The sequence below is a fragment of the Mesorhizobium sp. YC-39 genome (assembly GCF_025753795.1).
In the GTDB taxonomy this organism is placed as follows: domain Bacteria; phylum Pseudomonadota; class Alphaproteobacteria; order Rhizobiales; family Rhizobiaceae; genus Mesorhizobium.
This window is the reverse complement of record NZ_JAOWPS010000004.1, coordinates 57,672-114,200: the sequence shown is the minus strand read 5'-3', so window position 1 is coordinate 114,200 and position 56,529 is coordinate 57,672. Positions and strand designations below refer to the sequence as shown.

General features: G+C 62.1%; 54 protein-coding genes (2 of these 54 running past the window's edge). 29 read left to right on the top strand and 25 right to left on the bottom strand.

Features of this window, described 5'->3' with window-relative positions; translation table 11 throughout:
* The 6 genes from OHD62_RS21895 to OHD62_RS21870 all read right to left on the bottom strand — a co-directional run.
* Positions 1-140: the beginning of a hypothetical protein gene (locus OHD62_RS21895; protein ID WP_263787013.1), read on the bottom strand. Its footprint begins 268 nt before the window's first position; only the first 140 of its 408 coding nucleotides appear in the window; it begins with the start codon at positions 138-140; its stop codon lies beyond the left edge, outside the window.
* Position 141: 1 nt separating this feature from the next.
* A complete protein-coding gene (locus tag OHD62_RS21890; RefSeq protein WP_263787011.1) occupies positions 142-1,815 on the bottom strand; it encodes a GMC family oxidoreductase in 1,674 nt (557 codons plus the stop codon).
* A gap of 37 nt (positions 1,816-1,852) precedes the next feature.
* Positions 1,853-2,821: an ABC transporter permease gene (locus OHD62_RS21885; protein WP_263787009.1), complete on the bottom strand. Its 969-nt coding sequence runs from the start codon at positions 2,819-2,821 to the stop codon at positions 1,853-1,855.
* A gap of 2 nt (positions 2,822-2,823) precedes the next feature.
* Complete coding sequence (locus OHD62_RS21880) at positions 2,824-3,774, bottom strand: ABC transporter permease (protein WP_263787007.1); 951 nt, start codon at positions 3,772-3,774, stop codon at positions 2,824-2,826.
* On the bottom strand, positions 3,771-5,312 hold the full coding sequence (locus OHD62_RS21875; protein ID WP_263787006.1) for a sugar ABC transporter ATP-binding protein: 1,542 nt from the start codon (positions 5,310-5,312) through the stop codon (positions 3,771-3,773). Before OHD62_RS21875 ends, OHD62_RS21880 begins: the two co-directional genes overlap by 4 nt.
* A gap of 72 nt (positions 5,313-5,384) precedes the next feature.
* Complete coding sequence (locus OHD62_RS21870) at positions 5,385-6,596, bottom strand: substrate-binding domain-containing protein (RefSeq protein WP_263787004.1); 1,212 nt, start codon at positions 6,594-6,596, stop codon at positions 5,385-5,387.
* 257 nt (positions 6,597-6,853) lie between these two features.
* Between OHD62_RS21870 and OHD62_RS21865 the strand changes: the two genes are divergently transcribed.
* The 7 genes from OHD62_RS21865 (at position 6,854) to OHD62_RS21835 (ending at position 14,059) form a co-directional block, all read left to right on the top strand.
* Positions 6,854-7,633 carry an electron transfer flavoprotein subunit beta/FixA family protein gene (locus tag OHD62_RS21865; RefSeq protein WP_263787003.1) on the top strand — a complete coding sequence of 260 codons (780 nt, stop codon included), beginning with the start codon at positions 6,854-6,856 and terminating at the stop codon, positions 7,631-7,633.
* 3 nt (positions 7,634-7,636) lie between these two features.
* Positions 7,637-8,605: an electron transfer flavoprotein subunit alpha/FixB family protein gene (locus tag OHD62_RS21860; RefSeq protein ID WP_263787001.1), complete on the top strand. Its 969-nt coding sequence runs from the start codon at positions 7,637-7,639 to the stop codon at positions 8,603-8,605.
* A 49-nt stretch (positions 8,606-8,654) separates the two neighbouring features.
* Entirely contained in the window at positions 8,655-10,568 is a 1,914-nt protein-coding gene (locus OHD62_RS21855) for a (Fe-S)-binding protein (RefSeq protein WP_263787000.1), read from the top strand.
* A gap of 67 nt (positions 10,569-10,635) precedes the next feature.
* Positions 10,636-11,559: an NAD(P)-dependent oxidoreductase gene (locus OHD62_RS21850; protein ID WP_263786999.1), complete on the top strand. Its 924-nt coding sequence runs from the start codon at positions 10,636-10,638 to the stop codon at positions 11,557-11,559.
* 2 nt (positions 11,560-11,561) lie between these two features.
* On the top strand, positions 11,562-12,356 hold the full coding sequence (locus tag OHD62_RS21845; protein WP_263786998.1) for an N-acyl homoserine lactonase family protein: 795 nt from the start codon (positions 11,562-11,564) through the stop codon (positions 12,354-12,356).
* A 150-nt stretch (positions 12,357-12,506) separates the two neighbouring features.
* On the top strand, positions 12,507-13,535 hold the full coding sequence (locus OHD62_RS21840) for a hydroxyacid dehydrogenase (protein ID WP_263786996.1): 1,029 nt from the start codon (positions 12,507-12,509) through the stop codon (positions 13,533-13,535).
* A 218-nt stretch (positions 13,536-13,753) separates the two neighbouring features.
* Entirely contained in the window at positions 13,754-14,059 is a 306-nt protein-coding gene (locus OHD62_RS21835; protein ID WP_263786993.1) for a hypothetical protein, read from the top strand.
* 149 nt (positions 14,060-14,208) lie between these two features.
* Here OHD62_RS21835 and OHD62_RS21830 read toward each other — a convergent pair whose 3' ends face one another.
* The 7 genes from OHD62_RS21830 to OHD62_RS21800 form a co-directional block, all read right to left on the bottom strand.
* Positions 14,209-15,267, bottom strand: a complete 1,059-nt coding sequence (locus tag OHD62_RS21830) for an ABC transporter ATP-binding protein (RefSeq protein ID WP_263786992.1) — start codon at positions 15,265-15,267, stop codon at positions 14,209-14,211.
* A gap of 12 nt (positions 15,268-15,279) precedes the next feature.
* Positions 15,280-16,323 (bottom strand): NAD(P)-dependent alcohol dehydrogenase, encoded by a 1,044-nt coding sequence (locus OHD62_RS21825; protein ID WP_263786991.1) that lies wholly within the window; start codon positions 16,321-16,323, stop codon positions 15,280-15,282.
* Between the two features lie 33 nt (positions 16,324-16,356).
* The gene (locus OHD62_RS21820; RefSeq protein ID WP_263786989.1) at positions 16,357-16,596 is read right to left on the bottom strand and encodes a DUF2160 family membrane protein; all 240 of its coding nucleotides are present in this window, start codon (positions 16,594-16,596) and stop codon (positions 16,357-16,359) included.
* 4 nt (positions 16,597-16,600) lie between these two features.
* The gene (locus tag OHD62_RS21815) at positions 16,601-17,437 is read right to left on the bottom strand and encodes a carbohydrate ABC transporter permease (protein WP_263786987.1); all 837 of its coding nucleotides are present in this window, start codon (positions 17,435-17,437) and stop codon (positions 16,601-16,603) included.
* Positions 17,437-18,318 (bottom strand): carbohydrate ABC transporter permease, encoded by an 882-nt coding sequence (locus OHD62_RS21810; protein WP_263786985.1) that lies wholly within the window; start codon positions 18,316-18,318, stop codon positions 17,437-17,439. The genes OHD62_RS21815 and OHD62_RS21810 overlap by 1 nt, the downstream gene beginning before the upstream one ends.
* Before the next feature lie 111 nt (positions 18,319-18,429).
* Entirely contained in the window at positions 18,430-19,845 is a 1,416-nt protein-coding gene (locus OHD62_RS21805) for an extracellular solute-binding protein (RefSeq protein ID WP_263788506.1), read from the bottom strand.
* Positions 19,846-20,182: 337 nt separating this feature from the next.
* Positions 20,183-21,136 carry an AraC family transcriptional regulator gene (locus OHD62_RS21800; RefSeq protein WP_263786984.1) on the bottom strand — a complete coding sequence of 318 codons (954 nt, stop codon included), beginning with the start codon at positions 21,134-21,136 and terminating at the stop codon, positions 20,183-20,185.
* 498 nt (positions 21,137-21,634) lie between these two features.
* Here OHD62_RS21800 and OHD62_RS21795 point away from each other — a divergent pair, with 498 nt between their 5' ends.
* The 5 genes from OHD62_RS21795 to OHD62_RS21775 all read left to right on the top strand — a co-directional run bounded on the left by OHD62_RS21795 (position 21,635) and on the right by OHD62_RS21775 (position 27,225).
* Positions 21,635-22,519, top strand: a complete 885-nt coding sequence (locus OHD62_RS21795) for a sugar phosphate isomerase/epimerase family protein (protein WP_263786983.1) — start codon at positions 21,635-21,637, stop codon at positions 22,517-22,519.
* A gap of 187 nt (positions 22,520-22,706) precedes the next feature.
* Positions 22,707-23,939 (top strand): ROK family transcriptional regulator, encoded by a 1,233-nt coding sequence (locus OHD62_RS21790; RefSeq protein WP_263786982.1) that lies wholly within the window; start codon positions 22,707-22,709, stop codon positions 23,937-23,939.
* Positions 23,940-24,188: 249 nt separating this feature from the next.
* Positions 24,189-25,190, top strand: coding sequence for a sugar kinase (locus tag OHD62_RS21785; RefSeq protein WP_263786981.1), 1,002 nt, complete (start codon positions 24,189-24,191; stop codon positions 25,188-25,190).
* Positions 25,187-26,500 (top strand): D-tagatose-bisphosphate aldolase, class II, non-catalytic subunit, encoded by a 1,314-nt coding sequence (locus tag OHD62_RS21780; RefSeq protein WP_263786979.1) that lies wholly within the window; start codon positions 25,187-25,189, stop codon positions 26,498-26,500. The genes OHD62_RS21785 and OHD62_RS21780 overlap by 4 nt, the downstream gene beginning before the upstream one ends.
* On the top strand, positions 26,497-27,225 hold the full coding sequence (locus OHD62_RS21775; RefSeq protein WP_263786978.1) for an SDR family oxidoreductase: 729 nt from the start codon (positions 26,497-26,499) through the stop codon (positions 27,223-27,225). The genes OHD62_RS21780 and OHD62_RS21775 overlap by 4 nt, the downstream gene beginning before the upstream one ends.
* Positions 27,226-27,305: 80 nt before the next feature.
* On the opposite strand, the gene OHD62_RS21770 is transcribed toward OHD62_RS21775, so the two are convergent.
* From OHD62_RS21770 to ehuB, 5 genes are read right to left on the bottom strand one after another with little or no spacing between them, the layout of a single operon-like run.
* Positions 27,306-28,037 (bottom strand): GntR family transcriptional regulator, encoded by a 732-nt coding sequence (locus tag OHD62_RS21770; RefSeq protein WP_263786977.1) that lies wholly within the window; start codon positions 28,035-28,037, stop codon positions 27,306-27,308.
* The gene (gene ehuA, locus OHD62_RS21765; protein WP_318528651.1) at positions 28,034-28,813 is read right to left on the bottom strand and encodes an ectoine/hydroxyectoine ABC transporter ATP-binding protein EhuA; all 780 of its coding nucleotides are present in this window, start codon (positions 28,811-28,813) and stop codon (positions 28,034-28,036) included. The genes OHD62_RS21770 and ehuA overlap by 4 nt, the downstream gene beginning before the upstream one ends.
* Positions 28,810-29,469 (bottom strand): ectoine/hydroxyectoine ABC transporter permease subunit EhuD, encoded by a 660-nt coding sequence (ehuD, locus tag OHD62_RS21760; protein ID WP_263786976.1) that lies wholly within the window; start codon positions 29,467-29,469, stop codon positions 28,810-28,812. Before ehuD ends, ehuA begins: the two co-directional genes overlap by 4 nt.
* Positions 29,466-30,194 carry an ectoine/hydroxyectoine ABC transporter permease subunit EhuC gene (ehuC, locus tag OHD62_RS21755; RefSeq protein WP_263786975.1) on the bottom strand — a complete coding sequence of 243 codons (729 nt, stop codon included), beginning with the start codon at positions 30,192-30,194 and terminating at the stop codon, positions 29,466-29,468. Before ehuC ends, ehuD begins: the two co-directional genes overlap by 4 nt.
* Positions 30,195-30,250: 56 nt before the next feature.
* Positions 30,251-31,120, bottom strand: coding sequence for an ectoine/hydroxyectoine ABC transporter substrate-binding protein EhuB (ehuB, locus tag OHD62_RS21750; protein ID WP_263786974.1), 870 nt, complete (start codon positions 31,118-31,120; stop codon positions 30,251-30,253).
* A 237-nt stretch (positions 31,121-31,357) separates the two neighbouring features.
* Here ehuB and OHD62_RS21745 point away from each other — a divergent pair, with 237 nt between their 5' ends.
* The 8 genes from OHD62_RS21745 to OHD62_RS21710 all read left to right on the top strand — a co-directional run bounded on the left by OHD62_RS21745 (position 31,358) and on the right by OHD62_RS21710 (position 40,359).
* Positions 31,358-32,506, top strand: a complete 1,149-nt coding sequence (locus OHD62_RS21745) for a M24 family metallopeptidase (RefSeq protein WP_263786973.1) — start codon at positions 31,358-31,360, stop codon at positions 32,504-32,506.
* An 87-nt stretch (positions 32,507-32,593) separates the two neighbouring features.
* Positions 32,594-33,586 carry a hydroxyectoine utilization dehydratase EutB gene (gene eutB, locus OHD62_RS21740; protein ID WP_263786971.1) on the top strand — a complete coding sequence of 331 codons (993 nt, stop codon included), beginning with the start codon at positions 32,594-32,596 and terminating at the stop codon, positions 33,584-33,586.
* Positions 33,583-34,572 (top strand): ectoine utilization protein EutC, encoded by a 990-nt coding sequence (gene eutC / locus OHD62_RS21735; protein ID WP_263786970.1) that lies wholly within the window; start codon positions 33,583-33,585, stop codon positions 34,570-34,572. The genes eutB and eutC overlap by 4 nt, the downstream gene beginning before the upstream one ends.
* 17 nt (positions 34,573-34,589) lie before the next feature.
* The gene (gene doeA / locus OHD62_RS21730) at positions 34,590-35,771 is read left to right on the top strand and encodes an ectoine hydrolase DoeA (RefSeq protein ID WP_263786969.1); all 1,182 of its coding nucleotides are present in this window, start codon (positions 34,590-34,592) and stop codon (positions 35,769-35,771) included.
* A gap of 2 nt (positions 35,772-35,773) precedes the next feature.
* Positions 35,774-36,781, top strand: a complete 1,008-nt coding sequence (gene doeB, locus OHD62_RS21725) for a N(2)-acetyl-L-2,4-diaminobutanoate deacetylase DoeB (protein WP_263786968.1) — start codon at positions 35,774-35,776, stop codon at positions 36,779-36,781.
* 46 nt (positions 36,782-36,827) lie between these two features.
* Positions 36,828-37,319, top strand: coding sequence for an Lrp/AsnC family transcriptional regulator (locus tag OHD62_RS21720; protein ID WP_263786967.1), 492 nt, complete (start codon positions 36,828-36,830; stop codon positions 37,317-37,319).
* 132 nt (positions 37,320-37,451) lie between these two features.
* Positions 37,452-38,945, top strand: a complete 1,494-nt coding sequence (locus OHD62_RS21715) for an NAD-dependent succinate-semialdehyde dehydrogenase (protein ID WP_263786966.1) — start codon at positions 37,452-37,454, stop codon at positions 38,943-38,945.
* Between the two features lie 34 nt (positions 38,946-38,979).
* The gene (locus tag OHD62_RS21710) at positions 38,980-40,359 is read left to right on the top strand and encodes an aspartate aminotransferase family protein (protein WP_263786965.1); all 1,380 of its coding nucleotides are present in this window, start codon (positions 38,980-38,982) and stop codon (positions 40,357-40,359) included.
* A gap of 106 nt (positions 40,360-40,465) precedes the next feature.
* Here the strand turns inward: OHD62_RS21710 and OHD62_RS21705 are convergent, their stop codons facing one another.
* Positions 40,466-41,209, bottom strand: a complete 744-nt coding sequence (locus OHD62_RS21705; RefSeq protein ID WP_263786963.1) for a spermidine synthase — start codon at positions 41,207-41,209, stop codon at positions 40,466-40,468.
* Between the two features lie 201 nt (positions 41,210-41,410).
* On the opposite strand from OHD62_RS21705, the gene OHD62_RS21700 reads away from it, so the two are divergent.
* The 7 genes from OHD62_RS21700 to OHD62_RS21670 all read left to right on the top strand — a co-directional run bounded on the left by OHD62_RS21700 (position 41,411) and on the right by OHD62_RS21670 (position 48,916).
* Positions 41,411-41,722: a helix-turn-helix domain-containing protein gene (locus tag OHD62_RS21700; RefSeq protein WP_263786962.1), complete on the top strand. Its 312-nt coding sequence runs from the start codon at positions 41,411-41,413 to the stop codon at positions 41,720-41,722.
* Positions 41,719-43,737: a hydrogenase 4 subunit B gene (gene hyfB, locus OHD62_RS21695; RefSeq protein ID WP_263786961.1), complete on the top strand. Its 2,019-nt coding sequence runs from the start codon at positions 41,719-41,721 to the stop codon at positions 43,735-43,737. Before OHD62_RS21700 ends, hyfB begins: the two co-directional genes overlap by 4 nt.
* The gene (locus OHD62_RS21690; RefSeq protein ID WP_263786960.1) at positions 43,728-44,684 is read left to right on the top strand and encodes a respiratory chain complex I subunit 1 family protein; all 957 of its coding nucleotides are present in this window, start codon (positions 43,728-43,730) and stop codon (positions 44,682-44,684) included. The genes hyfB and OHD62_RS21690 overlap by 10 nt, the downstream gene beginning before the upstream one ends.
* The gene (locus OHD62_RS21685; protein WP_263786959.1) at positions 44,684-45,346 is read left to right on the top strand and encodes a hydrogenase-4 component E; all 663 of its coding nucleotides are present in this window, start codon (positions 44,684-44,686) and stop codon (positions 45,344-45,346) included. Before OHD62_RS21690 ends, OHD62_RS21685 begins: the two co-directional genes overlap by 1 nt.
* Positions 45,343-46,794, top strand: coding sequence for a hydrogenase 4 subunit F (locus OHD62_RS21680; RefSeq protein WP_263786957.1), 1,452 nt, complete (start codon positions 45,343-45,345; stop codon positions 46,792-46,794). The genes OHD62_RS21685 and OHD62_RS21680 overlap by 4 nt, the downstream gene beginning before the upstream one ends.
* 20 nt (positions 46,795-46,814) lie before the next feature.
* Positions 46,815-48,320: an NADH-quinone oxidoreductase subunit C gene (locus OHD62_RS21675; RefSeq protein WP_263788504.1), complete on the top strand. Its 1,506-nt coding sequence runs from the start codon at positions 46,815-46,817 to the stop codon at positions 48,318-48,320.
* A 68-nt stretch (positions 48,321-48,388) separates the two neighbouring features.
* Positions 48,389-48,916 carry an NADH-quinone oxidoreductase subunit B family protein gene (locus OHD62_RS21670; protein ID WP_263786955.1) on the top strand — a complete coding sequence of 176 codons (528 nt, stop codon included), beginning with the start codon at positions 48,389-48,391 and terminating at the stop codon, positions 48,914-48,916.
* A 227-nt stretch (positions 48,917-49,143) separates the two neighbouring features.
* Here OHD62_RS21670 and OHD62_RS21665 read toward each other — a convergent pair whose 3' ends face one another.
* From OHD62_RS21665 to OHD62_RS21645, 5 genes are all read right to left on the bottom strand, one after another.
* Complete coding sequence (locus OHD62_RS21665; protein ID WP_263786953.1) at positions 49,144-50,532, bottom strand: MmgE/PrpD family protein; 1,389 nt, start codon at positions 50,530-50,532, stop codon at positions 49,144-49,146.
* Positions 50,533-50,563: 31 nt separating this feature from the next.
* Entirely contained in the window at positions 50,564-51,472 is a 909-nt protein-coding gene (locus OHD62_RS21660) for an NAD(P)-dependent oxidoreductase (protein WP_263786951.1), read from the bottom strand.
* Positions 51,473-51,522: 50 nt separating this feature from the next.
* Positions 51,523-52,323 (bottom strand): N-acyl homoserine lactonase family protein, encoded by an 801-nt coding sequence (locus OHD62_RS21655; protein ID WP_263786950.1) that lies wholly within the window; start codon positions 52,321-52,323, stop codon positions 51,523-51,525.
* 28 nt (positions 52,324-52,351) lie between these two features.
* A complete protein-coding gene (locus OHD62_RS21650; RefSeq protein WP_263786948.1) occupies positions 52,352-53,260 on the bottom strand; it encodes an SDR family NAD(P)-dependent oxidoreductase in 909 nt (302 codons plus the stop codon).
* Between the two features lie 77 nt (positions 53,261-53,337).
* Positions 53,338-54,318, bottom strand: coding sequence for a LacI family DNA-binding transcriptional regulator (locus tag OHD62_RS21645; protein WP_263786947.1), 981 nt, complete (start codon positions 54,316-54,318; stop codon positions 53,338-53,340).
* A 216-nt stretch (positions 54,319-54,534) separates the two neighbouring features.
* On the opposite strand from OHD62_RS21645, the gene OHD62_RS21640 reads away from it, so the two are divergent.
* Both OHD62_RS21640 and OHD62_RS21635 read left to right on the top strand, forming a co-directional pair.
* Positions 54,535-55,011 carry a hypothetical protein gene (locus tag OHD62_RS21640; RefSeq protein ID WP_263786944.1) on the top strand — a complete coding sequence of 159 codons (477 nt, stop codon included), beginning with the start codon at positions 54,535-54,537 and terminating at the stop codon, positions 55,009-55,011.
* Between the two features lie 108 nt (positions 55,012-55,119).
* On the top strand, positions 55,120-55,998 hold the full coding sequence (locus OHD62_RS21635; protein WP_263786941.1) for an N-acyl homoserine lactonase family protein: 879 nt from the start codon (positions 55,120-55,122) through the stop codon (positions 55,996-55,998).
* 70 nt (positions 55,999-56,068) lie between these two features.
* Here the strand turns inward: OHD62_RS21635 and OHD62_RS21630 are convergent, their stop codons facing one another.
* A protein-coding gene (locus OHD62_RS21630) for an SDR family NAD(P)-dependent oxidoreductase (RefSeq protein WP_263786939.1) crosses the window boundary here: on the bottom strand, positions 56,069-56,529 show its 3' portion. It continues 322 nt past the right edge of the window; the window shows 461 of its 783 coding nt (coding positions 323-783); its start codon lies beyond the right edge, outside the window; the stop codon is at positions 56,069-56,071.

Here is a 56,529-nt window from a genome sequence, read left to right as displayed (position 1 = left end):
AATCCTTCCTTGAGATCAATGCGGAAATCGAGGGATTTCTCGACGTCGGCATAGGTGCAGACATCGCTGAATTTCGGCATCTCGCCATGCGCCGGGATCAGGAAATCGGCGAGCGCGAAAAAGGCTTGTTCCTTCGCCATCTCAGGCCACCTTCTGGTTGCGGCGCTCGGCGATCATCCGCTGCGTGTTGCGCAGCGCAACCGCCATGATGGTCGCGGTGGGATTGGTGGCGCCAGAGGTCGGGAAGGTCGAAGCATCCATGACGTAGAGGTTCGGCACGTCATGGCAGGCGCCCCATTGATCGACGACGGAGCGCTTGGGATCGTCGCCCATAACCGTGGTGCCGATCAGGTGCCATCCGGATTCGCGCACCGGTGTCGAAACCAGCGTCTCGATGGCACCGGCGGCGCGCACCGATTCCAGGCAGCGGTCGATATTGAACTGCAGGAGCCGGTTGGAATTCTCGTTGACCTTGTAGACGATCTGCGGCGCCGGCAGACCATCGGAATCGACCAAGTCCTTCGACAGCACCACCTGGTTGCTCTCCTCCGGCAGGTCTTCGCCGACGATGCCCCAGATCAGCGAATGGCCAAAGCGGCGGGCGACATTCTCGTGCAGATTGGCGCCCCAGAAATCCTGGAACCGGCCCTCCTCCGCGACATAGACCTTGGAGCCGATCGCGCCGGATACGCCGACCGGTCCGCCCGACGGCATGCAGTTCCATTTCGAGCCGCGCACGAAGCCGCGGCTTTCGTCCGTCTCATAGAATTCCAGCGAATAAACCTGCTGGCCGAAGGGACCGCGCCAGGAATCGAGCGGATCCTCGTAGGAGGCGAGCACGCTGGCGAAGGGATGCATCATCAGCCGCTTGCCGACCATGCCCGAGGAATTGGCGAGCCCGTCCGGGTTACTTGAGCCACCCGACATCAGCAGCAGCCGCGGCGTGCCGACGCCATTTGCGCACAGGATGACGACCTTGGCGCGCTGGCGCCGCTCGCGCCCATTGGCGTCGATATAGACGACACCGGTGGCGAGCCCCTGGTCGTTGGTCTCGACCTCCTTCACCCGAGCGCGGGTGATCAGCCGCGCGCCGGCCTTCAGCGCCAGTGGCCAATGCGAACGATCGGTCGTCGACTTCGCCCCTTCGGGACAGCCGGTAAGGCAGGTGCCACGGCGCACGCACGGATTGAGTTCACCGAACTTCTCCGACGGGATCGCATTGCTCCCCGGCCACCAGTGCCAGCCCATCTTTTCCATGCCGAGCGCACCGCGCAGACCCACGGACCCAATCGGCAGCGCCGGAAAGGGATAGGCGCCACGTGGTGGAAAGGCCGGATCGCCGGAGAGACCCGAGACCCCCACCTCGCGCTCTATCTCGAGCTGATAGGGCAACAGGTCCTCGTAGGTGAAGGGCCAGTCCTCGGCCACGCCGTCCATCGAGCGCACCCGGAAATCGGACGGCAGGAAATGCATCCATTGCGCGCCATAGAGCGTGGCGCTTCCGCCGACGCCGGCGAACATCAGCGGATTGATATCCGTCGTGGACGTGTCGACGGGATAGTCGTTCGGATTGTCGCGAACGTTCGGGTTGGGATGCCAGAGCTTGGTGCTGACCAGTTCGTGCTCCGGCCGTGCGCCGGTGTAGTCGTCATAGTCCGGCCATTCGCCCTGCTCCAGCACGACCACCGAAATGCCGGCACGAGCCAGATGAAGTGCTGCGACCGAGCCGGACGGTCCGGCACCGACGATCACGACATCCACCTCTTCGTCGCGTCCCGGCCGTGCATTGCGTTGCGCCAGAATTTCAACCGTCATTCTCTTCCTCCCTCGAGGTCCATCAACCGCATGACGCTCAGGCGAGCCGTGTCCGGTAAAAGGCCGCGGCGCCGATGATGATGATGCCTTTGATGATGAGCTGCATCTCGATCGGAAAACCGAGCAGCAGCACCAGATTGTTGATCACGACCAGCACGGCGACGCCGAGCAGAGCGGCGAAGACATTGCCGCGGCCGCCGGAAAGTGCCACCCCGCCCATCACCGCCGCGACGATCGAATCCAGCTCGTAGCCCTGGCCGACCCAGTTCGACACCGTGCCGACATAGCCGAGCAGAAAGAGCCCGCCTATCCCGGCGCAGACCGAGCAGATGACGTAGCAGAGGATCACGACGCGGTCCGGCGCCACCCCATTCAGAAACGCGGCTTTCGGATTGCTGCCCACCATGAATATCTCCCGGCCAAGGCGCGATCGATGCAGCACGATGCCGAAAGCAGTCGCCAGGAATGCCAGCGTGATCAGATTGACGGGAACGCCAAGGATTCGTCCGGAGGCCAGAAAGCCCATGCCGGGCGGCAGCGTGCTGATCGGCGCGCCGCCGGTGTAGGCGAAGCGCGCGCCCTGCAGGATGATCATCATCGCCAGTGTCGCGAGAAACGGGCTGACATTGCGCTTGGCCACCAGCCAGCCATTGACCAGGCCGACCAGGGCCGACAAGGCGATCGCGGCGATGAAGATCAACGGGATCGCCTCGTTGGTCGTGGCTTTGAACGCGGTCGCCAGCACCGCCACCGTCGCCATCAGCGAGGCCACGGAAAGATCCAGGCCGCGCACCAGGATGACAAAGGTCTGGCCGACGACGACCATGCCGAGCGGTGCGGCTATCGTCAGCACATTGACCAAATTGGCCGGCCGCAGAAAGGTCGGTGAAGCGACAGCCGCAACAACCATCAGCGCGACCAGGAAGATCACCAGTCCGTAGCGCTCGAAGACAGAGGCCATGGAAATGCTTTGCGATCGCTGCATCGGGGTATCGAGAGGCGTCATCGCTATTTCCGCCTCGCGCTGTGGATGCCGACCGCGATGATGATGATGAGACCCTGAATGACCCACTGGTAGTAGGACGAGACATTCACGAAATTCAGCAGGCTATTCAGCATGGTGACGAGCAGCACGCCGAGGAATGTGCCAAGCACGCCGCCCCTGCCCCCGGCCAGAATGGTGCCTCCAACCACGACCGGGGTCACCGACTGCAGCGTCAGCGCGGCGCCGATGCGCGGATCGCCGACGCCGGTTCGCGCGGTCAGGAAAATCGCCGCTATGCCGGCGCACAGGCCTGACAGCGCATAGGCGAGCACGACGATCCGGTCGACGGGCAGGCCGTTCAGCCGCGCCGCTTCCCGATCGCCGCCGACGAAGTAGATGCTGCGGCCCGTGCGCGTCCGCTGCAGCCAAAGCCCGGCGAGCGCGAAAATCACCACGAGCACGATGGCGCTGAGCGGAACGCCGCCGACCTTTGCATAGGCGATGTCAGCGAAGGCGCGCGGCACCGAGCCGCCCGGCTCCTTGCGGTACATCAGCGTGCCGCCGAAGATGATCGAGGACATGCCGAGCGTGACGATCAGAGGATGGACGCGCAGCACGACGGTCAGCAGGCCGTTGATCGCGCCGACCCCGGTCGCGGCGATCAAAGCCAGCGGCAAGGCAAGCCAGACCAGATCGGGGCGCCATTCGAGGAAGTTGGCCAGAAAGACGGTGAGCGCGCCGACCAGCGAGCCGATCGCCAGATCGATACCACCCATCAGCACGACGAAAGTCTGGCCAAGGCTGACCATGCCGAGCACGATGAGCTGCTGGAGCAGATTACCGATGTTGCGCCAGGTCAGGAACCGGTCGGACAACAAGCCGCCGGCGACGGCGAGCAGCACCAGCAGCACTGCCACGATCAGATAAGAAAGCATCAGCCGGTTGCGGCGAATGTCCATGGCGATCGCGCTCATCCGACCGGCTCCGCATGCCGATCCATGTCCGCCTTACGGTGCTCGACCGATCGCACGGCGAGATCCATGATCGCTTCCTCGCCAAGGGCATCGCCCTTGATTTCGCCGACGACATGGCCTTGCGCCATCACGAAGACCCTGTCGGAGAGACCGACGATCTCCGGCAGTTCCGAGCTGATCATCAGCACGCCAACGCCCGAATCCGCCAGCCGGCGTACGATGCGGTAGATCTCCACCTTGGCCCCGATATCGACGCCGCGCGTCGGTTCGTCGAGGATGAGCAGCTTGCTGGCGATCCGCGACCAGCGGCTGAACAGCACCTTCTGCTGGTTGCCTCCAGAGAGATTGCCGATCTTTACGTCAGGCGACGGTGTCGCGACCGAAAAATCCTGGATCTGCCGCGTGGCCACCGCACGTTCCTGCTTACGGTCGATCAGCCCGCGTTTCGTTATGGCGTCGAGATCGGGCGCCACGATGTTGGCGGAAACCGGCAGGCCGAGGAACAGGCCGTCATCCTTGCGGCTCTCGGTCAGAAAACCGAGGCCATGGCCGATCGAACCCTTCGGAAGCTTTCTCTCGAATGGCTTGCCATCGAATTCGATCACGCCGCTATCGACGGCGCGCGTGCCGAAGATGGCCTCGGCAACCTCCGTGCGTCCCGAGCCGACCATGCCGGCCACGCCGACGATTTCGCCAACCCTGACGTTGAGGCTGACATCGCGGACGCGCGGGCCTGCCTTGAGATTGCGAACGGTGAGCACATCCGGACCGTCCGCCGGCGCGGGACGCCGCGGCGGATAGATCTGGCTGAGCCGGCGACCGACCATTCTGGTGATCATCTCTTCGCGCGTGAGCGCGCTTACCGGGCTCGTGCCGACGAGCTGGCCGTCCTTGAGGATCGTCACCCTGTCGGCGATCTCGAAGATCTCCTCGAGCCGATGGGAGACATAGACGATGCCGACGCCTTCGTCGCGCAGTCTGCGCATATTCTCGAACAGAAGATCGACCTCGCGGCCAGCGATGACCGCTGTCGGCTCGTCCAGGATGAGAAGCCGCACCTCGCCGACCAGGGCTTTCGCGATCTCGACCATCTGCTGGTCGGCAAGCGGCAATTCGTCGATCTTGGCGTGGGTTGGAATATCGACGCCGAGCTGTGCGAGGATTTCAGCCGCGCGGGCGTGGCGGGCGCGATTCGATATGAGCCCCAGCAGGCCGCGGGGCTGGGCATCCACCAGAATGTTCTCGGCGACCGAAAGCTCGGGAAAAAGCGCCAGCTCCTGGTGGATGACGTGGATGCCGGCAGCGCGCGCCGCCTTCGGCGACTGCCAGGAAACCGGCTTGCCGAGATAGGTGATGGTGCCGGAATTCGGTTTGGTCACGCCGCCCATGACGCGGATCAGCGTCGACTTTCCAGCGCCGTTTTCGCCCAGAAGTGCGTGGATCTCGCCTGGCAGCACGGCGAAATCGACCTTGTCCAGGGGTTTGACTCCAGGATAGTCCTTCTCGATCTGGCTGAGCTCAATAACAGACGCTGACATATCCGCCGCTCGAACTGTTCAATTCACGTCCGGTGCGCGCCCATAATGGCGCGCACCGGGTCGCTTGGGAGGCTACTTCGGATAGTCGGGATTGAATGTGCTCGGATTATAGCCGGCGGGCAGCCCGTTGCTTGGCGACAGATCGCCCGGATCGTCCATGCTGACGTGGTCGAGCAGATGCCTGTCGCCCTTGACCGAGACAGTATCGGCACCAGGCGACGTAACGACCTGGAAGCTGACCTCAACCTTGTCCGGGACCGAAATGCCCTTGAGCACGTCGAGTGCTGTCTCGATGCCGGTGATGCCCATCGATGTCGGATAGTCGATGCCGACCATCTTGATGTTGTGCTGGTTGGCCAGCTGATACATCCGGGCAACGTCGCCGCCAGTCATCGGCGGAAATTCACCGGCCTTGTAGCCGGCATCAAGAAACGCCTCGATAGCGCCATAACCCTGAAGCGCGCTGTCAGCGAGCACGCCGTTGATGTTCTTGCCATGCTTCTGGATCAGCGCCGCCATGACCGATTTTCCGGTGGCCGGATTCCAGTCGCAATACTGCTTCTCCAGCACTTTGATTTCAGGGAATTTCGAGAACACTTCCTCGTTCGCCTTGATGCGGATTTCCGCCACGCTCGAACCGGCAATGCCGGGCAGCATGACGATATTGCCCTTGCCGCCCAATGTCTCGCACAGCCACTGAGCCTCGAGGCGACCCAGCGCCCAATCGGACGCGGTGACGTAGGTGATGTAGTTCGACGCCGTCTTCACCTTGCGGTCGACCATGACGACGGGAATATCCTGTTCCATGGCGCGGCCGACCACGGAATCGAGCGCGTCTTCGGTCGAAGCCGCGATAAGCAGGATGTCGACGCCCTGGCTGATCAGATCCTGGATGTCTGCGATCTGCTTGGAAGGATCGTCATTGGCGTCGGTGACCAGCAGATGGGCGATCTCGTCGCGATGCTGGCCTGCGGACCAGAGGACGCCGTGCTGGAAGGCGACGCGCCAGGCATTCGAAATCGAGGCGTTGGAGAAGCCGATCGTATAGGGACCGTCCTTCTTCCACTTCGACGTGTCGACCATCGTATTGGCATTGGGATTCCACATCCAGGTGCGCGGCGCGCCGTAGTAGCCCGGCTTGGTTTCCGGCTCTGCGGCGACGGCGGCACTGGTCTGGGCGATCTGGATGGCTGGCGCCGCGGCGATGGCTGCAGCCACAGCCGGCATGCCGCGGATGAAGCTCTTACGCGAAATCTTTTGATCTAGTATGCTCTTTACTGACATTCGTTCCTCCTCCTGAACATTCGATAGAATATTGATAATTATTCTGAGACAAACAGAAGTATTATCCTGAATCTCCTCCCGTTCAGAACATTGCGGATTGATTACGATTGGGTTCAAATTAACAATTGATAGCCGGGAAAGGTCAACCTTCGGTCTTGTAATAGCTGCTATTACATTTTTGCCCGTTGGGAAGGATTGAAAATACGATCTAAAACGGGTGCCGGGCGCTTGAGGTGCGTTCCGTCGGAGGAGAGGCCGTGAATATTCTCGTTGTCCTGCGCATGATTCCGGATTCTGCCGGCGAGCTTCAGCTTGCCGAGGACGGGCGCGGCATCGATCGTGAGTGGTTGGATTTCCAGCTCAACGATTTCGACGATCACGCACTCGAAGAAGCGATTTTGCTCAAGGAAGCAGGCGGCGCGACGGTGACGGCGGTTGCCATTGGCGAAGGCGCCAACCGGGTGCTGCAAATGGCCGCCGCCCGAGGCGCCGACGAAGTCATCGCCCTTCAAGCCGAGGATGATGCCATGATCTCCTCGCGCACCATAGCCGCCACGATCGCGGCGACGGCGCGCGACAAATCCGCCGATCTTATTCTCTGCGGCGTGCAGTCGACCGAGGATGTCTTCGGCCAGCTCGCACCCTATGTCGGCGCGATGCTCGACTGGCCGCATGTCTCCGGCACCAATCGGGTTGTCGCCGACGGCGCAGGATTGCGGGTTACGCAAGAGCGTGGCGCCGGCGTCGCCGTGACCTACGAGATGACCTTGCCTGCGGTGCTCGGCGTGCAGACCGCCTCCAAGGCGCCGCGCTACGTCTCAGGTAGCAAGCTGCGCGAAGCCTCCAAGACCCCGATCGGTCGCGCCGCGCTCGAGCCGTCCGGCTTCGAGCGTTCGGCCGAGATTCGTGAACTTCGCCTGCCGGCGCAGGGCGGCTCGGGTGAAGACCTCGGCAACGACGCCGAGAATGTCGCCGATCGACTGGTCACTATCCTGGCAGTCAACGGTCTGACCGCCAACGGTCTGGCAAGGAAGTAAGCCATGAAGATGATAGCTTGCACGGAAGGCCGCTCCGACAAGATCGAAGCCTTCTCCCTCGAAATGATCGCCGCTGCGCGTTCCGTGGCAGCGGCCGGCGACGAGGTGGTTGCCTTCTTCGCCGGCCAGGCCGCTAAGGCGGCAGCGGCTTCCTTTGGAGCGGCCGACAGGATGATCGTCGCCGATGCCGCCGGATCCGATCTGATCCCTGCCGAAACCTATGCGCGCCTGTTGCGCGATGCCGTCACGGCCGAACAGCCCGATCTGGTGCTGGTGCCTTACTCGGCGAACGGGCTGGATGTCGCGGCCGACATCGCCGCGCGAACCGGCTGGCCGCTCCTGTCTTATGTCAATGAAATCAAGCGGGATGGCGAGACCCTGACAGTCGTCGCACAGATGTATGGCGGCAAGGTCCTTGCCGAATGCGTGGTGAAGCTTCCCGCGGTCCTGATGGTCAATCCGGGAGCCTTTGCGGAGGCCGTGCCAAGCCCGATTGACGCCACCAAGATACAGCAGATCGATGCCAAGACTGCCATCGAAAGCGCCAAGGTGAAGATGGTGGCCATCGATGTGCCCGACTATGCCGATGTCGACCTGACGACCGCCGAAAGGATCGTCTGCGTGGGTCGCGGCATCGGCGACGAGGCGAGCATCGACATTGCCCGCGATCTGGCGACGATCCTCGGCGCCGAGATCGCCGGCAGCCGCCCCGTGGTCGACAATGGCTGGTTGCCGAAGCTGCGCCAGGTCGGCAAATCCGGCCAGAAGGTCAAGCCGAAGCTTTATCTGGCGCTCGGTGTCTCCGGCGCGCCCGAGCATCTCGAGGGCATGTCGCATGCCGATCTGATCATCGCGGTCAACACCGATCCGAAGGCTCCCATCTTCAACGTTGCTCACTACGGCGCAACCTGCGACCTATTCGATCTCGTGGCGAGTCTGAGCGACAGGCTGCAGGCGCCCCCGGGCCGTTGAGATGGCATCAACCCTGGCGCTCTGGATAATACTGGCTTCGGCAATCGCAATGACAGGCTGGCGCGCGCGCCACTACGTGTCCGCGCTCGCCAATGCGCCGAAGGCTGCCCGTTTCGATCGGCCGATGCGACGCCTGGAGGGCGTGGCAACCGCCATCGGCCTGCACAGGAAGATGCTGCGCAAGCCGCTCGCCGGCGTGCTGCACGCGATCATCTTCATTTCCTTCTTCGTCCTGTTCACCGCGACGATAGAGGCTTTCGGCTCGCGTCTGTTTCCGGGATTTTCGCTCACACCCGTCGGCGGCGAGACCTGGATCGCCATCCTGCAGGATACTTTCGCGGTCCTGATGCTGGTCGGCGTCGGGCTTGCACTCTACCAGCGTTATGTCCTGAGGCCGGCACGGTTCAAGGGATCGAGCGGCAGCGACGCGGCGATCATCTATGTGCTGATCGTGCTGATCGTGGCCTCGCTGCTGTTTGAAGCGGCGGCGCGCATTCTGGGCGGCGCCGACGGTTCGTGGCGGCCAGTCGCCTCCGTGCTTGCCGGTCTGCTCGGCCGCGCCGGTGTGCCGGCGCAGGAGACGCAGGAGATCTGCTACTGGCTGCATGTTGGCGCCATCCTTGCCTTTCTCGTCTATATTCCCGGCTCCAAGCATCGGCACATGTTCCTTGCCGCACCGAACATCTATTTTCGCAATCTCGAACCGCGCGGCACCGCGCCGGCGGTGCCGCGTGAGCGCGAAAACCCTGGCGTCGACACCCTCGCCCAGTTCGACTGGAAACAGCAGCTCGACCTTCTCTCCTGCACCGAATGCGGCCGCTGCCAGGCGGTCTGCCCGGCCTATGCCGCAGGCCTGCCGCTCAGTCCCAAAATGCTGATCACCGACATGCGCGACGCGCTGGCCGCAGGACCGTCGGCGCCTCCACTGGTCGGCGGCATCATTTCGGAAGCGACGCTGTGGGCCTGCACGACCTGCCGCGCCTGCATGGAAGAGTGTCCGGTCGAGATCGAGCATCTGCCGAAGATCATCGACATGCGCCGCCACCTGGTCGACGAAGGCCGTGTCAGTCCGGGTTTGCAGGATGCGCTTTCCAACCTCACTCGGCTTGGCAACTCCATGGGCAAGCCATCCAAGATGCGGGCCCGCTGGACCGGGGAACTTGGCTTTCCCGTCAAGGATGCACGCAGCGAACCCGTCGATGTTCTGTGGTTCGTCGGCGATTACGCCTCCTACGATCCGCGCGTTCAGGAAATCACCCGCAAGGTTGCCGAGTTGCTGAGCGCGGCAGGTGTCGATTTCGGCATTCTCTTCGACGCCGAGCGTAACAGCGGCAATGATGTGCGGCGCGCCGGCGAAGAAGGTCTGTTCGAGACACTGGCACAGTCCAACATCGATGCGATCGGGGAATGCACCTTCAACCGCATCATGACCACCGATCCACATAGCCTGAATGCGCTCAAGAACGACTATCGACATTTCGGCGCGGCATTTGAGGTCTTGCACTATACCGCCTTGCTCGCCGAACTCATCAAGGCGGGAAAACTCGACCTTGTCGCGGTCGATGGCGGCAAGGTCACCTATCACGATCCCTGTTACCTCGGGCGCTACAATGGCGGCTTCGACGCGCCACGCGACCTGATCCGGGCGGCCGGCTACACGCTTCACGACATGCCGCGCTGCCGGGAGAATTCCTTCTGCTGCGGCGCCGGCGGCGGCCGCATCTGGCAAGGCGACGATGGCGTCACCGAGCGGCCGAGCGAGAACCGTATCCGCGAAGCGCTGAGCCTTGGCGATATCGATTATTTCGTCGTGGCCTGCCCGAAGGACAAGGTGATGTACACCGCAGCCATCGACGCGCTTGGCGTGGCGGATAAATTAAAGGTCCTGGACATTGCGGAACTTCTCGTGCCGCGGACACCTCCGCCGCGCGAACCCGTGACCTCGGGTGTGGATATCATCTGATGAATGCAATCCGCGAGATCGAGATAGACGCTATGGGAAATGTGCACCGAACGAGGAGTGAGCGACCATGTCGACCATGAAAATCGGCTTTGTTGGTATCGGAAAAATGGGCACGCCGATGGCGAGCCGTCTCATCCAGGCCGGCTACGATGTGACGGTTCATGACCTCGATACCAAGGCGGTCGAGGAACTGGTCAAGGCGGGCGCAAGGGCTGCAGCCAACGCAAAGGAGGTTGCCGATAGTGCCGAGATCGTCTTTGCCAGCCTGCCCAGTCCCCAGATCCTCGAAAAGGTCGTGCTCGGTGAAGCCGGTATCGCCGAGGGCAGATCGGTTCGGATCTTCATCGACATATCGACGACCGGCCCGCGTACCGCCGCCAGGGTTGCCGAAGGCCTTGCGCCAAAGAACATCGCCATGATCGACGCGCCGGTCAGCGGCGGCTTGAAGGGCGCCCGCAATGGTACGCTCGCGGTGATGGTGTCGGGTCCGAAAGCGGCCGTCGAGACGGCAAGGCCCGTAATCGAGAACTTCGGCAAAGTCTTCTTCATGGGCGAGGTTCAGGGCGCCGCGCAGACCATGAAGCTTGCCAACAACCTGCTTGCCGCCGCGGCACTCGCTGTCTCCTCCGAAGCGGTCGTCATGGGGGTCAAGGCCGGCCTCGACCCCAAGGTCATGCTTGACGTCATCAACGCATCAAGCGGCCGCAACAGCGCGACCGAGGACAAATTTCCAAAATCCGTGCTGCCGCGCACGTTCGATTTCGGTTTCGCGACGGGTCTGTCCTTCAAGGACGTGCGGCTTTGCGTCGACGAGGCCGAGGCGATGGGCGTGCCGATGGTGGTGGGCAGTGCGGTCCGCCAGTTGCTGAGCGTAACCAACCAGCTCTACGGGCCTGATTCCGATTTCACCTGCATGGTGAAGACGGTCGAAACATGGGCGCATGTGCAAGTCGGCTCGGCCGAGACCCCTAGCGTTGCCGAAGCGAGCTGACGATGGGCAACGCCGCACGCTATGAAATCCATGCCGTGCGCTACGGCCATTTCGAGCGCCGGTCGAACGAAAATTTCCTTGGCGGCGACACGCATGACGTTGCCATGCCGCTGGACTACTTCGTCTGGGCGATCGTCGGCGAGAAGCGCACCTTCATCGTCGACACCGGCTTCGACAAGCCGACCGGCGACAAGCGTGGCCGCAGCGTGGTCAGGCCGGTAGACAAAGGCCTCGCCGCCATCGGCATCGACCATGCCGCCGTCAGCGACGTGATCATTTCGCACATGCACTACGACCATTGCGGCAACCATCACCTGTTTCCGAACGCGACCTTCCACCTGCAGGATGCGGAGATGGAATTCGCAACCGGCCGCTGCATGTGCCATCACGCGATGAGCCATCCGTTCGAAGTCGAGGATGTCACCACCATGGTGCGACGCGTCTACAACAAGAAGGTCTGCTTCCACGATCCGGAATCGGAAATCGCGCCCGGCATCACCCTGCACAAGGTCGGCGGCCATTCGCGCGGGCTGCAAGTGGTCCGCGTCGAAACCGACAACGGCGCGGTGGTGATCGCCTCCGACGCCGCTCACTTCTATGCCAATATGGAACGCGAGAAGCCTTTTCCCGTCTTCGACCGGCTGAGCGACGTGATCTCAGGCGTGGAGCGGATGAGGAAGCTTGCAAGCTCACCCGCTCATATCGTTCCGGGACACGATCCGCTCGTGCTCAAGCGTTTCGCGCGCTCTCACCAGAATGTCGAGGACATCGTCGCGCTCGCGCACCCTCTCGGATGACGTTGAGAGCGATCCGCGCACTGGCGGCAGATGCCATCATTCCTCCCATCGGCAGGCATTCCTCAGCGCCTGCGGCACCACTGGTAAACCGTTCAATCATCGAATAGTCAGATTTTGCACGGATACCCCGATTTCGGCGCAGGAGGAGAAATGTCGCATTCATTGCCGCTGGTCATCAGCGCGCCGGAACCACGCACGCTCGACCTCATTTTCACGTCGCCGCAGCTGGCGCGCTTCAGGGCGAAATATCGCATCGTCGAAACGACGCCCGAGGGCGTCGCGGCGCTGCCGACAGATGTGCTTGCCGAGGCACGCTACATTGTCGGCCAGCCACCGATCGCACCCGAAATGCTGGACAGGATGAAGGCGCTGCGCTGTGTCTTCAATGTCGAGAGCAACCTGATCAACAACATGCCCTACGAGACGCTGTTTGCGCGCGGCATCCATGTCGTCACCACCGGCCTGGTCTTCGCCGAACCGGTGGCAGAGCTCGGCCTCGCCATGGCGCTCAACCTCGCCCGCGGCATCGTCGATGCCGACCTCGCTTTTCGGCAGGGCAAGGAGCTATGGGGCGGCGATGGCAACAAGACGGCGCGGCTGCTCTCCGGCGCCGATGTCGGTATCATCGGCTTCGGCGATCTCGGCCGCGCGCTCAACCGGCTGCTGTCGGGGTTTCGCACGCGCACCAAAGTGTTCGATCCCTGGCTGCCGCCGTCGATCCTTCTTGAGAACGGTGTCGAACCGGCTTCGCTCGATACGGTCCTGTCGGAGAGCGATTTCGTTTTCGTCGTCGCTTCCGTGACCAGCGAGAACCAGGGATTTCTTGGCGCGGAAGCCTTCGCGAAAATGCGCAAAGGAGCGGCCTTTATCCTGCTCAGCAGAGCCGGTGTCGTCGATTTCTCGGCGCTGGTGGACGCTGTTCGCAGCGGCCACATCGTCGCCGCCAGCGATGTCTTCCCAGAGGAGCCACTGGCCAAGGACCATCCGGTGCGCACGCTACCCGGCTTCCTGCGCTCCGCCCACCGGGCCGGCGCGCTCGACATCGCCTTCAAGCGCATGGGCGACATGGTACTCGAAGACATGGACCTGATCGACCGCGGCCTGCCGCCGATGCGCTCCAAGCGGGCAGAACGCGAGACTGTATCGCGGATGCGCTCGAAGCCGGTCGACAAGAACTGATCGTTGAAGGCGCAGGCGATACGTTTCAGACAATTCGGCCCGAAGTCAGCATTCTCCGGCGCAAACGAGAAAAAGCGAAAAAAGTTTCAAGCTTTATTCGAGAATATTTTACTCGAACTAGGCCATTTCGCGCAACAAACCGGAACTTTCATCCGATCCTGCCGTTTCCGAAAATGATCGTTGCTTGAACGATCCCAAAGCAACAGGAGGATTATATTATGAACATCAAGATGATTTGTTTCGGCGCCATGGCGTTTTCGATGGTTGCGGGTTCGGCCTTGGCCGCTGGAGACACAGGCACGTCCGCACTCGACGACCCGGCCAAGATGCAGCCCTTCTACACGGACTCAAGCATGAAGACGGTGGTCGGTAACGACGATTTCGTGAAGGCTTGGAAAGCGCTGTCGCCTGACGACCAGACGGCGATGATGGCCGCCTGCGAGGACGAAGCCAAGGATGCAAACGCAACCAACAGCCATCCGGAGTTCTGCAGCAGCGTCAAGCAGAATGGCGGCAGCAAGTAGTCAGCACGCTCTGCCTGAACGGTCCCGCTCGCGGGGCGTTTTTTCAGGCTGGAAATTACACCGAGCTTAGCGGAGCGCGGCGCGGGCGATCCTCCAGCCGCCGGATTGCGCGACCCGACTGCGTCTCAACGGGCGAACTTCCCGCCGGGTCACAGGCGCGCTCCGCTTTGCCTGTCAAAGATGTGGACGCGGCGCGGATCGATCTTCAGCCTTACTTCTTCACCGGGACGGACGGTGAGCCGATCCTTGACGATGGCGTCAATGGCGTCTTCGCCAAACTTGGCGAAGATCTGCGTCTCGGAGCCGGTCGGCTCCAGCACCGAAACCGTTGCCGGCAGGCCGTCGGGCGCAATGTCGATATGCTCGGGGCGTATGCCGTAGATGACCGGCTGGCCATCCAGGGCGCCCGCCTCGACCGGCAGCACGGATCCGGTGTCCGAGACAAAGACCTGCCTGCCGTCCTTCGAACCGATCTTGCCTTTGATGAAATTCATGGCCGGCGAGCCGATGAAACCGGCGACGAAGACATTGCCCGGATTGTCGTAAAGATCGAGCGGTGCGCCGACCTGTTCGACCTTGCCATCCCGCATTACCACGATCTTGTCGGCCATCGTCATCGCCTCGATCTGATCATGGGTGACATAGACGATCGTCGTGCCGAGGCGCTGATGCAGTTCCTTGATCTCGACCCGCATTGCAACGCGCAGCTTGGCGTCGAGGTTCGACAGCGGCTCGTCGAACAGGAAGACTTGCGGATCGCGCACAATGGCGCGCCCCATGGCCACGCGCTGGCGCTGTCCGCCGGACAGCTGTTTGGGAAACCGGTCGAGCAGCTTGCCCAGGTCGAGGATTTCGGCCGCCTTCTTCACCTTGGCTTCGATCTCGGCCTTCGGCCTGCCCTTGATCTTGAGCGAGAAGCCCATATTGTCGGCGACGTTCTTGTGCGGATAGAGCGCATAGTTCTGGAACACCATGGCTATGTCGCGGTCTTTCGGCAGGACATCGTTCACCACCCGGCCGCCGATGCTGATCTCGCCGCCCGATATGGCTTCGAGACCGGCGATCATGCGCAGCAACGTGGATTTGCCACAGCCCGACGGGCCGACAAGGATGACGAACTCGCCATCGGCGATGTCGACATTCACACCATGAATGACCTGGACGCTTCCATAACGCTTGACGATGTTCCTGACGGTGACTTCAGCCAACTCGCATCCCCTCTATTGCGGCAAGGCAATCTGCATCTTCACTTCGCCTTTTGGGGCGGATGCGGCGATTTCAAACGCTCGAACGCTGTCTTCGAACTCGAACGTGCGCGTGATCAGCGGCTTCACGTCAATCGCGCCTGAAGACAGCATGGCAACGCAGCGCGGGAAAACATGCGCATAGCGGAACACGTGCTCGACGCGCGCTTCGCGCACCATCGCCTTGCCGACATCGTAGTTGATGTCATGCATCTGCACGCCGATGAACACCACCCGGCCAGCCGGACAGAGCGGATCGAAAATGCCTGCCGCGGCGCGTGGGCTGCCCGAGCATTCGAACACGATCTCCACGCCCCAGCCATCGGTTGCGGCGAGAATTTCCTTGGCCACATCCTGACGCGCGACATTGATCGGCGTGATGGGGCCGAGCCTCGCTGCGAGCTCGAGCTTGGTGTCGTCGATATCAGATACGAAGACCCGGGCGCAGCCCGCCGCCAGTGCGGACAGCGCCGTGACCAGGCCGATCGGCCCGGCGCCCATCACCAGGGCGATGTCGCCCGGCTTCACCTGCGCCTTGGTGGCGGCATGGACGCCGACTGCGAGTGGCTCGACCATGGCGGCTTCCGCGAACGAGACGTTGTCGGGGAGCTTGAAAGTGAAATTCTCCGGATGGACAACGGTCGGCCGCAGGACACCGTGGATCGGCGGCGTCGCCCAAAAACGGACAGCCGGATCGACATTGTACAGGCCCAGGCGCGTCGCGCGGCTGTTCGGGTCGGGAATGCCCGGCTCCATGCACACCCGGTCGCCGACCGTCAGTGACGTCACCTCCGCACCGGTCTCCACGACAATGCCTGACGCCTCATGACCGAGGATCATCGGCGCCTTCACCTGGAAGATGCCGGCGCCACCATGGGTATAGTAGTGCACATCCGAGCCGCAGATGCCGACAGTGTGTAACTTGATGCGCACATCGCGGACGCCGAGCACCTCCTCGCGCTCGATCGGGAAATCCCGCAGCGACAGTTTCATCTTTTCTTCCAGCACCAATGACTTCATGAGCCGTCCTCTTCTCTCGATCAGCGTTCCGCGCTAGCCACGCCAAACGATCAGCACACCCAATGCGATCGCCAGGACATGGCAGACCGACAATGGGATCGACTGTTCGAGGAACCGCATCCAGAACAATTCGAGCGCAACGAACAGATAGATGCCGACAAAAACCCGGTCGAACCAGTTGGTCACGATCGGCAGGAACCCTGTGCGTTGCTGGCTCGCGACGATGGTGCTGGCTTCGTCATCCACCTCATCGAGGTCGATCATATGCTCCATGGCATTACTCCTTGACCGCGCCAAAGGTCAGACCGGCCACGATGTGCCGCTGGACGACCGAGAAGATCAACAGGGCCGGGATGAGCGTGATGATCGCAATGGACGCCATCGTGCCCCATTCGGTTCCGGTCGTCGTGACATACTCCGACAGGCCGGTGGTGATGGTGCGCGCATTGAAGCTGGTGAGCGTCGCGGCGAGCAGGAACTCGTTCCAGGCGAACACCCAGGTCAGGATCAGGGTGACGGCAAGGCCGGGCCGCGCAAGCGGAAAGATCACTTCGCGGATCACTTGCCACGTCGTGGCGCCGTCGACGGTTGCGGCCTCGTCCAATTCCTTGGGAATTGCGTCGATCGTCGGCCTGAGTGTCCAGATGGCGAAAGGCAGATTGAAGGTGCAGTAGAGCAGGATCATGCCTGTGCGCGTGTCGTAGAGCTTCCACTCCCCGATGACGAAGACCTGCGTGAAGAGCAGGAAGAACGGCAGCAGGAAGACGGCTGCTGGCGCCATGCGGTTGGTGATCGTCCAGAAGAAGATGTTTTCCTTTCCGGCCAGATCGAAGCGCGACAGGGCGTAGCAGGCCATGAACGCCAGAACGGTCACCAGCACCGCATTGCCGGTCGAGATCACGATGGAGTTGAACATGTAGCGGCGCAGCGTGTCGTCGCCGAGAACCTTGACATAGTTCTTCCAGTAGACGGTTTCGAGCAGCACGCTTGGCGTGGTGAACAACTCGACGGCCGGCTTTACCGAGATCACGAACAGCCAATAGATCGGAAACAGCGTCACCAGGCTAAGCAAGGTCCACAGCAGTATGGAAAGAACCGGGCGGTTGGCGCGCATCAGGAAGCTCTCTTCTGGTCGCGGCGGGCGACAAGGGCGACGTAAAGCAGCCAGCACATCACCAGAGTGAGGTACAGGACGATGACCGAAGTGGCAGAGCCGTAGCCGTAGTCGGTCTTGGGAAACACGATCTTCCAGATGTGCAGGCCGAGATATCGTGTCGCCGCACCTGGGCCGCCGCCGGTCAGCATCCACACTTCGTCGACGGTCCGCAGCGCATCCATGAGGCGAATGAAGACTGTCGCCAGGATCGCCGGGCGGATCATCGGCAAGGTGACGTGCCAGAATATCTGCCACCGGTTGGCGCCGTCGATCTGGGCCTGCTCGAACGGCTCCTTGGGCAGCGAGACGAGTGCTGCAAGCAGCGTCAGCGTCACCAGTGGCGTCCAGTGCCAGATATCCATGATGACGGTCAGCGCAAAGGCCATGGTGGCGTCACGACCGATATTGAGGTCGTAGCCGAACCAGGATTTCAGGAGGTACGGGACAATGCCGATGCTGGGCGTCATCATCAGCCGCCAGACCGATCCGACGACGATCGGCGCCACGATCAGCGGCAAGGTGTGGATCGTGCGGAACAGACCTCGGCCAGGAAACTCCTTCATGAACAGCTGGGCCAGAAAGTAGCCAAGGATGACCTCGCTCAGAACGGCGAAGAAGGCAAATTTCAGCGTGAACGCGATGGAGGTAAGGAACTCGTTGTCAAACACGAGGCGGCGGAAATTGTTAGCGCCATTGTAGATCATATAGGGATTTGCACCGAACGGGTTCCACTGGTGGAAGGCCACATAGAGCACGTACAGAAAAGGGACGATGCCGAAGATCCCCAGGATCGCAATCGTTGGGGCGAGCAGCAGCCATCCCACTCTGTTTGATCGCATGAAATCACTCCCAGAAAAGGCGCTTCACGATATTCCCGGGAATGTCGTGAAGCGGCAAAAAGCGTATTCGGGCCGCCGCTTCATGGCGGCCCGAGATCTGGGTTCGCTCCGCTACTTGCGGTAGCCGAGATTCGTCAGTTCCGCCTCGGCAGCGGCAGCCATCTGGTCGAGCCCATCGTCGGACGAGACCTCGCCCAACAGGATCTTGTAGAAGATCGGCGCCGTTGCTTCACGCACCTGCGCGTGGAACGGGTAGGGCGGAGCGCCGGCAAACAGCTTTCCGTCGTTCTTGAGCATGGTGTAGTAGCCGTTGAGCTTCTTATCCATCTCTATGACTTTCGGATCGTCGTAGGTTGCCGTGTTGGTGATGCGGGGTGCGGCCACCGCCCAATCGCCCTGGACCGAATCCTGGCCGATATACTGCAGGAACAGCAGCGACGCTTCCTTGTTCTTCGAGGTGATCGGAAGGCCGAAGGCGCCGCCGTCATAATAGCCGATATAGCCCTTGCCGGCCTCTGCATCCTCCATGACGCCCGGCTCCAGCGGCGGCAGCGCAACGCCGACATTGCCCACGACCTTCGATTTCTCCGCGTCGGCGGCAATCCATGCCGCGTTCTCGCCATAGACCAGTCCCTGTGCCGCGCGGCCCGCCGCGAAGGTGGTGGCAACTTCGGTCCAGGTGCTGGCCGGGGATTCCGGCGGAGCGATGTCGCGCAGATGCAGCCAGTATTTGAGCGCTGCCTTTGCCTTGTCGCTGTTCATCGTGCCGCCATTGGCGACCGACGCCGAGTAGTTTTTCGAAGCGTCGATGCCCCAGTTGTAGACGCCGAAAGTAGGCGCCACGGACTCGAAGAACTCATACCATGAAGCGGGGTGGCCGGTATGCGCCTGCGCGGTGGTGCCCCACAGTTCCAGATTGTGATCCTTGCCCCATTTGGTGAAGAATTCCGCGATCTGCGTATATTCCTCATGGGTCTTTGCCGGCACCAGGTCTTTGCCGGTTTCCTTCTTGAAGGCTTCCTTGATCGCCGGATCGTTGAAGAGATCGGTCCGGTACAGATAGAGCTTGATGAAAGCTTCCATCGGAATGCCGAAAAGATCGCCGTCGGCATTTTTGAAATAATTCGCAAATGTCGTGAAATGCGTCTCATCGTAGTCCGGCGCTTTCAGCGACGGATCGTCCTTGAGGGATTTCGTGATGTCGACCAGGAAGTCCCGGGCCAGGTAGGCGTAGATGATGTCCTGCTCGATATAGACCATGTCATAGATGCCGGTCTTGGCTTCCATGTCCTTGATCGCCTTGTCGTACATCTGGTCCCAGGACGTGGTCTCGATTTCCACCTTGATGCCGGTCGCCTTCTCGAAAGCGGGGGCAAGAACGTCCTTGATGTAATTCGAAGGTGGGGTGCTTTCAGTCACGCCGTGCAGCGTAACACCCTTGTATTTAGCGCCGGCGTCCGACCAGAAATCAGCCTTGGCAGGCATCACGCTGGTCAATAGCCCCACTGCCAATGCGGCAAGGCCCATTCTGATTTCATGTTTCATTTTTCACTCCTCCAACAAAACATTGATTGTCGTCGCCTCCGACCAGCCGATCGGGGCGCCACTCGCCATCCCTCCTGATAGCGGTTGCCTCGACACAGCATCCTCAACACAATGAAAGGGCGGCTGCGGTTCCCGCCAAATACCTCCTCTCCCGACCGGTGCCTGAGAGATGAAAGCTCGGCAACACGGATCCTCCGGCGTTCGAGATTTTGTTCTGCCTTCGCAGAGTCAGGTGTCTTCTGCGGCCTCGCTCCCGTGGGCATTCCTACAAACTTAGTGCGGGGAACATCCCCCCTGCCACGCGTGGTTTGCAGGCGACCTATACTTTTTCGCCGACTGCGCGTGCGCCTGACCAGGTGCGGATTTCCCTGAACGGATCGGCGCGCGCCTCAGTCCCGATCTTGTGGGCACTGCGCCGGTAGTCCGATGGCGTGCGCCCACAGACCTTGAAAAACTGCCTGTTGAAATTGGCGATGTTGTTGAACCCGACTTCGAAGCAGATGTCGGTAATCGGCCGATAAGTCTGCGTCAGCAGTGAGCAGGCAGCATATATGCGCGCGATAATGACGTAGCGGGCAAAGGTATGGCCAGTCTGGCGCTTGAAGAAGCGTGAAAATGCTTGCGGTTCCAGGTCGCAGAGCCTTGCAACGAACGGCAGGTCGATATCGTCGCTGTAGTGGTCGAGGACATAGCGCATTGCCACGTCCAGTTCCGGCGGCAATTCCGCCTGCGCGGAGGTGGGTGCCAGCCGCGAAAGCCTGCGGCGGTCGCCGGGATTGCGGGCCAGTGTGATCATCAATTGCAGAAACAGCACAACACGCTCGGCACCATGGGCAGCGCCGATCTGTGCGAGCAGCCGCTGCCCAGCGAGAGCGGTGTCACCGCGAAACTCTACTCCGTAGACGGCGTCATCGTAGAGCGGCCGGATGGTTCCGAGTTCGGGACAGAAGCCGGTGACACGATCGGCCCATTCGCGGCTGAACTGGATCAGCATGTCGCGATTGCGAACCAGCTTCCCCGGTTCAATATCGCTGACCCAATTGTGCGGGACGTTCGGCCCGGTCAGGACCAGGCACCCTGGATCGAACTTGCCGATATGATCTCCCACCATCATGACGCCCGAAGTCGTTCGCGTCAGGTGCAACTCGTATTCCGGGTGATAATGCCACTTGGCCTTGAAAAATGGATAGTCATGCATGTTCCAGCGAAACGACTCCGCCGGCGGACATATGATCATTTCGAAGTCCGGAACGATCTTCTGAGCGGGCTTCATTGAGTGGCTCCTTCCCGATAACGCAGCGACCGGCTTCACTCCCTTTGATCCGCCGCCGCCCGCAAACCTGCAAAGGCTTCTACCCCCGGTGGTAGGCCAACGCCTCCTTCGCCCATTTGCCCGGAGTTCCGAAAACCGTCATTACCGGACGGTGGCCAACGGTCATAGCGCTGTGGATCATTCAGCGCGCCCAGGCCACCGAACAAGTACACAGAACGATGTCATAGGGCGAAACATAAACCGAAGTACCGCGCATCCAGGCGCGGCTCGATGGTCCTCCTCCTCTGCGTCTGGTGCTTTTGCCAAACTTATATGTTGCGTAACGAGACAAATTAGGGGTTTCCGTTAAGCTGTCAATCATTTTTGTTCAGGCGGCAAATTCCGTCGAACTATTTCATGTTTCGTACGACCTTGACATAAAGCATGCTTGGATATTTTGTTGTGATACGCAACATAGATTGCGTCTGGGAGATAGATTGCGTCTAGGAGGAGGTCCGCATGCGCAGATTGGGCATTCATTCATTCGTTTGGACCGGCGGCGGAACCCAAGCCATGCTCGAAGAGGCAATGGAGAATTCGGCCGCGTGCGGTTACCGGCTGATCGAGTTCGCGTATCTTCGACCCGAAAAGTTCGACCTCGACCGCCTCGCCAGGAAGGCTCAGGCGCTTGGCCTCGAAATCGCCGTCACGATGGGCCTTCCCTTGACCGCCGATGTGTCGAGCGAGGATGCCGCCGTCGTCAAGGCCGGCGAGGAATTGCTGGCGGGCGCTGTCGCGGCGGTTCGCGATATCGGCGGCACCAAGCTTGGCGGCATTCTCTATTCCGCCCATACGAAATATTCGACCATGCCAAGCGATCGCGGCCGCAAGAATAGCGTTGCAGCCATCGCCAGAACGGCCGAAGCAGCAAAGAAGGCCAAGGTCGATCTGGTCCTGGAGGTCGTCAACAGGTTCGAGACGAATCTCTTGAACACGACGGCTCAGGGCCTCGACTTCATCAAGGCGACCGGCTCCGATTACGTCACGCTCCATCTCGACACGTTTCACATGAACATCGAGGAAGCGAATCCAGCGGCTGCCATCCGTTTGGCCGGCGACAAGATTGGCTATTTTCACATTGGCGAAAGCAATCGCGGCTATCTCGGCGACGGGGTGATCGACTTCGATCGCATCTTCGATGCCTTGCTCGACATCGGCTACGAGCGCGACATCACCTTCGAATCGTTCTCCAGCGCGGTGGTCGATGAGGGCCTTTCACTGGCATGCGCTATCTGGCGCGATACCTGGACCGACAACATGCCGCTGGCAAAGCATGCCAAGGCCTTCATCGACCTGAAAATGGAAGAGGCGGTTCGTCGGCGAACGACGAATGCTCGTCCATAGCCGAGGGGCAGTTCGACTGTGCGACAGTGCGGATCTCTGCCTAAGGCGCCCCCTGCTCCGCGGAGGCTTCATGGGATGTATTTTCGAAAAGACTGCGCCAGTTGCCGCACGCTTGAGCGGCGTGTACCAAATGAGGGCTTGCGGTGGCTTTCGACCGGCGGATCGCAGGTAGCCTGGAGAGACCTACGTGAATGACCCGGCGCTGACCGCCAGTTCGCATCGCAGAATCCGACAAAGCAATGAAGTCGCGGCTCTCAGGGCCCTGCATCAGTTTGGGCGTCTCAGTCGGGCCGAACTTGCACGCAAATTGCGTCTTAACCGCTCTTCGTCGGGGCATATCATCGCCAGCCTGACGGCCGATGGCCTGGTGCGCGAAGCAATCGAGGATTCGCCTGAACAACCGGGCTATGCCCGGGTCGGTCGCCCCGGCATCATGCTCGAACTCGTGCCGGATGCCATATTTTTCCTTGGGGTCGAGATCGGTGTCGAACACATCAGCACGGTCGAGATCGATCTTGGCACCAACATCGTTTCGACGAATGTGGAACCGTTCGATGGGCCCTCGATCAGCGTCGAGGCCGCGGTCGATCGCGCGGTCAATATGGCTCTCCAGTCCATTCCGGCGTCGAAACTGGAGCGATGCGAAGGCTTTGGCGTATCGACTCCGGCACAGATGGACAAGCATGGCCTGGTCCGCCTGGCGCCGCTTCTCGGCTGGCGAAATGTTCATCTCGCGGAGTTGGTGAGAAACGCCTTGCCGCTGCGCGTTCCAGTCCTTGCCGAGAACGATGCCAACGCGTTCGCCATCGGCGCGACCTACGGGCGTAGCGAGGTGCATTCAGGCGTGACGCTGTTTCTCGTCATGGAGAGTGGCATCGGCGGCGGCATCATCATTGACGGCAGTCTTTTTCGCGGCGCCAACGGGCTGGCGGGCGAGATCGGGCACTTGATTATCAGCGACGCGCCAGGCCCGCGCCGCAATCTGGAACAACTGATCGGCCTGGAAAACATCATGGGGGAGTACCGCAAGACCTCCACCCTCGATCATCCGACATTCGGCAACTTCCTTGCTGATGTCCAGGACCGGCTGCCCAGCGCCGTGTCTATTGCCGAGCAGTGGGCGAAGGCTTTGGCTATGGGCCTTGTGCAGGCTTGCCGCATCATCGACGCCGACCAGATCGTGCTGGGTGGTTCGGTCGCGGCACTCTATCCCCTGATGGCTGCCAGGGTGGCTGCACATATCCACGCAACACAGGAATCCAGTTTCCCGGTCCCATCAATCACAGTGAACGATGAAGGAACTGTCGGCTCCGCCTTCGGTGCGGCCTGCATGCTGCACCAGCGCTATTTGTCTCTGGAGAGCCAGCGTTTCGCTGGTGAAGCGGCGGAACTCGAAGAGCCGGAGGAAGACGAAGGCTGATATTGTGCAAGGCCGCTTTTGGCCGCGACTTCACTATGGGAGCTTAGCCGCATAGTCTCGGCCGGTTAATATGTTGCATTAAACTACAAACACCCATAGTGTGCTTTTTGGAGGAGCAAATCGCGCATTCCTGATCGTGGCCGTCTCAGGCTGTCGTTCGCTGCCGGACAGGATCAGCGAGCGCCCGCCGCGAAACCTGCGGCAAGCGCGCGTTCCGATACCATAAGTGCCCAATAGCCGAGCCATGCAATGCCCGTGAATGCGATTTCAGATCAGACCAGGCTCGCAGCGGACGCACTGGGGCCGACCGTCGTCATCGGTGAGATCCTGGTGGAGATCATGGCGAAAAGCCGTGGCGACGGGTTCCTCGAACCGATCGAACTCATCGGCCCCTACCCCAGCGGCGCTCCGGCGATTTTCATCGATCAATGCGCGAAGATCGGCGGCCAGGCGGCAATTGTCGCCTCGGTCGGCGATGATGATTTCGGCCGCATCAACATCGAACGACTTCGGTCCGACGGCGCGGATGTATCGGCCATCTCGGTCAGTCCGGATTATCCGACCGGAAGCGCATTTGTTCGTTATCGCGACGACGGCTCGCGCGACTTCGTCTACAACATCGGAAAATCCGCGGCCGCGCTGGTGAGCCTGACGGCTGAGGCAAAGGCGCTCTTCGCGCGGGCTGGACACCTCCATGTCATGGGCACCGCCTTTGCCATCCCGGGAGTCTGGGAGATGATGGATTACGCCATCGGTGTCATTAGGCAGCGGGGTGGTTCCGTTTCACTCGACCCTAATTTGCGCAAGGAATTGCTTGGGCTCGGGCAAACGCAGGAACGCTTCGCCAGGCTTGTGGATGTCGCCGACCTTATCCTGCCCTCGGGCGACGAATTGTTCACGGCAGCTGGAGTTGATGGTGAATCCGCCGCGGTCGCCGCGCTCTTGGCTCGCGGCGTGTCGGAGATAGCTCTCAAACGCGGCGAACAGGGATCAACATTCTTCGGCGCCGGCGGCTCACGTGTCGATTGTTCGGCATTCAAGGTTACGGAGGTCGATCCGACGGGCGCCGGCGACTGCTTCGGCGGCGCCTATGTCGCGTGCCGGCGCCTTGGCATGCCTGTGTTCAAGGCTCTGGAATATGCCAATGCAGCAGGCGCTCGCAACGTCACTTTCCAAGGTCCAATGGAAGGTGCTGCCTCACGCTCGCAGCTTGACGAATTCATCGCCGCGACCCCGAGAAGCCTGCCATGACCGATCTCCTCAGAAGCCTGGCGGCGGCGCGGCGCAAGGGTTCACCGATAGGCGTCACGTCGGTCTGCTCGGCACATCCATTGGTCATCCGGGCGGCAACGCGCAACGCCGCACGCTTCTCCGACACGCTGGTGATCGAGGCAACCTGCAACCAGGTCAACCAGTTCGGTGGCTACACCGGAATGCTGCCCGGCGATTTTGTTCGTCTCGTCCAGCGCATAGCGGCGGAAGAAGGGCTTCCGACCGAAAGGATCATCTTCGGTGGCGATCACCTAGGGCCAAATCCGTGGCGCAGGGAACATGCAGCCGCAGCGATGGCGAAGGCGGAAGAGATGGTCACGGCATACGTGTCTGCCGGCTTCCGAAAAATCCACCTCGATGCTTCGATGGGATGCGCCGGCGAGCCTGCAGCACTCGACGACGCTACGACGGCGGAGCGTGCGGCGCGGCTGGCCAAGGCGGCGGAGCGCGCGGCACGCGCCGCTGGAGGCGAGGCGCCGGTCTATATCATCGGCACCGAAGTGCCGGCGCCCGGCGGCGCCAACCATGCGATCAGCGACATCGAGCCAACCAGCATGGCGGCGGCGACGCATACGATCGATGTTCATCGCGACTTGTTCCTCAACCAAGGCTTGGCTGATGCGTTCTCACGCGTCATCGCGCTGGTGGTGCAGCCAGGCGTGGAGTTCGGCAATGAGAATGTAGTCCTCTACGATCCCGCCAAGGCACGCGGGCTGACACTACTGCTTGAGCAGGAGCCGGGCCTTGTCTTCGAGGCGCACTCAACCGACTACCAGGGACGGACATCCTTGCGCCAGTTGGTCGAGGACGGCTTTCCGATCCTCAAAGTAGGGCCGGAATTGACCTTCGTCATGCGCGAGGCGCTCTACGGGCTGGACCTTATCGCGACCGATCTTTTGCCGCACTACGGAGCCCGTCCGCTCTATCAGGCCATGGAACGGTTGATGCTGGCCGAACCCGGTAATTGGCAAGGCCACTATCACGGCTCGCAAGCCGAACAGCGCCTGCAGCGTCACTACTCTTTCTCGGACCGCATCCGCTATTACTGGAACCAGCCGGAAGCGGAAGCAGCGGTTGCGAGCCTGACCGCGACCCTGCGCGGCAAGACGGTGCCACTCACACTGTTCCGACAGCATCTGCCCGCATTCGAGGCGTTTGCAGGCAAACCGCTCGAGCCGACCTCGTTGCTGATCGCCTCGATCCAGCTCAGCCTGGACGAATACCGCCTCGCCTGCACGGGCGAGGCGCCCAACACCGAAAGCAAACGGACCGACGGAGGACGAGGATGAGCGGACAACTCTCTGGAAAGGTCATCGCAATCACGGGCGCGGCATCGGGTATCGGCCTTGCTTGTGTGCACGGTTGTCTCGATGCGGGTGCACGCGTGGTCCTGATCGACTATGCGGATGACAAACTGCGCAGCCTGGCTGCTGAGCTCGGCGAGAATGCAATTCCCTTGAGAGTGGACCTTACCGATCCGGAAAGCGTGGCAGGCATGATGCCGGGCATTCTGGACAAGGTCGGTCACCTCGACGCCTTCCATGCCAATGCCGGCGCCTATATCGGCGGCGATTTCATCGATGGCGATCCGGACGCCTTTGACCGGATGCTGGACCTGAACGTCAATGCCGTATTCCGGACGGTCCATGCGGTCCTGCCACACATGATCGAGCGGGGCACGGGAGACATTGTCGTCACCAGCTCCGTCGCCGGGCACACCGCGGTGCCATGGGAGCCGATCTACACCGCTTCCAAGCACGCGGTTCAGGCGTTCGTCCACGCGCTGAGGCGCCAGGTCGCCAAACACGGCATCCGTGTCGGCGCGATCGCCCCTGGGCCGGTGCTGACGCCTCTCGTCGCCAACTGGCCGAAGGAGAATCTCGACCGGGCGATGGCGTCGGGAAATCTGTTCGATCCAAAGGAAATCGCCGAAGTCCTGCTGTTCATGTTGACACGGCCGCGCACGGTGACGATCAGAGACATCGTCATTCTGCCGGCCAACTTCGACATCTGAAACGCAGCATATCGGCGGGGGATTCCCAGGACTTCTCCAAACGCCTCCAGCCGACGAGTCCCTCTGCCTTGCAGTTCCAGTCAGCGAGCGCCCGTAACATCGGCCGAGTGGCCCGCATGGCGCATCATGCGGCGGAAACTCATGGAGATATGTGCCCGCCTGATGTGCCCGATCGAGTCCCAGTCGCCGATTTCCGCGGCGGCAAGGATTTCCTCCATCTCGCGGCGGAAGGCGGTGAACTCCTCCACCAGGCCGAGTTGGGGCATCATCTTGAGGACGACGCGCGAGACCTGGAAATAGAGCCGTTCGCTGATCTCGCGCAGTGGCTGGTTTCCAGTCATTGCGCTGAGTTCGTAGAAGAAATCCCTGTTGAGGCGCAGGAAGGCGCGCTGATCCGGCTCGCGCATATCGGTATCGCATTGCTCGATCAAAGCCCGGATCCGGTCGAGATCCGCAGCCGTGCGCGGGATCGGCGTGAGCTTGCCGATCAGCAGCGCCAATTCCAGACGCAAATGGTAGACCTGCTGGAGCTCCTCGACATTGACGTCGGTGACGATCGTGCCGACGCCATGGACGGATTGGACAAGACCTTCCGATTCGAGGCGCGTGAGCACACGTCGAACCGGGGTGCGGCTGATCTCGAACTCCTGGGCGAGTTCTTCTTCCGAAAGATGGCTGCCGGGTGGGTATTCGAGCAGGCAGATGCGATCGCGCAATATCAGGTAGATGCGCTCGGACCGCTCCCGCGCCGAGGGCGGACGCGCGGCCGCAGAGGCCGCCGCCATCACCGTATCGTCTGCTTCAAGCGTCATCCAGCCTCCAGAACGGCACGGAGGAACTGCTGCGTACGCTCATTCTTCGGCGCTCCGAACAATTCCTTCGGCGGACCCTGTTCGCAGATCTTGCCCGCATGGAAGAAGCAGACACGATCGGAAAATTCCTTTGCAAAGCCCATCTGGTGGGTAACCATGAACATGGTCAAGTCGTGCTCTCTGCCGAGCTTGCGAATAACCTCCAGCACTTCGCCGACAAGTTCGGGATCGAGCGCCGAGGTCACCTCGTCGAACAGCATGATCTTGGGCCGCATGGCGAGCGCGCGGGCAATGGCGACACGCTGCTGCTGGCCGCCCGAAAGCTGCGAGGGGTAATGGCCCTTTTTCTGCCCGAGCCCCACCATCTCCAGCAGATCGGCCGCGCGCGCCTCCGCATCCGCGCGCTTCATACCGAGTACCGTGATCGGCGCCTCGATGCAGTTCGCCATCGCGGTCATGTGCGGGAAGAGATTGAAGGACTGGAACACCATGCCGATCTTGGCGCGGATCTTGCGGATGTGATTGATATCGGCCGGCACCAGCTTGCCATTCCGCTGCATATGCGTCAGCGGCTCGCCCTCGACCCAGATCACCCCGTCATTGATCGTTTCCAGCGTCATCAGCATGCGCAGCACCGTGGTCTTGCCCGACCCGGACGGGCCGATGATCGAGACCTTCTCGCCGCGCTTTATCTCAAGATCGAGACCGTCGAGCACGGTCAGCGAGCCATAGCGTTTCGAGACGTTCTCAAAGCGAACCATGGGTTGTTCGATCATCGCATGGTCCTCCGGTTGAGCACCCCTTCAAGGGAACGAATGAGCGCGGCCGAAACCAGGCTCATCGCAAGAAAGAACAGGCCGACCAGCGTCATCGGCTCTGTGTAGCGGAACGTCTCGGAGCCGATGATCTTGGCGGTCTGCATCAGTTCCAGGACAGCGATCGCCGAAAGCAGCGGCGTCTCCTTGAACAGCGCGACGAGATAATTGCCCAGCGCCGGCACGATAGGCGGGATGGCCTGCGGGATGATGATGTCCTTGAACGTCGTCCACGACGAAAGATTGAGCGCGATCGCGGCTTCCCATTGGCCGCGATGAATATTGTCGAAGCCGGCGCGGTAAACTTCCGAGCAATAGGCGGCGTAGTGGATGCCGATGGCGAACACGCCGGCCGTGAAGGCGTCGAGCACGACGCCGAATTTCGGCAGCACGAAATAGAGGAAGAATATCTGGATGAGCAGAGGCGTCGAGCGGATCAGCTCGATGAGCACCGAGATCGTCCAGCCTGTCCACGGCACCGCGATGCGCACGACAGCCAGGACGAGGCCGAGCAACGCAGCGATTACGAAGCCAAGCAGCGTAGCCTCGATGGTGACGATTGCCGCACGGCCAAGCACGGGCAGGATTTCGAAGGCAAATGCCCAGTCCCAGATCATGCTGCCCTCCCCCGTGCCAGGCCCAGCGATGCGCGCCTTTCAAGAAGCCGCATGCCGATCGTCAGCACCAGCGACATGGCCAGGTAGATCAACAGGACGAGGGTGAAGATCGGAATGGTCTTGAACGTGTTCTGATTCATCTGCTGCGCCTTGAAGGCCAGGTCCGAAAGCGTGATCAGCGAAACCAGCGCTGTCGATTTCAACAGCTCGATGAAGAGGTTGCCCCAAGGCGGGATCATGGCGACGAACGCCTGCGGCAGGATGATCCGCCGCAGCATCTGGGCGCGGCTCATGTTGAGCGCGGTTGCCGCCTCCCATTGACCGCGCGCGACGGACTGGATGGCGCCGCGAACCACCTCCGAGCCATAGGCTCCGACATTGAGGCCAAGGGCAAGCACGGCAACAAGAAATGCATCGAGCGTCACGCCGAATTGCGGCAGCACAAAAAACAGCCAGAACAGCTGCACCAGCGCCGAAGTGCCGCGGAAGATCTCGACATAAACCGTCGCCAGCCAGCGGAGCGGCGCCGGGCCGTACATCCGCGCCAGCGCGGCGAGCACGCCCATGACGATGGCGAGCAGGCTACCCAAGAGGGCAATCTCGATCGTCAGAACCGCGCCTTGCAGCAGTCCCGGCAGGAAGAGGCTATAGGCCTCCTGCGTCGCCAGCATGCCGATGACGACAAGTGCCGCGACAAGCATGCCAACCAGCGTACCGATTCCCATCTACCCCTCCTTGCAAAGGGGGCGGCGCGTTTTGCGCCGCCCAATGGCAGGGGAACTTACTCGCCCGCGCAAAGCTGCGCGGTGGTCTTGTTCGGAAGGTAGTCCTTGCCAAAGCCTAACGGCTCGACCAGCGCGATATGCTCAGGCGACCCGAGGAAGGTCTTCAGTTCGGCGTTGAACGCCTCCAGTAGGTCGGTGTCTTCCTTGCGGAAGCCGAACCCGCCATGGCCCTTGACCGACTTGCCGGCGACTTCACCGAACGGCTTCGTTGATTCGACCCCGTCGGCCTTCTTCGCCATGTCGGCGATAGACAGCGCGGTCAGCGCCGCTGCGTCTGCCCGGCCTGCCTGTACGGCGGCGACGAGGCTGGACTGATCGGGCAGCGAGACGATCTGGCCAGCGGCTACCCCGGCGTCCTTCGCGTAGCCGCCCTCGACGGCGCCAGCCATCACGGCAAGCTTCAGGTCGGGATTGTCCTTGATGCTCGAATAGTCCTTCACACCTTTCGGATTGCCCTTGAGCACGAGCATGGCCTGGCCAATACCATAAGACGGCTCGGAGAAATTGATCTCCGCGCAGCGCTTGGGGTTGATGAACATGCCGGCGGCGATGATGTCGAACCGGCCTGCCTTGAGACCGGGAATGAGCGAACCGAATTCGGTGAGGACGCCGTCCACCTGCTTGATGCCCATCTTGGCGAGCACTGCCTTGGCGACTTCCGGTGCCTCGCCGGTCAGTTTGCCGTCTGGCGTGGCGAAGCCGAATGGCGCCTCGTTGGCAAAGCCGACGCGAATGTAGCCATCCGCCTTTGCGCGCTCGAGAGTCGTCTGCGCCAGGGCCGGCAGCGATGCGAGTGCCGTAGCCGTGAGCGCGATAAAAGCAGCGGCTTTCACTACCGCGCGACGTGATGTCGTTGATTTGAACATGCTTTCCCCTTTTCTTTTTCAATGGCTGGCCAAGCGGATCGGTGTTTCTCCCACATCGTCGATTGGTGCATAAGACGTATACAACTGATCTGGACTTGCTGCAAGCGGCGTTGTAACAATCCATAAATTGCTAACTGCGCATTGCTAATCTAGCGCACCAGTTCCCTTAGTTGTGCACAATTGAGCGTCTTCGGCAGTGTTGGTGTGCCACGGAGATGCCTTCGAAAGAGACCCCTGATGGACCGCAATCCGTTTTCCGAAGTCGAGCTGGCAAGACGCCTAGCGAAGCTTCGCACAGCGCTGATTGAAAGTGACCTCGAAGCGGCGATCATCGTGTCGCCGGAGAACGTCTTTTACCTCACCGGCCTCGATCACTGGGGTTACTTCGCGCCGCATCTCCTTATCGTTCCGCTCCATGGAGAACCGATCCTGGTCACTCGTTCGATGGAGCGCGTGACCATCGAGAACCAGGTCAAGGCTGCGCAATTCCGCGGCCATTCCGATAGCGAGACCGCAGCCGACCTCGCTGCCCGTGTGCTTTCCGAACTTGTCCTAGCGGACAGGCCGATCGGTCTCGAATACTGGGCATCCGGGCTAAGCCACGGCCTCGCTCTGAAGCTCAAGGCGCAAGCTGCAGCCAGATGGAGCGATATTTCCGGTCTGGTCGACACGATGCGGCGGGTGAAGAGTGCTGAGGAACAGGCCCTCATGCGCCGCGCGGCCAAGGTGACGGATGTTGCCGCCGCCGCCGCGATCGAAGCGATTTCGGATGGCGCGGCCGAACAGGACGTCGCGGCGCAATGCGTGGCGGCGATGATCCGGGCCGGCGGCCACGCTCCGGGGTTCGGCCCCTTCATCCGCCCCGCTGCCCGGCTTGGCGAAGAGCACACCACCTGGGGCGACAAAAACTACAGATCCGGCGAGCCTGTGTTCCTCGAACTGTCCGGCTGCCTCTCGCGCTATCACGCGCCGCTCGGACGGCTTGTCCGTATCGGCGGCATCAGCGACGCGGACGCGGCGATGGCCGAGACGACTGCGAAGGCCTTCGACGCGGTCGTCGCTGCGCTCAAACCGGGCGTCAAGGCGCGCGACGTCTACGCGGCCTGGCAGGACGTCGTCGATGACGCAGGCCTCTCGCACTACCGGCGGCACCATTGCGGGTATCTGGTCGGCGCCGGCCAACCGCCCTCCTGGACCGGCGGTAATTCGGTGACCGGGCTTCGCAACGATTCCGATATCGAAATCGAGATCGGCATGAGCTTTCACATCCTGTCCTGGCTGATGGGCACGGGCCGCGGCGATGATTTCATCTCCAACACCGTGCTTCTGACCGCGAGCGGAGCGGAAGTGCTCACCCGCACGCCTACCGGCCCGATTGTCCGCTGATATGACGCGCTATCCAGCACTCTCGATTTTCCGCAACGCGCTGTCGGGCCAGAAGCACTGGCGCGCGGCCGAACCGCAGGCACTCCAATGAATCCGGTCACGCTCAGCGATATCCAGGCCGCCCGGCTGCGGATCGCCGACAAGATCGAGCGGACCGCAACGGTCCGTTCTCAGGCGCTTTCGGAGATTGCCGGGGTGCCGGTGTTCCTGAAGCTGGAGCATCGCCAGACGACCGGCAGTTTCAAGCTGCGCGGCGCCTCCAACGCGGTCGCCCTGCTCTCTCCTGCCGAAAAATCTCGCGGCGTAGTCGCTGCATCCACTGGCAATCATGGGCGCGCGCTGGCGTATGCGGCAAGGCTCGAGGGCGTACGCGCCGTCATCTGCATGTCGCGTCTGGTTCCCGACAACAAGCTTGCCGAAATCCGCCGCCTCGGCGCCGACATACGCATTGTCGGCGACAGCCAGGACGACGCGCAAGATGAGGTCGATCGGCTGGTCCGCGACGAGAACATGACCATGGTGCCGCCCTTCGACCATCCCGCCGTGATTGCCGGGCAAGGCACAATCGGCCCCGAGATGATCGAAGCGGTTCCTGCCGCCAGGACGGTGCTGGTCCAGCTTTCCGGCGGCGGGCTCGCGGCCGGTATAGCCGAGGCGGTGAAAAGCATCTCGCCGGCCGTACGGGTCATTGGCGTTTCAATGCAACGCGGCGCTGCCATGAAGGCCAGCATCGATGCTGGCAAGCCTATCCCGGTGACGGAACTGCCGACGCTCGCGGACTCGCTGGGCGGCGGCATCGGCCGGGCCAATGAATACACCTTCGAGATGTGCAGCGACCTGCTCGACGAGGTGGTGCTGCTGACCGAGGCCGAGATCGCCGCGGGTATTCGGCACGTCTACGCCGTAGAGCGCGAGATTGTCGAAGGCGCCGGCGCCGTGGGGGTCGCGGCAATCCTGGCCGGCAAGGTCAGACTGGAAGGCGAAACCGTCGTCCTGCTGTCGGGCCGCAACATCGGCATGGACCTGCACCGCAGCATCGTCTGCGGAACATGGACGAATGACGAGGAGACCAATCCATGAGCCGCATGACCATCTTGACCGAGGCCGAACTTAGAAAGGTCGTCAAACTTGATCTCGCAGCCGTGGCCTGCGTCGAGCACGCCTTTCGCGCACTGGCCACCTTGCCGGTTGCGATGCCGCCGATCCTGCGCCTCGACATTCCCGAGCATCGCGGCGAGGTCGATGTGAAGACGGCATATATCCCAGGCGTCGATGGCTTCGCCATCAAGATCAGCCCAGGCTTCTTCGACAATCCCAAGCTCGGGCTGCCCAGCCTCAACGGCATGATGGTGTTGTTGTCAGCCAGAACGGGCTTGGTCGAAGCGCTCTTGCTCGACAATGGCTACCTCACCGATGTTCGCACGGCGGCGGCCGGCGCAGTCGCCGCCAAACACCTGTCACGACCGGAGTCGTTCGTGGCCGCTATCTACGGCGCTGGCGTCCAGGCGCGGCTGCAACTCGAAGCGCTGCTTTTGGTGCGGCCGATCCGACAAGCGCTCATCTGGGCGCGTGACGGTGCCAAGGCCGAGGCCACCGCGGCCGATCTGAGCCTGTCGCTCGGCATTGATGTCGATGCCGTGTCAGATCCCCGCCAGGCGGCCGCCGAAGCCGATATCATCGTCACGACGACACCGTCCGAGAAGCCGGTCCTGATGGCGGAATGGCTGCAGAGCGGTCAGCACGTCACGGCCATGGGATCGGACTCCGAGCACAAGAACGAGATCGATCCGGCGGTGTTTGAAAAGGCCATCTACGTCGCGGACAGCCTCAAGCAGACGCGGCGGCTTGGCGAACTGCACCACGCCATCTCTGCCGGCATCGCCACCGCGGAACAAGCGTTCCCGGAGCTTGGCGCAATCATCGCCGGAACGTCGCCAGGACGCACATCCCTCTCAGACATAACCCTGGCCGATCTCACCGGCACCGGCGTGCAGGACACCGCGATCGCCACGCTTGCCCGCGATCGCGCCAATGCGGCCAAGGCCGGCACACCCTTCGAAAGCTAGAACCGGGACAAATGAAAATGACCACTGCAAATCTAAGGTTCTCCCGGCAGGAATATTCCGAGCGCCTGGCCAAGACGCGCCGGGCCATGGAGGCCAAGGGCATCGACCTGCTGATCGTCAGCGATCCGTCCAACATGCACTGGCTGACCGGCTATGATGGCTGGTCCTTCTACGTCCACCAGGCGGTCATCGTGCCGCCCGACGGAGAACCTGTCTGGTACGGCCGCGGCCAGGACGCCAACGGCGCCAGGCGCACCAGCTATCTCTCCGACGACAACATCGTGCCCTATGCGGACCACTATGTGCAGTCGACCGAGCGGCATCCGATGGACTATCTCGCCCAGATTCTTGGCGAGCGGCGCTGGGACAAGCTCGCCACCGGGGTCGAGTTGGACAATTACTGGTTTTCCGCCGCGGCCTTTCTGTCTCTGCAAAAGCATTTGCCGAATGCGCGCCTGGTCGACGCGACGGCGCTGGTGAACTGGCAGCGCGCCATCAAGACCGAAACCGAAATCGGTTACATGCGCAACGCCGCCCGCATCGTCGAGGCCATGCACAAACGCATTGTCGACAAGGTTGAGGTCGGCATGCGCAAATGCGACCTCGTCGCCGAGATCTATGATGCCGGAACGCGCGGCGTCGACGGGATTGGCGGCGACTACCCGGCGCTTGTGCCCCTGCTCCCCTCGGGCGAGGATGCATCGGCGCCGCACCTCACCTGGGACGACAAGCCCATGAAGCCGAATGAAGGCACGTTCTTCGAGATCGCCGGTTGCTACAACCGCTATCACTGCCCCTTGTCGCGCACCGTATTTCTTGGCAAGCCGACACAAGCCTTTCTCGACGCCGAGAAGGCCACGCTGGAAGGAATGGAAGCCGGCCTCGCCGCCGCCAGGCCAGGCAATGCGTGTGAAGACATCGCCAATGCATTTTTCGCGGTCTTGAAGCGATACGGCATCGTCAAGGACAGCCGCACTGGCTATTCGATCGGCCTTTCCTACCCGCCGGACTGGGGCGAGCGCACGATGAGCCTGCGGCCTGGCGACCGCACCGAACTCAAGCCGGGCATGACCTTCCATTTCATGACAGGTCTGTGGCTGGAAACGATGGGGCTGGAGATCACCGAGTCGATCTTGATAACCGAGACAGGCGTCGAATGCCTGGCCAACGTGCCTCGTCAGCTCTTCGTGAAGGATTGATGATGCCGACAGATGCCCAGCGGCCCTCGTCGATCACGCCGACCATCGAGCTCGACAAATCAGGGGTCCAGCATGGCCACCTTCGCCTGCCCTACAGCCGTGACGACTCGGCCTGGGGCTCGGTGATGATTCCAATCGCCATGATCCGGAATGGCAACGGGCCGACCGCCCTTCTCACCGGGGGCAATCATGGCGACGAGTATGAGGGGCCGCTTGCCTTGTTCGAGCTTGCGCGTACCTTGTCGCCGAAGGACGTCAACGGCACGGTCATCATCGTGCCAGCCATGAACTACCCGGCGTTTCGCGCCGGCACGCGCATCTCGCCGATCGACAAGGGCAACATGAACCGATGCTTTCCCGGACGTCCTGACGGCACGGTGACGGAAAAAATCGCCGACTATTTCCAGCGCGAACTCTTGCCGCGTGCCGATATCGTGCTCGACTTCCACTCCGGCGGCAAAACCCTTGATTTCATTCCCTATTGCGCCGCGCACGCGCTTCCCGACCAGGCATTGTCCGCAAAGGCCTTCGCAGCCGTCAAGGCATTCTCGGCGCCATGGTCGATGAAGATGCTCGAAATCGACCCGGTCGGCATGTACGATACTGCCGCCGAAAATCTCGGCAAGATCTTCGTCACCACCGAGCTTGGCGGCGGCGGCACGTCGACCGCGCATACGGTCGGCATTGCCCGGCGTGGTGTTCTGAATGTGCTCAAACACGCGGGCATCGTCGCCGGCGCTGTCGATCAGCGGCCGACGCGCTGGCTGGACATGCCGTCGGGCGATTGCTTCTGCTTTGCCGAGGACGACGGTATGATCGAGACGATGGTTGATCTTGGCGAACCAGTCACAGCCGGACAGGTCGTTGCCCGCATTCACCCCATCAGCCGGACCGGCGTGACGCCGAAGGAGATTGTGGCAAGAATGTCAGGCCTTCTCGTCGCGCGACACTTTCCCGGTCTCGTCAAGGCCGGCGATTGCGCCAGCGTCATTGCGGTTACCATTGAATGAAGCCCGCCCGCTCCAATGCGATTCCGGGCCTGCGGAGTTGCCCGCAATGACATCTCCGCGGCTCGATCCGATCGATCTCAGGATACTGGATGCCATTCAGCGCGACGGCCGCATTACCAAGCTTGCCTTGGCGCAAAAGGTTGGCCTGTCGCCGACGCCCTGCTGGATGCGACTGCGGAAGCTGGAAAAGGCCGGCATCATCTGCGGCTATCACGCAAAGGTGGCGATCCGCGCGCTGGCGCCGATCGCCACCGTACTTATGGAAGTGACACTTGCCAGCCACCGCCAGACCGATTTCGAGCGCTTCGAACGCGCTATCCGCGACATTCCCGAGATCGTCGCCTGCTGGTCCGTTGGCGGCGGCGTCGACTATGTGCTGAAAGTGATGGCGCGCGATATCGACGCCTATCAGCGGCTCGTCGATGGCTTGCTCGAACGCGAAATCGGCATCGACCGCTATTTCACCTACATCGTCACCAAGACGGTCAAGGAAGAGATCGTGCTGCCAGTGGCCGATCTGCTGCCGGAGCAGTCGTAGGGACATCGGAAAGATCGTCTCGCAGAGCGGCGCAATAAAGACAGTCTCTCTCTATCAGGGCATGCAAACAGCCTCTCTGTTCGCCCCGCGCGGATAGTCTTGCCCGCACCACCTGAACCGGGAGGCTTGACCATGTCCGCGCATTTTGCCCGCTCGCATCGTCACGAAGCGCTCGACCAGTTGGCCGATCGGCGCCTGTTGCGAGAGCTTGCCTATGTCGATGGGCGCTGGACGGCGAGCGAGACCGGAAAGAGTTTCGAAGTCACCGATCCGGCGACCGGCACCATTGTCGCCCGGGTCGCCGCACTTGGCCCCCTGCAGACGACTGCGGCCATTGATGTGGCCTCCCGGGCTTTTCCGGCCTGGCGCGGCCTGCTGCCGCAAGAGCGGTCGAGAATCCTGCGCCGATGGTTCGAACTGATCATTGCCGCCAAAGCCGACCTTGCACTGCTGATGACGCTCGAACAGGGCAAGCCGCTCAGGGAAGCGCTGGGCGAGATTGACTATGCCGCCTCCTTTGTCGAATGGTATGCCGAGGAAGCAAAACGCCTCAATGCCGAGAGCGTCACCAGCCATCTGCCAAACGCCGAGATGATAGTGCGGCGCGAACCGCTCGGTGTCGTCGGCGTCGTCACGCCCTGGAATTTTCCGGCGGCGATGCTGACCCGCAAGACGGCGGCAGCGCTTGCAGCCGGCTGCACCATCGTCGCGCATCCCTCCTCCGAAACGCCGCTGTCGGCGCTGGCGCTGGCCGAGCTCGGCGAACGCGCCGGCCTGCCGGCAGGCGTCTTCAACGTCATCACCGGCAGTGCTTCGGCCATTGTCGGGCGGATGTGCGAAGACCCACGCGTCCGCGCCATGAGCTTCACCGGATCGACGGAAGTCGGCCGGCTGATCGCGGCGCAGTGTGCGCCAACGATGAAACGTCTGGTCATGGAGCTTGGCGGCCATGCACCGCTGATCGTCTTCGACGATGCCGATCTCGACAAGGCGGTGACGATTGCGGTCGATGCGAAATTCGCCACCTCCGGGCAAGATTGCCTTGCGGCCAACCGCATCCTTGTTCAGCGCGGTATCTACGATCGTTTCTGCGCGGCCTTTGCCACGCGCATTTCGGCCTTGAAGACCGGCCACGGCCTTGCCGCGGATGTCGATATCGGACCTCTGATGCACGAACGCGCCGTTAGGAAGGTTGAGGAACAGGTCGCCGATGCAGTGATCCACGGCGCACGCTGCCTCACCGGCGGCAGTCGCCACCAGGCCGGACCATTGTTCTACCAGCCCACGCTGCTGGTCGACGTGCCGGACGATGCGTTGATCATGCGGGAAGAGACGTTTGGGCCGGTCGCGGCGGTGACTGCCTTCGATGCGGAGGACGAAGTCGTCGCCCGCGCCAACGCCACCGAATACGGCCTCGTCGCCTATGTCGTCACCGAGAGCGGCTCCCGGCAATTGCGCTTGGGCCGTGCGCTCGACTACGGCATGGTCGCGATCAACCGCGTCAAGATCACCGGCGCGCCGATCCCCTTCGGCGGCGTCAAGCAATCGGGCATCGGCCGCGAAGGCTCGCGCCACGGGCTCGAAGCCTTCACCGATCTGAAGTATCTCTGCCTCGACGTGGCGTAACGCGCCCCGCGTGCTTTTGCCAAAGGAGTAAAAAATGCTCGACCAGTCCAACGAACTCGCCGCCTGGGATCGCGACCACTTCTTCCATCCCTCGACCCATATGGGCATGCACGCGCGTGGTGAAAGCCCGACACGGATCATGGCCGGTGGCGAAGGCGTCACCGTCTGGGACAACAATGGCAAGAAGAGCATCGATGCCTTTGCCGGGCTCTATTGCGTCAATGTCGGCTATGGGCGCCAGAAGATCGCTGACGCCATCGCCGCCCAGGCCAAGAACCTCGCCTACTACCACGCCTATGTCGGACACGGCACCGAGGCTTCGATCACGCTGTCAAAGATGATCATTGACCGCGCGCCGCGAGGCATGAGCCGCGTCTATTTCGGCCTGTCGGGTTCCGACGCCAACGAGACCAACATCAAGCTGATCTGGTACTACAACAATGTTCTCGGACGACCGGAGAAGAAGAAGATCATCTCACGCTGGCGCGGCTATCATGGCTCCGGCGTCATGACCGGTTCGCTCACCGGGCTCGACCTGTTCCACAACGCCTTCGACCTGCCGCGCGCACCGGTTCTGCACACCGAAGCGCCCTACTATTTCCGCCGCGCGGACCGTTCGATGACCGAGGAGCAGTTCTCGCAACACTGCGCCGACAAGCTCGAGGAGATGATCCTGGCCGAAGGGCCGGAGACCGTCGCCGCCTTCATCGGCGAGCCGATCCTCGGCACCGGCGGCATCGTGCCGCCGCCGGCCGGCTACTGGGAAAAAATGGAAGGCGTGCTGAAGAAATACGATGTACTGCTGATCGCCGACGAGGTCGTCACCGGCTTCGGCCGACTGGGCACGATGTTCGGCTCCGATCATTACGGCATCAAGCCCGACCTCATCACCATCGCCAAAGGCCTGACCTCGGCCTACGCGCCGCTGTCGGGCGTCATTGTTTCGGACAAGGTCTGGCAGGTGCTGGTGCAGGGGTCCGACAAGCTCGGTTCGCTCGGCCATGGCTGGACCTATTCGGCGCATCCGATCTGCGTCGCCGCCGGCGTCGCCAATCTCGAACTGATCGACGAAATGGACCTGGTCAGGAATGCCGCCGAGACCGGCGCCCATTTCCGCGCCGAACTGACGAAAGCCGTCGGCGGCCACAGACATGTCGGTGACGTCCGCGGCGACGGCATGCTGGCGGCGGTCGAGTTCGTCGCTGACCGCGACGATCGCGTCTTCTTCGATGCCTCGCAGAAGATTGGGCCGCAGGTTGCGGCGGCACTCGCTGAGCGTGGCGTCATCGGCCGCGCCATGCCGCAGGGCGACATCCTGGGCTTCGCACCGCCGCTCTGCCTGACGCGCGAGGAGGCCGACACCATCGTCTCAAAAACAGCGGACGCGGTGAACAGCGTGTTCGGCCGCGGCTGACATCTTCACCGATGGAACGAGAGGATGCTTGCCGCTGATCCCGATACACTTCGGCGGATACCGGGCAATTCGCCGACCAGTTCCCGCGTCCGATAATACTGAGCCGTCATGGTTTCCGCCGCAATGAATGCCATGGCCTGAAGGCCAGCAGACCCAGCTCTCGCGCGATCTCCTCCGCACCGACCGATGGCGGCATGAGCAATGCCGGTTGCACGAGAGCACGCACCTTGCCGGCCATGACAAGCGCATTGCGATCCGGCATCCCGCGGGCGTCAAGCAGCCTCACGTCGGCCCAGATGTTGTTCGTTTTCGCAGCGACGCGATCCGGCATCATGTCAAGGTCGTGGCGGGCATGAACATTGGCAAGCAAACAACCGGAAGCGTTCAGGCGCGTTTGAACAAGGCCGAAAAATGTCTCGGCGCACAGGTGAGCCGGGATGCGCCTTCCGGAATAAGCGTCCAGGACAATTGCATCATAGCGATGCCGAGCCGCACGCAGAAAGTCCCGCCCATCGGCGACATGACAGTCAATCTCGCGAGGAAGCCCGAAATATTTGCGGGCGATCTGGAAGGCACTTGGATTAATGTCGACGATGGTCACGCGCGCGCCGGTCCTGTGCAGCATGGTGCCCAGGCTGCCACCGCCACAACCGATCATCAGAACGTCGGACACCCGCGCCTGCGCGAGAAGACCAAAGATCGCGTGTATATATGGAACAATGCTGATGCCGCTTTGATCGCATTCGCTTTGATAGCAGCCGCCTTGACGATAAATAAACGAGCCGGTGTCCTTCGCGCGAAGAACTTCGATATTGCCGAAATCGCTGTGATATTTTGCTATCCGGATCACGATTTAGTTGCCGCAGTCGGGATTCCAGATCCTGAAGTTCCACCAGACATGACTTCGATGGCCGCCGCTTGATTGCTGAAACCTCTTCAAAGTGGGGCCATCAAAACAGATATCTCACATATCAGTTCTTGACTGTAGCACCTTTCTATGTATGCTGCAACGCGTAGTGCTTATGTCTCAACGCTGACAAAGGGGCGATTGATGATAACTGCTCCGCAGTTGCGCGCCGCCAGGGCACTGCTCGGCATCGATCAACGCAGGCTTGCCGAACTGTCCGGTCTTTCGGTGCCGACAATTCAGCGCATGGAAGCCAGCGAATGGATGATCCGGGGTAACGTCGATTCCCTGATGAAATTGATCGCGGCGCTTGAGGCTGCCGGCATCGAGTTGATCGGGGAAGGCGCGACCAGCCAGGCGGGCGGGCGCGGGGTGCGGCTCAAGGTGGGCTTCAACCCAACCAGGATTTCCGATGCCGCCGACGCTGAAACCGAAACCGGCGGGAGCCTGCCGTGACGCCGGTCGTTGCCCTTCCTTTGTGCGGCGTCGCCGCGCTTTTGGGGGTCGCCATATTGGCCGTCGCTGTCAGCCGACATGGTTCGGCGACGCGCTTGGTCTATGGCGCGACGCTCGCCATCTCAGCCCTCGTCTTCGTGATCGTCACAGGCGCGCTGGCAGACGATCGTGCCGGCGCCTCCGCCATCACGCTGCCGCTTGGATTGCCGTGGATCGGCGCTCATTTCCGCCTGGATTCGCTCTCATTATTTTTTCTCGTCGTCGTCAACCTCAGCGGCGCGCTCGCCAGTCTCTACGGACTGGGCTACGGCCGTCATGAGACCGCACCGCACCGCGTGCTGCCATTCTTCCCGGCGTTTCTCGCCGGCATGAACCTTGTCGTGCTGGCGGACGATGCCTTTACATTCCTGCTGTCCTGGGAGTTCATGTCGCTCGCATCGTGGGCGCTCGTCATGGCGCACCATCGTGAACAAGATAACACCCGGGCAGGCTACATCTATTTGGTGATGGCGAGCTTCGGCACGCTGGCGCTGCTGCTGGCTTTCGGCCTGCTCGCGGGACCCGATGGGACCTATGCATTCGACGCGATGCGGGCTGCCGAGCCAAGCCGGTTCATCGCTGCCGCCGTCCTCGTTCTCATGCTGCTTGGCGCCGGCTCCAAGGCTGGCCTCGTCCCTCTCCATGTCTGGCTGCCGCTTGCCCATCCTGCGGCGCCAAGCCACGTCTCGGCGCTGATGAGCGGCGTCATGACCAAAGTCGCCATCTACGGCTTCATACGCGTCGTTTTCGACCTGCTGGGCGAGCCGGCATGGTGGTCGGGCGTTGTCGTGCTTTTCCTTGGCGGCCTGACGGCGGTTCTCGGCATCCTCTATGCATTGATGGAAAAGGATCTCAAGCGGCTGCTCGCTTACAGCACGATCGAAAATATCGGCGTCATCTTCGCGAGCCTCGGCCTCGCGCTCGCCTTCAAGGCGAACGCGATGCCATCGGCTGCGGCGCTGGCGCTCACCGCTTCACTCTTTCACGTCCTCAACCATTCCTTTTTCAAGAGCCTGCTGTTCTTTGGGGCAGGCGCCGTGCTCACGGCGACCGGCGAACGGAACATGGAGAAGCTGGGCGGCCTTATCCACCGCATGCCGCTGACCAGTTTTGTCTTTCTCGTCGGCTGCGTCTCAATTTCCGCGCTTCCGCCTTTCAACGGGTTCGCCTCCGAATGGCTGGCCTTCCAGGCCATATTGCAGAGCCCGGACCTGCAGCAATGGGGACTGAAAGTAATGGTGCCCGCCGTTGGTGGCCTGCTGGCGTTGTCGGCGGCGCTAGCCGCGGCCTGCTTCGTCAAGGCGTTCGGCATCACCTTCCTCGGCCGGGCACGCTCCGCGGTCGTGGAATCGGCGCACGAGGTCGATCGCTGGTCGCTGGCGGCGATGTTCGTCCTCGCCGTTCTCTGCCTGCTTGCCGGCATTCTGCCAGGTTTCATCATCGACGGGCTTTCGCCGGTAACGCTTTCGCTGATCGGCGACCGCATGCCGGTGCAGGCAGTGCAACCCTGGCTGTCGATCGTGCCGATCGCCGAAAGCCGCAGCTCCTATAACGGCCTGCTGGTGTTTGTCTTCATCGCTATCTCGGCATCGCTCGCCGCTCTCGTCATTCACCGCTTCGCCTCGCATGCGCTGCGTCGAGGCCCGGCATGGGGCTGTGGCTTCGCCGAGGCGGTGCCGACGGCGCAATACACGGCGGTCAGCTTCGCGCAACCTATTCGCCGCGTCTTCGGCACATTCGCATTCCGCGCCAGGGAAAATGTGGAAATGCCGCCACCGGGCGCCATCGGTCCGGCACGCCTGAATGTCGAGATCCACGACGTCATTTGGGAAACGTTCTACCAGCCAATCGCCGGAGCCATAGACTTTACGACCGAGAGGCTCAATCATCTGCAGTTTCTGACAATCCGGCGCTATCTGACGCTTGTCTTCCTCTATCTCGTCACCTTGCTTCTGGTGCTCGCGCTATGGCCCTGATTTTCGAACTGGCCATCCAGGGCGTGCAGATGCTGCTGGTGCTTCTGTTGGCGCCGCTGCTGATCGGCTTCGTGCGCAAGTTCAAGGCCAGACTGCTCAGGCGCCAGGGGCCTTCGCTGATCCAGCCCTATCGCGATCTCATCAGGCTGATGCGCAAGGAAGTCGTGCTGGCGGACAACGCATCCTGGCTGTTCCGGGTGACGCCCTATCTGATCTTTGCCGCCACGTGGGTCGCCGCCGCGCTCGTCCCGACATTCGCTACCGGTCTCCAATTCAGCTGGACCGCCGATCTCATCGTCATTGTGGCGCTGCTTGGCAGCGCGCGCTTCTTCCAGGCACTGGCCGGACTGGACGTCGGCACCAGCTTCGGCGGCATAGGTGCCAGCCGTGAAGTCATGATCGCTTCGCTTGCCGAGCCGGCGATGCTTCTCATCGTGTTCAGCCTGGCGCTGGTTGCCGGCGCGACGCAGCTCTCCACGGTCGCCGCTTTCATGGGCTCGCCCGAGGTCGGCCTGCGGGTGTCGCTCGGCATGTCGCTGATCGCCCTGGTGATGGTTGCCATCGCCGAGAACGCCCGCATACCGGTCGACAATCCGGCAACGCATCTGGAGCTCACCATGGTCCATGAGGCGATGATCCTGGAATATTCCGGCCGCCACCTGGCGATGATCGAACTCGCCACATTCCTCAAGCTTCTGCTCTATGTGTCGCTGATTTCCTGCGTCTTCCTCCCCTGGGGGCTGGCGAACACCGGAGCAGGACCGAGGTCACTGGTTCTGGGTGCAGTCACCTATCTCGGCAAGCTTGCCGTCTGCGCCATCCTGCTTGCCGTGTTCGAGACGGCGATTGCCAAGATGCGTGTCTTTCGCGTCCCGGATTTCCTCGGCGCCGCGCTCATGCTGGCGCTGCTCGGCACGCTGCTGCTGTTCGTGTCTCGGAGCCTGTGATGAACGGCCTCACCTTCGACATCGCCCATCTGCTCGCCGGCGGCCTGGTGCTGGTCAGCTTCATGATGCTCTACCAGGACCGCCTCTTTGCGCTGATCAACGTCTTTGCGCTGCATGCCGTCGTGCTTGCGCTGTCGGTAGCTTGGCAGGCCTATGTCCAGGACGCTCATCATCTCTACGTCACCGCCGCGATAGCCCTCGTCTTCAAGGCGATCGTCATTCCCGTCGGGCTTCACCGCATTATTCAGCGGCTGGGCATCCACCGCGATATCGAGACAGCGGTCGGCATCGGTCCGACCATGCTTGCCGGCATCGGCCTGGTGACGCTATCCATGGTGCTGATGCTGCGGGTCACACCCGAAGCCGACCCGCTGGCACGCGAGGATCTGGCCTTCGCGCTGTCGATAATATTGCTCGGCCTGTTGGTGATGGTCACCCGCCGCAACGCCGTCAGCCAGGTTGTCGGCTTCATGTCGCTGGAGAACGGCCTGGTGCTGGCCGCCACCGGCGCCAAGGGCATGCCGCTGGTCGTCGAGATCAGCGTCGCCTTCTCGATCCTGATCGCTTTCATCGTCATCGGCGTCTTCCTGTTCCGCATCCGCGAGAGGTTCGACTCGGTCGATGTCGGTGCGCTCGACGACTACAGGGGAGAACGCCGTTGACTGCGGTTTCCTTCGATGCGGTGGCGGCCATCCTGCTGATACCCGTCGGCGCGGCAGCACTTCTGGCGGCCCTGCCGAATTATCGGATCACGGCAGGCCTGAATGTCGCGGCAAGCTTCCTGACCTTGCTCGCCGCCTTGTCGCTGCTCGTTACCGACAGGCCGCAGCCGGGCCAGTACCTGCTCGTCGACGATCTCAACATCGTTTTCATTGTGCTCAACACATTCGTCGGCTTCACCACCAGCGTATTCAGCGCCTCCTACATTGCGCACGAGCTGGAGACCGGCCGGCTGACCGCGCCGAACCTGCGATTCTATCACGCGATGTACCAGATCATGATGTTCGGCATGAACCTCGCCTTCGTGTCGAACAATATCGGCTTGATGTGGGTGGCGGTGGAGCTTGCGACGCTGACCACCGTGCTCATGGTCGGCATCTATCGCACGCATGAAGCGCTGGAGGCGGCCTGGAAATATTTCATCCTTGGAAGCGTCGGTATCGCGCTTGCACTGTTCGGCACGATCCTCGTCTACATGGCCGCGCAGCCGGTCGTCGGCGAGGGCGCCAATGCCATGGTCTGGACGGTGCTTATCGAACAGGCGGCGCGTTTCGACCCGGCTCTGCTCAACGTCGCCTTCGTCTTCCTGCTGCTCGGCTACGGCACCAAGGTCGGGCTTGCCCCCTTGCATGCCTGGCTGCCCGATGCGCATGCCGAAGGCCCGACGCCGATCTCGGCTGTGCTGTCGGGCCTGCTGCTGAACGTCGCGCTCTATGCCGTGCTGCGCTTCAAGCTGTTGCTCGCCGCAAGCCCGGAGGCGATAGCGCCTGGACCATTGATGGTCGCGATGGGGCTCACCTCGCTTATCTTCGCGGCCTTCATGCTCTACCGCCGCCGTGACATCAAACGCCTGTTCGCATACTCCTCGATCGAACACATGGGTATTATCGTGTTCGCGTTCGGCATGGGCGGGCCGCTCGCGAACTTCGCCGGCCTGCTGCACATGGTCATGCACAGCCTGACCAAGTCGGCGATCTTCTTCGCCGTCGGCCATATCGCGCAGGTCAAGGGGACACAGAAGATCGCCGACATAAGAGGGCTGACGGAAACGCATCCCGGGCTTGGGTGGGCGCTCGTCATCGGCGTCGTTGCCATTGCCGGCCTGCCTCCGCTCGGCATCTTCATGAGCGAATTCCTCGTCGTGAGCTCGACATTCGCAAGACAGCCGCTTCTGGCGATCCCGCTGGTGTTCGGGCTCCTGCTCGCCTTCGGCGCCCTGCTGCTGCGGCTGACCGGCGTCGCCTTCGGCGAGCCGCGCGGCAGCACCGCGCCCGTCGAGGCATCCTACGTGCCGATGTATTCCCACCTGGCGCTGGTGTTTGGCGCCGGCATCTACCTGCCGGCACCTCTGGTCACATGGTTCCAGCACGTCGCGACCATCCTGGGATGAAGCGGATGAGCAAAAGGAAGATGCCCGCGCTGATCGACCTGATCGAGGCCGGCCGCCCTGTCGAGCACCACGCCCCCTGGCGACGCGCCGTGGTGACGCCGAAAACCTGGAACCTTGCCGTCGACCAGCTTGCCGAGGGCCGCTGGGCCCTGCTCGGCCTTTGGGGCGAGCCGGAGACCGTGCACATGGCACTCCTCGACGCGGTTCGCGACATCGGTATCATCAGCCTGAAATGCCCCGGCGGCCGCTACCCATCGGTCGGCCAGCGGCATCCGCCTGCACTGCGCCTCGAGCGCGCGGCCGCGGACCTGTTCGGGCTGCTGCCGCAAGGGCTTCCCGATACCCGCCGCTGGCTCGATCACGGCCAGTGGGGCGTCAGTCATCCGTTGGGAATGCCGGCTGAGGCACCAGCCGCGGCGTACCGCTTCCTTCCTGCGGAAGGCGAAAGCCTCCACCAGATCCCGGTTGGGCCCGTGCATGCCGGCATCATCGAGCCTGGGCATTTTCGCTTCACGGCAAGCGGCGAAACGGTAGTGCGGCTGGAAGAGCGCCTCGGCTACGTGCACAAGGGCATTGAGAGCCTGATGGCTGGCGCGCCGATCGATCGCGCCGCCCGGTTGGCGGGCAGAACCTCCGGCGACAGCACCGTGGCCTATTCCCTCGCCTTTGCCCATGCGGTCGAGGCCGCGCTCGGCACCGCGATCCCAAGGCGCGCCGCCTGGCTGCGGGCGCTGATGGCCGAGCTGGAGCGTCTCGCCAATCATCTCGGCGACATCGGCGCCATCTGCAACGACGCTGCCTTCGCGCTCATGCATGCCCATTGCGGCGTGCTGCGCGAACGCGTGTTGCGTGCCGGTGATGCGGCCTTCGGTCATCGTCTGATGCGCGACCGCGTCGTGCCGGGTGGGGTGACAAACGATTTGAGCGAGGAGGGGACGACCGCAATTCGGTCGCTGATCGCAGAGATCAGGCAGCGGTTTCCTCACCTGGTCGAACTCTACGACAACACGGCGTCGCTGCAGGACCGGACCGTCGCGACCGGCCGGCTCAAGGTCGAGCTTGCCCGGCAATATGCGGCGGGCGGCTATGTCGGCCGCGCCTCCGGCCGTAACTTCGACGCGCGGCGCGGGCCAAGCTACGCACCTTACGATGAGCTCGCCTTCGACGTGCCGGTCCTCCAGGAGGGCGACGTCAACGCACGCGTCTGGATCCGCATCCGCGAGGTCGAGCAGAGTCTGTCGCTGGTCGAGCAGATCCTGGAGCGGCTGCCTGGCGGCCCGATCCGCGTCGACCTCACCGGAGCAGACGGGCCGCGCGAAGGCATGGCACTGGTCGAGGGCTTCAGGGGCGACATCCTCATCTGGCTGCGCATTGGCGAAGATGGCACGATCGAACGCTGCCATCTGCGCGACCCCTCATGGTTTCAATGGCCGCTGCTTGAAGCGGCGATCGAGGGCAACATCGTCGCCGACTTTCCGCTCTGCAACAAGTCGTTCAACTGCTCCTATTCCGGGCACGATCTCTAGGCCATGGTCCCAAAAAGTGGAAACCGGTTTTTGGAAAAGATCATGGTCAAACAAGAAGGCATGCCATCATGCGCAAGCTCCTCTTCGAAAGCCTGATCCGCCCGCCGCTGACCGAGCGGCCGCCGCAGGTGAGCGACGCGGCGGTCGACGAGCTGGCACGCGTCCTGGACGGTGCTGCCCGCAAGAAACTGGGCAGAAGCCTGTCGATCCGGGCGATAGACGCTGGCTCCTGCAATGGCTGCGAGCTTGAGATGCACGCGCTCAACAATGCGTTCTACGACATCGAGCGCTTCGGGTTTCGTTTTGTTGCATCGCCGCGCCATGCCGACGTGCTGCTGGTCACCGGACCGGTCACCAAGAACATGCGCGAGGCGCTGAAGCGGACCTGGGATGCGACGCCCAACCCGAAATGGGTAGTTGCGCTGGGCGGCTGCGCCAAGGACGGCGGCTGCTTTGCCGGCAGCTATGCGGTGGTGGGCGGTGTTTCGGAAGTGCTGCCTGTCGACTTGCACATTCCGGGCTGCCCACCACCGCCGATCGAAATCCTGAAGGGTCTGCTGGCCTTGCTTGAGGAGGTGAATGCTCCCCGAGGTTGAATATCGACGCTATGGCTTTTTCAGGCCGGCCTTGTCGCCGCATCTTCCCGCATCGTTCCGAATGATCTCGCGATCATCGATTCTGCGTTTCTTCGACCTGCAGGGCTACACCGAGGTCTAAGCCGATCCGCGACGCTGCTCGACTCCATCTCCGGCGTCGCACGTCCGACCGCAGGCAGCATCACCTTCGAAGGGGCGCGACATCACCGGCTCGGATCGAAGAAACCTCATCTGCGGGTACCTTCGGTTCGAGGCCGAGCGAGCGCCATGAGGACGCCGGCATCTGCAAGATCGGCAAGGGTCCAAAGCGCGTCGGCAAGCGGAGCAACAGTGAGCGTCGGGCAACCGTAATGCGCCAGTGCGGCAAATTTCTCTCGTAGCGCTGGGTCTGACATCGGTCGAGCAAGGCTGCCGGTTGCGACTTTTTCGGCCACCTCGACCGAAGAGCCATCCGCATATCGGATCGAGACATGAGCGGCTTCGACCGGCGTGCCGGCATCGACCTCGACCGGGCGGACCTTGGCGCGCAGCGCCTTCACTTGCGCATCGTTCACCGCGGCGTCACTGAATTCTTCCGCGCCCGCACGACCGCGCAGCAGACTGACGGCGACCGCATGCTGGGCGCTCACCTGCGCCTCGCGCCCGGTGGTGACTTCGGGCCGGTCGGCGCGGGCCTTGAGCAAGGGCGCGCCGCGCACGACGACCTCCGCGATCCGGTCAGCGGAGAAATCGGGGGTGGCCCGGGCAGCGAGGCAGGCATCGATCACCGGGTTCAGCACCACGCCGCAAGGGTAAGGCTTGAACATGTTGCGCAAAATTTCCCAATCCCTTCCCAGTCCGCCCTCGATCAGTTCGGGCTTTGGCTGGTCCGAGCAAACTCTGAGGAACCCGCGCGGCCCTTCGAGCGGCTGTGGCGGCCCTTCGACGCCGCACTGCGCCATCAGGGCCGAGACGAGACCGCCGCGCGCCGCATTGCCGACGCCGGTGCTCTTGGCCATGAAGCCGAGCGTCTCGACGAGGCCGGACGCTTGCGCGGCGGCATTGCCGAGCGCCCAGAGGATTTCGTTCTCGCCGAGATCGAGGAGCTTCGCGGCGGCCACGGCAGCACCGAAGACCCCGCATGTCGATGTGATGTGCCAGCCGCGGTCGTAGTGGCTGGGCGAGACTGCGTTGCCGATGCGGCAGGCGACCTCCACCCCAAGGGTAAAGGCGTGGAGGAGCTCCGCGCCGCTCACCGGGCGCATTTCGGCAATCGCCAGCACCACCGGTGCGACGGGCGCGGTGGGATGGATGATCGTCCCAGCGTGGGTATCGTCGAAGTCGAAGACGTTTATCGCCGCGGCGTTGAGGAAAGCGGCCGTCAGTGCGTCCTGTCGCTGGCTATGGCCGATAACGGTCGCGGTTTCGCCGGCCGAAAAAGGCGCGAGGCTTTTGGCCAGTCGCAGCACCGCCTGATCGGACGACCCGCCGAGCGCCGTTCCGAAGCCATTGAACATGGATCTCAACGCGTGCGCGCGGACCGGCTCCGGCACGTCCTCCCAGCGCGAGCCACGCACGAAAGCCGCGAGCCGGCGCGAGAGGCCTGCGGCGGAAGGCTGTAGAACATCGCCGGTCATGCGCGGACCTCCGATCTGCAACCGCGAGGCATCAGCCCCTCGCCTTGCCGCCGGCCACCGTAACGCCGGCCCAGTCCTCGATCGGTTTGATGATTTCGGTAAGGTCCGCATCCGCGCCGAGATCGCCCTTTGCCACCGTCAGAAGTTGCCGTACGGCGCCACCGACGATCATCGGCACGCCAAGCGCGTCGCTTTCCTCGAGGCAGAGCCGGATATCCTTCGCTGACAGACCGATGGAGAAGCCGAAATCGAAGCTGCGGGTCAGGACAAATTTCGGAACTTTGGTCATCGTCGCATTGGAGCTGCCGCTGCCCGAATTGACCACCTCGATCAGCACGTCGGGATCGAGACCGGCCTTGGTGCCGAGCACCAGCGCCTCGGAAGCAATGGACAGCGCCGTGACCGACATGAGGTTGTTGATCACCTTGATCATTTGCCCCATGCCCGGTTCCGCGCCGACATGGATTGGCTTGCCGAGCACCTCGAGGATTGGCCGCACCGTCTCCATGGCGGACATTTCGCAGGCGACCATCATCGCCAGCGTGCCCTTCTCCGCGCCGCCGACGCCACCGCTTACCGGGCAGTCGACCGTCGTAATGCCGGCCGCCTTGAGGCCTTGTGCCAGCTGCCGCTCGGTGCGCGGGCCAGTGGTCGACAGGTCGATGACGATTTTCGCCCCTTTCCCCAATGCAAGCCCCTCGGGCCCGAGCGCGACGGCATGCACAATCTCAGGCGTCGGAAGTGACAACAGGACCACATCCGACAGGCCCATCAGCTCCGCCGGGGTCGCGGCCCTGCCCACTCCCTCTCCCGTCAAGGCCGAGACGGCGACGGTGTTGGTGTCGTAGACGGTGACGGCATAGCCGGCGGCAATGAGCCGTCTCACCATAGGTGTTCCCATGCGTCCTACGCCGGCAAAACCCAGCTTGAGGTTGGTCATCTTAATCTCCTGCTTAAAAGCCCGTGCAGCTCAGGTCCGCGCGCGAATGCTCACGGCGCCGCCGCAATCGGATTGAGGTCCAGGCGCACGATGTCGTCGATGCCCCGCAGCGCGGTCGGATAGCGCGCAAGGACAAGCGGGTCGTGGCCCGGAATGACATGTTTGGGCGAGCTCGCGAGCTTGCGCATCGTGGCATAGCCTTCCAGCATGTCGGTGGCGCTCTCCAGCACCGGAAAGGGCCGGTTCTGCTCGAAATTGGCATAGAAGTGCGAGGCGTCGGAGCCGAGCACCACCCAGCCGCGCGCCGTCTTCACCCGGATCACCTGCAATCCCTTCGAGTGGCCGCCGACACGGTGCACCGTGAGGTTCGGGGCGATCTCGGAGACCCCGTCATGGAACGTCACCCGCCCGGCGAAGAGCTTGGCGACCATGCTTGCCACGTCCTCATAGGCGAAGGGATGGCGCAGATAGTCGTGGCACATGCAACGCCCGGTGCAATAAGCCATCTCCACGTCCTGGACATGGTAGCGGGCATTCGGGAACAGTTCGTGGTTGCCGGCATGATCGAAATGCATGTGCGACAAGATCACGTCCTCGACCTTGTCCGGGTCGATCCCGATCATCTTCAAGCCCTCGCCGACCGGCCGCAGCAGTTGCCTTTGCCGCTTCTCAGCCACCTTGGCGTCATAGCCCGTGTCGAACACGAAGGTCCGCGTCTTCCCAACGATGGCCCAGACGAAATAGTCGAGTGGCATTGGGCCGTCGTGCGGATCCCCGCCGATGAAATTCGCCGCCGCGTTGCGGTCATGGTGCCCGTAGCGAACCGCGTAGAGCTCATAAATATCATCCATGCGTGCCTCCTTTCGCTGCCAGATCCGCTCAGCTCGCAAGCCACCCACCCTCGACCGGGAGCATGGCTCCCGTCATATCGCGGGCAATCGGCCCGCAGAGAAAGACCAGGAGATCGGACACGCTCTGTGCTGAGACGAAGCTGCCGCCAGGCTGCTTGCCTTCCAGAAAGAGGCGCTCTGCCGCGCTACGGTCAATGCCTCGATCTGCCATCAACTCTTCCACCCGGCTCTCCGTACCAGGTGTCAGCACCGAGCCGGGACAGAGGCTGTGGCAGGTGACGTCGACGTCCAGGTTCTCCAGCGCCACCGCCCGGGTAAGGCCGAGGATAGCGGATTTCGTCGTCACATAGCCGACACGGCCTGGTGTGCCGCGCATGCCGTAGACGGAGGTTATGTTGAAGATGCGCCCGAAGTTCTGCTCCCTCATCTGCGGCAGCAACAGCCGGACGGCATGGAAAATGGCCGAGAGGTTCACGGCCAATGCCATATCCCATTGATCGGGCGGGAAATCCATGATCGATGCGAAATGCCGCACGACCGCATTGTTGATAAGGATATCCACCCCGCCAAGTTCGGCGCTGGCTGCCGCGACAAGCCCCTCCACTCCCGCTGGCGTGGACAGATCGGCCCTGTGGTAGGCAATTTGCGAGCCTGTCCTGCGGGCCAGGGCTTCGCGCTGCGGCTCGACCGCCTCGGGTGTTTCGAGCCCGTGCAGCATCACACTGCAGCCGGCCTCGGCAAGCCTGGCGGCCATCACCTGTCCTAACCCCGCGGTGGAGCCGGTGATCAGCGCACGGCGTTCTCTCAAGACTTTTGCCGGGACGGGAAGCATCGCCTGTTCTGTTTCCTTCGACACGCTCATATCCTGCCCCGCCGCTTCGTGAGCATCGCCAAAGTCCTCGTCCCGGTCCGGATCCAGCGTCTCGCCACGGCTCATTTTTTGGTACCGGTAACAGAAATGGACTATAGAGCAGCGCCGTCAGCGATGCAACCGATGGTACCGGGTCCCGGCGGTCAAGTGCTTTCGCGTTGGATCAATTCGAATTTCAGATCAACCACGCTGCCGCGCAGGTGCTCGGCCCCGTCCATGATTCGGCTGAGCAATATGCGCGCCGTTCGCTCGCCGATATCATAGCGTGGCAGTCTCAGTGTGGTCACTGATGGACTGACGTGACGCAGAAGGTCCACGTCGTCGAAGCTTGCCAGAGCGATCCGGCCGGGCACCGTCCAGCCGCGCTTCTGGCACTCAAAGAGCGCGCCCACGGCCAGCACGTCTCCCGCGCAAAACAGCGCATCGACTTCCGGCACGCTCTGTACCACGCGCGCCATCACCTCTGCCCCGGCGGCGAGCCCGCGCTCCGTCTCCAGCACGATGCGAGGGTCGGGATCGAGGCCAAGCTGATTGAGCGCTGCATGGTAACCTTGCAGCCGGTCCTGCGAGCGGTCGTTGTGGACTGAGTAGAGACTGGCGAAGGCAATCTTGCGGTACCCAAGTCGGCCGAGATGCATCGTCATTGCATAGGATGCATCGTAATTGGAAAAACTGACCACCATATCCAGCGGTTCTTTCGGTATATTGCCATTTTCGACCACCGGTATGCCTGATTTCCGGATCTTCTCCGTGGCTTGCGGCGTATGCTCGGTGCTGTGCAGAACCAGGCCGCTCACACGGTGACTGAGGAAGACCGTTATCAGCTCTTCCTCCTCGTTGGGGTCATAGCCAGACTCGGCGATCATCAGTTGGAAGCCTGAGCTTTTGAGCACCTCCGACAGGCCCTTGACCGTTTGCGTGTAGATCGAGTTGTCGATGCTCGGCACGATCAGTCCAATCGTCGTGGACCGGTTCGACGAGAGGCTGCCAGCCAGGTGGTTCGGCAAATAGCCGATCTCGCGCACCGCCCGGAGCACCCTTTCGCGCATCTCCTCGGAGACTTTGCCGGGTTCGTTCAGCGCCCGCGACACGGTCATGGTGGAGACGCCGGCGCGAACCGCCACGTCCCGCATCCGCGCGCTCCCGCTATGCGGATTTCCGTCTCCAGACGTTCTCTTCGGCATTTCCGGTCGCAGTCCAATGTGGCAGCAGAAATCAAACCATTGCGTGAGCGCGCAAACAAGCCTTCACCACAGAATTCCGCAATAGTATTGTTACCGATACCAAAATCCAGTATTGCCTGAAAGGGTTTACGCATTCAGGGGTCTGCGGAGATCGCAATGGATGGAACGGCCAACAGCGGAGAGGAACGGGCAGTGCTTCACTATGTGGCGGCTGCCCGACCGGTACAGCAGCTGATCAGCGAGACGCTGACGCAAGTCGCTGGCTTCGCGCTACTGCTGATGACCTCGCGCCGCCGCGCCGCGCTCGCCGAAGGCGCCCTCGCCGGGGCGCGGGACGCAGCGACGCGAGCAGCCGAGGAGGTGCGCGCGCTCGCAGTGCCCGAAGTCGCTGCGCATCACCATCACCATTTGCGCGGCGCCGCCGAAACGCTCCTCCACGCCTGCGTCGCGGCGTTGGAGTCTCGCCGGATCGATGCCTCTGAGCAAAATGACGCACTCGTCCGGGCGCTGCGGGCGTCAAGCGATCACCTTAGAGCCACGGCCCGTCTGTTGCCGGGCTTCGAACTTGTCGATTTCGGCCAGGCCTGCTGCGCGGCCCATGCGCCGCAGCGTCTGCTGGAGGAAGTCACCTAATGCATGTCGCGCAAAAGTGTGCAGCGGTTTTGCGATAACGACATGCATAAAACAAGAATTTGAAGCGTCGCGACGCGCTTCAAGGCCAACGATATCAGGGAGGATGAAATGGCGGACTACTCGATTTGGGTGCTCGAATATGCGGCGGTGGAGAAGTTTCCCTTCAGCGTCATGATGTACGGGCCCCAGCATCAGGGCACGCGCAAACTGCCCTACGCCTACGCCCTGCTTAAGGGAAAGGGCGAGACGATCCTGATCGACACCGGCTACGACCACGTTGCCTATGGCGAACAATTGGCGACCGCCTACGGGGTTTCGAACTATCACGGGCCGCGCGAGGTTCTGGCCGAATGCGGTGTCAAGCCGGAAGACGTGACCAGCATCTTCATCACCCATGCCCATTTCGACCACATGGGTGCCATGCATCTGTTTCCAAACGCGAAATTCTATGTCCAGAAGAGCGAGCTGGACAAATGGGTTTGGGCTCTGACCTTGGGCCCGGAATATCGTTTCCTGACCGGTGGCGGCGATCCGGCCGACATCGTGCGCGCCGTCGAAGCGGCGAAGGAAGGCCGGATGATCTGCATCGACGGCGACCAGGCGGATGTTCTGCCGGGCATCGACGTTCATCTGGCCGCGGATACCCATACCTATGGCAGCATGTATGTCACCATCCGCAACGACGGCGCCAGGGATGGCGAGGACAAGTGGATCTTCGCGGGCGACCTTATCTATACCTATGACAATCTGACCGGCCTCGATCAGGATGCGCCACAGATCGTGCCGATCGGCCTTGCCGTCGGCAGCCAGCACAATTTGATCTTCTCCAGCGTCGAGATGCTCAAATCGGTGGGTGGCGAGGTGCGGCGGGTGATCCCTGTCCACGAGGATCGGCTGCGCACCACATTTCCGTCGCGGCTCACCGACAAGGGTTTGCAGGTCGTGGAGATCGCGCTTGCAAAGGGCGAAAAAAGCTGGGTCGCCTGAGAAAAGCTGGGTAGACTGAGCTTTGCACAGCAGGGCGCACTGACGCCCTGCCCAAACTTGCCGTGAATATTCAGAGTTGGTCGGCGCCGGCGACGAAGCCGCCGCCATCGATCACAATCGCCTGGCCGGTGATGAATGAGGCCGCATCCGATGACAGGAACAGGACGAGCTGGGCGATCTCCGACGGATCGCTGATGCGCCCCATGGGGATCATCGGCAACACCGTGTCCTTTGCCCCCTGCTCGCTGCCGAACATGCCGCGCAGCAGCGGCGTCATCACCGAGCCGGGCGCGATGGCGTTGACGCGGATGTTCTTGCGCGCCACTTCCAGCGCCACCGAATTGGTCAGCCCGATCACGCCCCACTTGCTCGCGCAGTAGACGGCGGTGGTGGCGAAACCCATGACACCGAAGAGCGAAGACGTGTTGACGATCGCGCCGCCGCCCTTCGCAATCATATGCGGGATCTGATGTCTCAGCCCGTTGAACATGCCGCGCAGATTGACGTCCATCAACAGGTCGTAGTCGGCAT

Excerpts from the sequence above, each read along its gene's own strand:
- OHD62_RS21890 (WP_263787011.1), bottom strand. The coding sequence starts at position 1,815 with ATGACGGTTGAAATTCTGGCGCAACGCAATGCACGGCCGGGACGCGAC.
- OHD62_RS21885 (WP_263787009.1), bottom strand. The coding sequence starts at position 2,821 with ATGACGCCTCTCGATACCCCGATGCAGCGATCGCAAAGCATTTCCATG.
- OHD62_RS21880 (WP_263787007.1), bottom strand. The coding sequence starts at position 3,774 with ATGAGCGCGATCGCCATGGACATTCGCCGCAACCGGCTGATGCTTTCT.
- OHD62_RS21875 (WP_263787006.1), bottom strand. The coding sequence starts at position 5,312 with ATGTCAGCGTCTGTTATTGAGCTCAGCCAGATCGAGAAGGACTATCCT.
- OHD62_RS21870 (WP_263787004.1), bottom strand. The coding sequence starts at position 6,596 with ATGTCAGTAAAGAGCATACTAGATCAAAAGATTTCGCGTAAGAGCTTC.
- OHD62_RS21860 (WP_263787001.1), top strand. The coding sequence starts at position 7,637 with ATGAAGATGATAGCTTGCACGGAAGGCCGCTCCGACAAGATCGAAGCC.
- OHD62_RS21855 (WP_263787000.1), top strand. The coding sequence starts at position 8,655 with ATGACAGGCTGGCGCGCGCGCCACTACGTGTCCGCGCTCGCCAATGCG.
- OHD62_RS21850 (WP_263786999.1), top strand. The coding sequence starts at position 10,636 with ATGTCGACCATGAAAATCGGCTTTGTTGGTATCGGAAAAATGGGCACG.
- OHD62_RS21845 (WP_263786998.1), top strand. The coding sequence starts at position 11,562 with ATGGGCAACGCCGCACGCTATGAAATCCATGCCGTGCGCTACGGCCAT.
- OHD62_RS21840 (WP_263786996.1), top strand. The coding sequence starts at position 12,507 with ATGTCGCATTCATTGCCGCTGGTCATCAGCGCGCCGGAACCACGCACG.
- OHD62_RS21835 (WP_263786993.1), top strand. The coding sequence starts at position 13,754 with ATGAACATCAAGATGATTTGTTTCGGCGCCATGGCGTTTTCGATGGTT.
- OHD62_RS21825 (WP_263786991.1), bottom strand. The coding sequence starts at position 16,323 with ATGAAGTCATTGGTGCTGGAAGAAAAGATGAAACTGTCGCTGCGGGAT.
- OHD62_RS21820 (WP_263786989.1), bottom strand. The coding sequence starts at position 16,596 with ATGGAGCATATGATCGACCTCGATGAGGTGGATGACGAAGCCAGCACC.
- OHD62_RS21815 (WP_263786987.1), bottom strand. The coding sequence starts at position 17,437 with ATGCGCGCCAACCGCCCGGTTCTTTCCATACTGCTGTGGACCTTGCTT.
- OHD62_RS21810 (WP_263786985.1), bottom strand. The coding sequence starts at position 18,318 with ATGCGATCAAACAGAGTGGGATGGCTGCTGCTCGCCCCAACGATTGCG.
- OHD62_RS21805 (WP_263788506.1), bottom strand. The coding sequence starts at position 19,845 with ATGGGCCTTGCCGCATTGGCAGTGGGGCTATTGACCAGCGTGATGCCT.
- OHD62_RS21800 (WP_263786984.1), bottom strand. The coding sequence starts at position 21,136 with ATGAAGCCCGCTCAGAAGATCGTTCCGGACTTCGAAATGATCATATGT.
- OHD62_RS21795 (WP_263786983.1), top strand. The coding sequence starts at position 21,635 with ATGCGCAGATTGGGCATTCATTCATTCGTTTGGACCGGCGGCGGAACC.
- OHD62_RS21785 (WP_263786981.1), top strand. The coding sequence starts at position 24,189 with ATGCCCGTGAATGCGATTTCAGATCAGACCAGGCTCGCAGCGGACGCA.
- OHD62_RS21780 (WP_263786979.1), top strand. The coding sequence starts at position 25,187 with ATGACCGATCTCCTCAGAAGCCTGGCGGCGGCGCGGCGCAAGGGTTCA.
- OHD62_RS21775 (WP_263786978.1), top strand. The coding sequence starts at position 26,497 with ATGAGCGGACAACTCTCTGGAAAGGTCATCGCAATCACGGGCGCGGCA.
- OHD62_RS21770 (WP_263786977.1), bottom strand. The coding sequence starts at position 28,037 with ATGACGCTTGAAGCAGACGATACGGTGATGGCGGCGGCCTCTGCGGCC.
- ehuA (WP_318528651.1), bottom strand. The coding sequence starts at position 28,813 with ATGATCGAACAACCCATGGTTCGCTTTGAGAACGTCTCGAAACGCTAT.
- ehuD (WP_263786976.1), bottom strand. The coding sequence starts at position 29,469 with ATGATCTGGGACTGGGCATTTGCCTTCGAAATCCTGCCCGTGCTTGGC.
- ehuC (WP_263786975.1), bottom strand. The coding sequence starts at position 30,194 with ATGGGAATCGGTACGCTGGTTGGCATGCTTGTCGCGGCACTTGTCGTC.
- ehuB (WP_263786974.1), bottom strand. The coding sequence starts at position 31,120 with ATGTTCAAATCAACGACATCACGTCGCGCGGTAGTGAAAGCCGCTGCT.
- OHD62_RS21745 (WP_263786973.1), top strand. The coding sequence starts at position 31,358 with ATGGACCGCAATCCGTTTTCCGAAGTCGAGCTGGCAAGACGCCTAGCG.
- eutB (WP_263786971.1), top strand. The coding sequence starts at position 32,594 with ATGAATCCGGTCACGCTCAGCGATATCCAGGCCGCCCGGCTGCGGATC.
- eutC (WP_263786970.1), top strand. The coding sequence starts at position 33,583 with ATGAGCCGCATGACCATCTTGACCGAGGCCGAACTTAGAAAGGTCGTC.
- doeA (WP_263786969.1), top strand. The coding sequence starts at position 34,590 with ATGACCACTGCAAATCTAAGGTTCTCCCGGCAGGAATATTCCGAGCGC.
- doeB (WP_263786968.1), top strand. The coding sequence starts at position 35,774 with ATGCCGACAGATGCCCAGCGGCCCTCGTCGATCACGCCGACCATCGAG.
- OHD62_RS21720 (WP_263786967.1), top strand. The coding sequence starts at position 36,828 with ATGACATCTCCGCGGCTCGATCCGATCGATCTCAGGATACTGGATGCC.
- OHD62_RS21715 (WP_263786966.1), top strand. The coding sequence starts at position 37,452 with ATGTCCGCGCATTTTGCCCGCTCGCATCGTCACGAAGCGCTCGACCAG.
- OHD62_RS21710 (WP_263786965.1), top strand. The coding sequence starts at position 38,980 with ATGCTCGACCAGTCCAACGAACTCGCCGCCTGGGATCGCGACCACTTC.
- OHD62_RS21700 (WP_263786962.1), top strand. The coding sequence starts at position 41,411 with ATGATAACTGCTCCGCAGTTGCGCGCCGCCAGGGCACTGCTCGGCATC.
- OHD62_RS21690 (WP_263786960.1), top strand. The coding sequence starts at position 43,728 with ATGGCCCTGATTTTCGAACTGGCCATCCAGGGCGTGCAGATGCTGCTG.
- OHD62_RS21685 (WP_263786959.1), top strand. The coding sequence starts at position 44,684 with ATGAACGGCCTCACCTTCGACATCGCCCATCTGCTCGCCGGCGGCCTG.
- OHD62_RS21675 (WP_263788504.1), top strand. The coding sequence starts at position 46,815 with ATGCCCGCGCTGATCGACCTGATCGAGGCCGGCCGCCCTGTCGAGCAC.
- OHD62_RS21670 (WP_263786955.1), top strand. The coding sequence starts at position 48,389 with ATGCGCAAGCTCCTCTTCGAAAGCCTGATCCGCCCGCCGCTGACCGAG.
- OHD62_RS21665 (WP_263786953.1), bottom strand. The coding sequence starts at position 50,532 with ATGACCGGCGATGTTCTACAGCCTTCCGCCGCAGGCCTCTCGCGCCGG.
- OHD62_RS21660 (WP_263786951.1), bottom strand. The coding sequence starts at position 51,472 with ATGACCAACCTCAAGCTGGGTTTTGCCGGCGTAGGACGCATGGGAACA.
- OHD62_RS21655 (WP_263786950.1), bottom strand. The coding sequence starts at position 52,323 with ATGGATGATATTTATGAGCTCTACGCGGTTCGCTACGGGCACCATGAC.
- OHD62_RS21650 (WP_263786948.1), bottom strand. The coding sequence starts at position 53,260 with ATGAGCCGTGGCGAGACGCTGGATCCGGACCGGGACGAGGACTTTGGC.
- OHD62_RS21640 (WP_263786944.1), top strand. The coding sequence starts at position 54,535 with ATGGATGGAACGGCCAACAGCGGAGAGGAACGGGCAGTGCTTCACTAT.
- OHD62_RS21635 (WP_263786941.1), top strand. The coding sequence starts at position 55,120 with ATGGCGGACTACTCGATTTGGGTGCTCGAATATGCGGCGGTGGAGAAG.